The 47,342-nt window shown below is 46.6% G+C and carries 42 protein-coding genes; 14 read left to right on the top strand and 28 right to left on the bottom strand.

The window, feature by feature from the left end:
• Positions 1-206: 206 nt before the first annotated feature.
• Positions 207-668: a MarR family winged helix-turn-helix transcriptional regulator gene (locus GT1_RS18820; RefSeq protein WP_188400007.1), complete on the top strand. Its 462-nt coding sequence runs from the start codon at positions 207-209 to the stop codon at positions 666-668.
• Between the two features lie 172 nt (positions 669-840).
• Here GT1_RS18820 and GT1_RS22375 read toward each other — a convergent pair whose 3' ends face one another.
• From GT1_RS22375 to GT1_RS18785, 6 genes are all read right to left on the bottom strand, one after another.
• Complete coding sequence (locus GT1_RS22375) at positions 841-1,533, bottom strand: C-GCAxxG-C-C family protein (RefSeq protein WP_223226371.1); 693 nt, start codon at positions 1,531-1,533, stop codon at positions 841-843.
• A gap of 341 nt (positions 1,534-1,874) precedes the next feature.
• A complete protein-coding gene (gene arsB, locus GT1_RS18810; RefSeq protein ID WP_188400006.1) occupies positions 1,875-2,939 on the bottom strand; it encodes an ACR3 family arsenite efflux transporter in 1,065 nt (354 codons plus the stop codon).
• A gap of 117 nt (positions 2,940-3,056) precedes the next feature.
• Positions 3,057-4,259: a tungsten cofactor oxidoreductase radical SAM maturase gene (locus tag GT1_RS18805; protein ID WP_188400005.1), complete on the bottom strand. Its 1,203-nt coding sequence runs from the start codon at positions 4,257-4,259 to the stop codon at positions 3,057-3,059.
• 41 nt (positions 4,260-4,300) lie between these two features.
• Entirely contained in the window at positions 4,301-6,037 is a 1,737-nt protein-coding gene (arsA, locus tag GT1_RS18800) for an arsenical pump-driving ATPase (RefSeq protein ID WP_188400004.1), read from the bottom strand.
• Between the two features lie 36 nt (positions 6,038-6,073).
• The gene (arsD, locus tag GT1_RS22370; protein ID WP_223226370.1) at positions 6,074-6,898 is read right to left on the bottom strand and encodes an arsenite efflux transporter metallochaperone ArsD; all 825 of its coding nucleotides are present in this window, start codon (positions 6,896-6,898) and stop codon (positions 6,074-6,076) included.
• A gap of 24 nt (positions 6,899-6,922) precedes the next feature.
• Positions 6,923-7,252 (bottom strand): metalloregulator ArsR/SmtB family transcription factor, encoded by a 330-nt coding sequence (locus GT1_RS18785; protein ID WP_188400003.1) that lies wholly within the window; start codon positions 7,250-7,252, stop codon positions 6,923-6,925.
• Positions 7,253-7,398: 146 nt separating this feature from the next.
• On the opposite strand from GT1_RS18785, the gene GT1_RS18780 reads away from it, so the two are divergent.
• From GT1_RS18780 to GT1_RS18760, 5 genes are all read left to right on the top strand, one after another.
• Positions 7,399-7,818, top strand: a complete 420-nt coding sequence (locus GT1_RS18780) for a GNAT family N-acetyltransferase (protein ID WP_188400002.1) — start codon at positions 7,399-7,401, stop codon at positions 7,816-7,818.
• A gap of 271 nt (positions 7,819-8,089) precedes the next feature.
• Positions 8,090-8,689 carry an RNA polymerase sigma factor gene (locus tag GT1_RS18775; RefSeq protein WP_188400001.1) on the top strand — a complete coding sequence of 200 codons (600 nt, stop codon included), beginning with the start codon at positions 8,090-8,092 and terminating at the stop codon, positions 8,687-8,689.
• A 120-nt stretch (positions 8,690-8,809) separates the two neighbouring features.
• A complete protein-coding gene (locus tag GT1_RS18770; RefSeq protein WP_188400000.1) occupies positions 8,810-9,055 on the top strand; it encodes a carboxymuconolactone decarboxylase family protein in 246 nt (81 codons plus the stop codon).
• Between the two features lie 127 nt (positions 9,056-9,182).
• Positions 9,183-10,409: an MFS transporter gene (locus GT1_RS18765; protein ID WP_188399999.1), complete on the top strand. Its 1,227-nt coding sequence runs from the start codon at positions 9,183-9,185 to the stop codon at positions 10,407-10,409.
• An 84-nt stretch (positions 10,410-10,493) separates the two neighbouring features.
• On the top strand, positions 10,494-10,658 hold the full coding sequence (locus tag GT1_RS18760; protein WP_188399998.1) for a hypothetical protein: 165 nt from the start codon (positions 10,494-10,496) through the stop codon (positions 10,656-10,658).
• 221 nt (positions 10,659-10,879) lie between these two features.
• Here GT1_RS18760 and GT1_RS18755 read toward each other — a convergent pair whose 3' ends face one another.
• The 13 genes from GT1_RS18755 to GT1_RS18695 all read right to left on the bottom strand — a co-directional run bounded on the left by GT1_RS18755 (position 10,880) and on the right by GT1_RS18695 (position 29,676).
• Entirely contained in the window at positions 10,880-12,052 is a 1,173-nt protein-coding gene (locus tag GT1_RS18755) for a DNA polymerase (protein ID WP_255430468.1), read from the bottom strand.
• A 426-nt stretch (positions 12,053-12,478) separates the two neighbouring features.
• A complete protein-coding gene (locus tag GT1_RS18750) occupies positions 12,479-15,070 on the bottom strand; it encodes a DEAD/DEAH box helicase (RefSeq protein WP_223226369.1) in 2,592 nt (863 codons plus the stop codon).
• A gap of 5 nt (positions 15,071-15,075) precedes the next feature.
• Entirely contained in the window at positions 15,076-16,026 is a 951-nt protein-coding gene (locus GT1_RS18745) for a DUF1837 domain-containing protein (RefSeq protein WP_188399996.1), read from the bottom strand.
• Positions 16,027-16,091: 65 nt separating this feature from the next.
• Positions 16,092-16,277: a helix-turn-helix domain-containing protein gene (locus GT1_RS18740; RefSeq protein WP_188399995.1), complete on the bottom strand. Its 186-nt coding sequence runs from the start codon at positions 16,275-16,277 to the stop codon at positions 16,092-16,094.
• 451 nt (positions 16,278-16,728) lie between these two features.
• Positions 16,729-18,117, bottom strand: coding sequence for a 23S rRNA (uracil(1939)-C(5))-methyltransferase RlmD (rlmD, locus tag GT1_RS18735; protein ID WP_188399994.1), 1,389 nt, complete (start codon positions 18,115-18,117; stop codon positions 16,729-16,731).
• Positions 18,118-18,253: 136 nt separating this feature from the next.
• The gene (locus GT1_RS18730; RefSeq protein WP_188399993.1) at positions 18,254-20,665 is read right to left on the bottom strand and encodes a Lon protease family protein; all 2,412 of its coding nucleotides are present in this window, start codon (positions 20,663-20,665) and stop codon (positions 18,254-18,256) included.
• A gap of 250 nt (positions 20,666-20,915) precedes the next feature.
• Positions 20,916-21,590, bottom strand: coding sequence for a CPBP family intramembrane glutamic endopeptidase (locus GT1_RS18725; protein WP_075756710.1), 675 nt, complete (start codon positions 21,588-21,590; stop codon positions 20,916-20,918).
• Positions 21,591-21,732: 142 nt separating this feature from the next.
• Complete coding sequence (gene gatB, locus GT1_RS18720; RefSeq protein ID WP_188399992.1) at positions 21,733-23,175, bottom strand: Asp-tRNA(Asn)/Glu-tRNA(Gln) amidotransferase subunit GatB; 1,443 nt, start codon at positions 23,173-23,175, stop codon at positions 21,733-21,735.
• 4 nt (positions 23,176-23,179) lie between these two features.
• Positions 23,180-24,640, bottom strand: a complete 1,461-nt coding sequence (gene gatA, locus GT1_RS18715; RefSeq protein ID WP_188399991.1) for an Asp-tRNA(Asn)/Glu-tRNA(Gln) amidotransferase subunit GatA — start codon at positions 24,638-24,640, stop codon at positions 23,180-23,182.
• A 17-nt stretch (positions 24,641-24,657) separates the two neighbouring features.
• Positions 24,658-24,948, bottom strand: a complete 291-nt coding sequence (gene gatC, locus GT1_RS18710) for an Asp-tRNA(Asn)/Glu-tRNA(Gln) amidotransferase subunit GatC (RefSeq protein WP_188399990.1) — start codon at positions 24,946-24,948, stop codon at positions 24,658-24,660.
• Between the two features lie 92 nt (positions 24,949-25,040).
• Positions 25,041-27,071: an NAD-dependent DNA ligase LigA gene (gene ligA, locus GT1_RS18705; RefSeq protein ID WP_188399989.1), complete on the bottom strand. Its 2,031-nt coding sequence runs from the start codon at positions 27,069-27,071 to the stop codon at positions 25,041-25,043.
• 24 nt (positions 27,072-27,095) lie between these two features.
• Positions 27,096-29,318, bottom strand: a complete 2,223-nt coding sequence (gene pcrA, locus GT1_RS18700) for a DNA helicase PcrA (RefSeq protein ID WP_188399988.1) — start codon at positions 29,316-29,318, stop codon at positions 27,096-27,098.
• 121 nt (positions 29,319-29,439) lie between these two features.
• Positions 29,440-29,676, bottom strand: a complete 237-nt coding sequence (locus GT1_RS18695) for a DUF3343 domain-containing protein (protein WP_075756703.1) — start codon at positions 29,674-29,676, stop codon at positions 29,440-29,442.
• Positions 29,677-30,006: 330 nt separating this feature from the next.
• Here GT1_RS18695 and GT1_RS18690 point away from each other — a divergent pair, with 330 nt between their 5' ends.
• Positions 30,007-30,894, top strand: a complete 888-nt coding sequence (locus tag GT1_RS18690) for a LysR family transcriptional regulator (protein WP_188399987.1) — start codon at positions 30,007-30,009, stop codon at positions 30,892-30,894.
• A gap of 13 nt (positions 30,895-30,907) precedes the next feature.
• On the opposite strand, the gene GT1_RS18685 is transcribed toward GT1_RS18690, so the two are convergent.
• The 3 genes from GT1_RS18685 to GT1_RS18675 are packed head-to-tail and all read right to left on the bottom strand — an operon-like array spanning position 30,908 to position 34,572.
• A complete protein-coding gene (locus GT1_RS18685) occupies positions 30,908-31,891 on the bottom strand; it encodes a diguanylate cyclase (RefSeq protein WP_188399986.1) in 984 nt (327 codons plus the stop codon).
• An 18-nt stretch (positions 31,892-31,909) separates the two neighbouring features.
• Positions 31,910-32,206: an Hpt domain-containing protein gene (locus GT1_RS18680; protein ID WP_188399985.1), complete on the bottom strand. Its 297-nt coding sequence runs from the start codon at positions 32,204-32,206 to the stop codon at positions 31,910-31,912.
• On the bottom strand, positions 32,203-34,572 hold the full coding sequence (locus tag GT1_RS18675; RefSeq protein WP_188399984.1) for an ATP-binding protein: 2,370 nt from the start codon (positions 34,570-34,572) through the stop codon (positions 32,203-32,205). Before GT1_RS18675 ends, GT1_RS18680 begins: the two co-directional genes overlap by 4 nt.
• Positions 34,573-34,783: 211 nt before the next feature.
• On the opposite strand from GT1_RS18675, the gene GT1_RS18670 reads away from it, so the two are divergent.
• The 4 genes from GT1_RS18670 to GT1_RS18655 all read left to right on the top strand — a co-directional run bounded on the left by GT1_RS18670 (position 34,784) and on the right by GT1_RS18655 (position 38,071).
• The gene (locus GT1_RS18670) at positions 34,784-36,010 is read left to right on the top strand and encodes a putative DNA modification/repair radical SAM protein (protein ID WP_223226368.1); all 1,227 of its coding nucleotides are present in this window, start codon (positions 34,784-34,786) and stop codon (positions 36,008-36,010) included.
• A complete protein-coding gene (locus GT1_RS18665) occupies positions 35,973-36,740 on the top strand; it encodes a DUF4130 domain-containing protein (RefSeq protein ID WP_188399983.1) in 768 nt (255 codons plus the stop codon). The genes GT1_RS18670 and GT1_RS18665 overlap by 38 nt, the downstream gene beginning before the upstream one ends.
• A 3-nt stretch (positions 36,741-36,743) precedes the next feature.
• The gene (locus tag GT1_RS18660) at positions 36,744-37,532 is read left to right on the top strand and encodes a tRNA 2-thiocytidine biosynthesis TtcA family protein (protein WP_188399982.1); all 789 of its coding nucleotides are present in this window, start codon (positions 36,744-36,746) and stop codon (positions 37,530-37,532) included.
• A gap of 137 nt (positions 37,533-37,669) precedes the next feature.
• Positions 37,670-38,071, top strand: a complete 402-nt coding sequence (locus tag GT1_RS18655) for a hypothetical protein (RefSeq protein ID WP_188399981.1) — start codon at positions 37,670-37,672, stop codon at positions 38,069-38,071.
• An 85-nt stretch (positions 38,072-38,156) separates the two neighbouring features.
• Here the strand turns inward: GT1_RS18655 and GT1_RS18650 are convergent, their stop codons facing one another.
• Positions 38,157-38,807, bottom strand: a complete 651-nt coding sequence (locus tag GT1_RS18650) for a DUF3786 domain-containing protein (protein ID WP_188399980.1) — start codon at positions 38,805-38,807, stop codon at positions 38,157-38,159.
• Positions 38,808-38,829: 22 nt separating this feature from the next.
• On the bottom strand, positions 38,830-40,041 hold the full coding sequence (locus GT1_RS18645) for a divergent polysaccharide deacetylase family protein (RefSeq protein WP_188399979.1): 1,212 nt from the start codon (positions 40,039-40,041) through the stop codon (positions 38,830-38,832).
• Positions 40,042-40,288: 247 nt separating this feature from the next.
• Between GT1_RS18645 and GT1_RS18640 the strand changes: the two genes are divergently transcribed.
• Together GT1_RS18640 and GT1_RS18635 are read left to right on the top strand one after the other, a co-directional pair.
• On the top strand, positions 40,289-42,232 hold the full coding sequence (locus GT1_RS18640) for a methyl-accepting chemotaxis protein (protein ID WP_188399978.1): 1,944 nt from the start codon (positions 40,289-40,291) through the stop codon (positions 42,230-42,232).
• A gap of 34 nt (positions 42,233-42,266) precedes the next feature.
• Complete coding sequence (locus tag GT1_RS18635; protein WP_188399977.1) at positions 42,267-42,593, top strand: STAS domain-containing protein; 327 nt, start codon at positions 42,267-42,269, stop codon at positions 42,591-42,593.
• Positions 42,594-42,685: 92 nt separating this feature from the next.
• Here GT1_RS18635 and GT1_RS18630 read toward each other — a convergent pair whose 3' ends face one another.
• The 3 genes from GT1_RS18630 to GT1_RS18620 all read right to left on the bottom strand — a co-directional run bounded on the left by GT1_RS18630 (position 42,686) and on the right by GT1_RS18620 (position 45,473).
• Positions 42,686-43,180, bottom strand: a complete 495-nt coding sequence (locus tag GT1_RS18630) for a YajQ family cyclic di-GMP-binding protein (protein ID WP_188399976.1) — start codon at positions 43,178-43,180, stop codon at positions 42,686-42,688.
• A 122-nt stretch (positions 43,181-43,302) separates the two neighbouring features.
• On the bottom strand, positions 43,303-44,118 hold the full coding sequence (locus GT1_RS18625) for a 3-keto-5-aminohexanoate cleavage protein (protein ID WP_188399975.1): 816 nt from the start codon (positions 44,116-44,118) through the stop codon (positions 43,303-43,305).
• A gap of 17 nt (positions 44,119-44,135) precedes the next feature.
• A complete protein-coding gene (locus GT1_RS18620) occupies positions 44,136-45,473 on the bottom strand; it encodes an aspartate aminotransferase family protein (protein WP_188399974.1) in 1,338 nt (445 codons plus the stop codon).
• 186 nt (positions 45,474-45,659) lie between these two features.
• Between GT1_RS18620 and GT1_RS18615 the strand changes: the two genes are divergently transcribed.
• Entirely contained in the window at positions 45,660-46,541 is an 882-nt protein-coding gene (locus tag GT1_RS18615; protein ID WP_188399973.1) for a LysR family transcriptional regulator, read from the top strand.
• A 28-nt stretch (positions 46,542-46,569) separates the two neighbouring features.
• Here GT1_RS18615 and GT1_RS18610 read toward each other — a convergent pair whose 3' ends face one another.
• Positions 46,570-47,259 carry an LrgB family protein gene (locus tag GT1_RS18610; RefSeq protein ID WP_075756688.1) on the bottom strand — a complete coding sequence of 230 codons (690 nt, stop codon included), beginning with the start codon at positions 47,257-47,259 and terminating at the stop codon, positions 46,570-46,572.
• Between the last annotated feature and the right edge of the window lie 83 nt (positions 47,260-47,342).

Genomic DNA, 47,342 nt, shown 5'->3' with positions numbered 1-47,342 from the left:
AAGAAAGATTATTTTTATGCATTCGTGTTGGCTAAATCGTGATGTTGAGTCGATTATGGCTCTGCGAAAGTTGAGTTGTTTAAATATAATAACTCTATTTACATCATCTGGAATTATATGTATAATTAAATTGTAGCACCGATAGTTAACATAGTCAACAGTTCAAATGGTTGATTAATTACATTAACAGAAAGATGGTCGATATAATGGATAAAGAACCTACTAATGTTTCAATCGTGAGAAATACTATAAAAGTTTTTATGAGAAGCTTAGGTGTATTAGAGGGTAAAAAAACATTTTGCTACGATTGTACATATGCTCAATGCCATGTCATTTGGGAAACCGCACAAGAGCAAAAGATTTCAATAAATGAACTGGCAGCCCGATTAAACATTAGCAAAAGTGCAGTAAGCCGAACCGTGGAAGATCTAGTTAATAAAGGCTATCTCCAACGGACACCTAATCCGAAGGACCGCAGATATGTGGATATTGAACTTACAAAAAACGGAACAGAAACTTTTAATGAGATCGAACTAAATTCGCGCCGCTATTTTGAAGCTATATTGGAGAATATTCCTCAAGAAAAACACAGTAGCGTATTGGAAGGAATTCAAATCTTCAGTTCTGCTTTATACAAAGTTTTTAAAAAAGATAGTACCGAGTCATAGTAAACACTTGATTTTTTCAGTGCGCCAATAATGTTTTTTCTTACTTCAAATAAAAAAGCAGCAGGAAGCCTTGAGTAGGACGTACATCCTACTCAAGGCTTTCTGCTACTTTCTTTAAAACTTGTAGTACGAATTTATAAAAGTGACAAACCCGTGGTATTTCCAATACGCCTTAAGAATTCCATTCTCTGATGATAATTTTTGCTGTCTCTTCAGCGACTTCCCCAGTGAAGGAAATACATTGTTCCATATGCGTAGCTGAACCTAACTCCATACCTCTGGTCAACACCCTACAACATAGGCACGAGTGTCGCTGCTGAAACAAGTCGTGTAATTCTTTAGCTAACTGCATCGTTTTATTCACCTTTTGATCTCTAGGCTCTGTCCTGCCGAAAAACATACCAAGGGACATTATCCCGCCGGCTATGGCCCCGCAGGTACAGCCTGAACCGCCCATTCCCACCGGAAAACCGGAAGCCATCGCAATGATGCTATCAGGTAATGGCAAAGCGAATTCATCCTTAATTGCCTTGACAATCGCTTCAGAACAGTAAAAATCACCTTGACGATAGTATTGTTCCGCTTTTTTCCGGATAACGTCTGTGTTCGCATGTAAATTCATACTGTTAACCTCATTTCCTTTTATTTCGAGAGCGGTAGCCGCCCTTTTTATTTTCATTGTTTGGACCAATGTTTCCAGTTCTATTATAGCATTTTCTAGATTAATCCAGGCGGTATTTAACAGAACAGCATCCTGTGAGTTGATTGCTTCCGTTAGGCATTTTTCTTCAGCCTGACCCATATGGTAATATAAATTTTCAGTTATCCTTTGCAGGTAGACAATCAGCTCGTCCAGTTCATCCATGAAAGCGTCTCCCCCTTGCCGAATCCAATCAGACCTTTGAGATATAAGCAGTACACGATAAAAATTTTATCGTGTACTGCAATGAAACTCTCGCTAGGTTACTGTATAGCCTGTAGTATAATACGAACCGTAGCCGCCGCCGTAGCGCAAAATAATGTTCCTTTTCCAGCTACTACGATCTTTTGTTTGGTTGTCATCGTCACCCTTTTATTTTTTAGTAAGAAATGTGTAAACAGGTAGATAGGAACAAACCAAAACACCAAGGATAACAGGAAGGTACTAATGTGTTGTATTACATCCGCCATATATGGTTCCACCCCTCGTAGCAAATAGGGACAGCTTTATCTGTTATTTAGCAGTTGACTACGGCCTGGGAAATACTTCCGAAAACGAAGCGCAACATTAACCAAACCAATCATTACCGGCACTTCAATCAGCGGCCCGATAACTGCGGCAAACGCCTGACCGGAATTTATACCAAAAATGGCTACGGCTACTGCAATTGCCAGTTCAAAATTATTGCTAGCAGCAGTAAATGCTAGGGTAGTTGTCTGCTCATAGTTTACACCAGCACGGTGACTTAGGAAAAAAGAGACTAAAAACATAATAGCAAAATAAATAATTAAGGGAATAGCAATGCGTACCACGTCCATAGGCAATTTAATAATATAGCTGCCTTTTAAGGAAAACATAATTACGATGGTAAATAATAAAGAAATTAATGCTAACGGACTAATTTTGGGGATAAAAGTTTTTTCGTACCACTCACGTCCGTTTACCGGCAATAAGATGCGTCTTGTCAAATATCCGGCCACAAAGGGTATCCCCAGATATATCGCCACACTCATAGCAACATCTTTCATCGATACATCTATTTGCATCCCTGTAAAACCGATCCATCCAGGGAGTACAGTAATGAAAAAATAGGCGAACACGGAATATAGTACAAGCTGAAAGATTGAATTGAGGGCTACGAGTGCAGCCGCGTATTCGTTGTCGCCTTCGGCTAGTGAATTCCATATTATTACCATCGCTATACACCGAGCTAAACCAATCAATATTAACCCGACCATGTAGTCCGGCTTATCTGGTAAAAAGATTATGGCTAGTGCAAACATCAAAACCGGACCAATTATCCAGTTTTGCACCAATGATAGCAATACAACCTTGCCATTACTAAATACTTTCCCAATTTCCTCATACTTGACCTTTGCTAAAGGTGGATACATCATCACAATCAGACCAATCGCAATCGGAATGGACGTTGTACCTATTGACAAGGAATCCAACCAGTTAGCCATTCCCGGGAAGATGTAACCAATTCCAACGCCCATAGCCATAGCTAGGAAAATCCATAGTGTTAGGTATTGGTCTAAAAAAGATAATCTTTTTTGAGCATTTGTCATTTTTACTAATCCCCCTTAACGTTTCATCACTCATTTCTATACCACGATGAACCGACTTTTATCATTGTCTGTCTCTCAACGCAACGATAGCCTCTATAAAATGAATGTAGTATTAAGTCAAGGACAAGCAATTATTTGTCGGGACCAGAGGCACTCAGCACATGAAAGGTGATTGCCCCAGCAATCCATTTCATTGCTTTCCGTATAATTGCAGCCATCAAGCAATCTGCAATCTGTACAGGACGGAAAATCGTAATCGCAGACCTTCTGCCTAAACTGGACATAGTCTGGCTCCATCCATACAGCAGCCAGGCTTTTTTCATTTACATTCCCCAGGTAATACGGATACATTTGTTTTTTTCGTCCATAGATATAACAATGATAGGTGTGCATTAAAGCATAGCAGGGACTAATAAATCCTTGATGGTTGATGCATAAGGCTTTGTCCTGAATAAACTTGCAGTCCCGTTCTGTCCGTAATTTCATATTTGCCATCTGTGCTTTAACCGACATCAACAACGAGTTATGACCGAACAGGCACCCGGTATCATCAATATCGTAAATAATTTCATCTTTCATGGATTCATGATAAGGCAATAAATTGGTGACTATAACCTGGCGGGCATCCAGTTCCCAAGCTAGCCGGATCAAATTCGGCAATCTGGCAAAATTCTTTTTCATTGCCACAAACTCAATACCCAATTCCGGTTTAGTAAGCTTTTGTTCTTTTTTTAGCTCCTGCAATCTGACGATATTGTGATAAACACTCTTAAAATTGGCTCCCGGCCGGATTTCGTTATATTCTTCCTCGTCAGAGCTGTCTAATGAAGTGTACAGAATATCCAGCTTTAGTTCGATAAGCTGCTGGAGAATTTCTTCCCGCAAATACGAACCGTTTGTGATCATCTCGACCTTTAGGCCAAGCTCTTTTACTGCCTGCAGCATATCAAAAATCTGCGGATGCATTAACGGTTCACCAAAACCGCCAAAGTGAACCGTCGTCAGCTCCGGCAACTCTTTTAAGCTATTTATTATATTTTTGAAGGTTTCCCAGCTCATATGGGTCAGCTCATCCTGCCAGGAACTGCGGATACAAGTAATACAGGAAAAGTTGCATTTGGTCGTAACCTCCAAATACACTTTTCTTACATCTGGTCGCAATAAACTAATCCTATAGCCATCGGCAGTCCTGACTACCAGAGCCGCCTGTTCCGCGGCCAGCGATATTGGTAATTGGATATGGCCGTCTTGGCTAATCCATGCATATACTTTCCCCGGCTCCCGCCTGCTGCCATTTACCTTGTCGTCTGGCCGCCACATGTTTATCCCCCCATAGCTTGAAAGAATTCATTTTCTTACCATTATAAAGCGTGCAGCTTTTCGCCTTTCAATTCATCTGCGCTCCAGCCAATTAGGGCAAAGCTGCCGTTTGTATGACTGTCAACCTTGTTAATCCACTCGATTTCATTACTGGCTTTGGCTTTCAGCAAGGCATTGGTGGTGCCTGAATGATACAGCGATGCATTAATAACCCACCATTTACTGTGAATACCGGCACGTTTCAAATCTTCTTCCAGCCGCATGGCCTCATATACAGGGGTTGCTTCGGCAAGGGCAGTAATAATAACCTCTGTTTCTGCTGCGTTCCTCAGGCGGGGCAGCAGGTTTTTAACTGATTCGGGGATTTCTCCCTGTGTCCGTTTAACTTCCTTGTGATAACTTTGCGTTGCATCCAAGAGTAGCAGTGTATGGCCTGTCGGGGCGGTATCAATGACGACAACCTGTTCTTCGGACTTTTCGACGATTTGCGCAAACGCCCGAAAAACGGCAATTTCCTGTGTGCAGGGAGAACGTAAATCTTCTTCTACATAGGCAACATCATCTTCAGACATGGTTTCCCGCGCCTTATCTAACACTTCTTGCTGATATTTCCGGAGCTCTTCCTGTTCATCAATATAGCTCATAGTGACACCACTATTTTCATCAAGGACAAATTTAAGATGGGCCGCAGGGTCTGTAGTAGCAAGATGCACTTTTTTCCCCCTACTTGATAAGCCTAAGGCAATCGCCGCTGCAACCGTTGTTTTGCCCACGCCGCCCTTACCCATGGTGAAAATCACCTTTTTGCCTGTTGCTGCCAGTTCATCAACAACATCCTGCAAGCGGGGGATAGAGTGTGCTCGCACACTCTCATCTTTAACAACAGCATTGTCTTGTGTCAAAAAAGCGCGAATATTCTCTATGCCTGTAATATTGTAAGCGCGCAGTGGTATGGAATACCCTGTGATGGTTTTAAGGCCGTCAGGCAATCCCGCTAGTGCGGCTTGCTGCTTTTGATATAGCTTTTCGGAAATGGTGTCATCATGCTCTCTAAGCTCACCGTTAATAATTAAAACTTGATTATTAACACCTAACTGCGCCAATTCGTTGGATGCCCGCTCTGCTTCTTTCAGCGGCGTGACTTCGGGGCGGGATACAAGCAGCAAGGTGGTTTTGTTACCATCAGCCAGTGTTTCCACCGCTTTTTTATACATATCCTTTTTGTCTTCCAAACCGGCAAGCTGCCCTAAACAGGAGGCTCCATGTGTACTTTCACTGATGAAATTACTCCAGGCAGAGGGTAGTTGCAGCATTCTTAAGGTATGCCCGGTGGGAGCGGTATCAAATATAATATAGTCGTATTCCTTTTCCGTAGTTCCGCTTGTGATGAAATGGGAAAATTCATTAAAAGCGGCAATCTCAACCGTACAGGAGCCGGATAATTGTTCTTCCATATTGGCTATAACCGAATCCGGCAGTTTGCCGCGATAAGGCGCAACAACACTTTCGCGGTATTCTGCCGCTGCTTGGATGGGGTCAAGATTTGCGACAAACAGGTTGGGCACTTCCTTAATTGGTTTACCCTTACCGTCAAGCTCTGTTGCAAACACATCCTGCAAATTGGAGGCAGGATCTGTACTAATCAGTAAGACCTTTTTGCCACCATCGGCAAGCGTTACTGCTGTAGCACAAGCAACAGAGGTTTTGCCAACACCGCCTTTACCGGTGTAAAACAAATATTTTGTTAGTGGTATCTCACGCGGATTAAAAGCTTGCATGCTTTTACCTCCCTAATAGTTTCAAGTTTTTATCCCTTAACAGCACTTACCATCAGAGCAGCAGCAACCACCCTTATTAGTAGTTTTCGGCTCACTCAAATAGCTTTCGGGGATGCCAAGTAGTTTAATGAATTCATCATTGGCAGGGTAGCGGCCTGTTATGATAATTTCATCATCAAGCAGGACTGCCGGTAATCCCTCCGGGCCCTTTTCATTGATATATTGATTGATTACCTTGTTATTAACAAACTCCATAGGCGCATTGCTCAGGTTATACCGGTTTACTTCCACACCATTCTTCTTCAGGGCATTCAATACCGTCGATATACGGATTAGCTCAGGGTCGACACTTACACCGCAAATACCGGTTTCACAACACATAGCAGGTTCATAGATAGCCATTTTTTTCATAACAACATCTCTCCTTAAAAAATATTTATTTAGGTTATCCGGCAAAGTATAGGGGCTTTCTTCGTTTGCCGGGTTGCCGTAAAGGATACGCAAAATACCGTCAACAATCATAGCTACGGGCGGCTGTTCATAGTCTTTCCCTTCATAGGTAAACACCCGACAATCTACACTATCACCGCATAAATCGCCGCAATCCCCACAATCACTTTCTTTTACCTCAGTACAAATATCCATGCCATTCACCCTGATTGTGGGCGAACTGACAAAATGATTTTGTTCTGCCAATTTTTTTGAGGTAATATTCTGCTTGTTGACTTTTACTGAATAATTAAGTGTGCGAAAAACGCCTGACAAAATAGCAAGAGCTTCATTCAGTGCACCATCGGTACTGACGCAGCGTTCGCAGGTATTTAAGTCAAGATACAAAAAATCTATTATAATTTCTTTCATTTCGCAAATCACCCTTTCGTATGATTAACTATTATCCCAACTATAGACTTCCTCACAATTACAGATACAATCGGCCTTACTATTGGTGATATTGCCTAAAAATGCTTTGAAATCTTCAACCACTTTTCCATCCAACGAATAGTAAGTCCATTTTCCTTCTTTGCGTCCTGTTACCAAGCCAGAGTCGCAAAGGATTTTCATATGGTGGGATAAGGTCGGCTGCGTGATGTTGAACTTTTCTAAGATTTTACAGGCACATAACTCCCCGCAGGAAAGCATATCAACAATCATCAAACGGTTAGTATCTGCTAGTGCTTTAAAAAATATAGTGTAGCGAGTATAGATGTCTGCCATGAAATCACCTCATATAGATTTTTATCTATGTATTATTATACGCCATTATATAGATAAATGTCTATGCGTTTTTTAAATATTTTTCCAAAGCATTTATCCGGGCAAAAAAGCCGGTCACGCCGCTTAAAGCCGGCATTGATTATCGCTTGCGCCAAGCTGTGGCGGCCGATCTCCCCTCCATTGAAAAGCTATTGAGCGAAAACGGATTACCCACTGACGGCGTGGCCGAGCGCCTATCTACCTTCTTTGTCGCCGATGCCGGCAGCGTCGGCGGCGTCATTGGCATGGAATTATCCGGCGCGGCCGCAATGCTCCGCTCATTGGTCGTCCTCGGCGAGCGGCGTAAACAGGGGCTGGGGAATGCTCTAGTTGATTACGCGCTGGCTCAGTCTCGCAAAGAGAGAGCAACCGCTACCTACCTGCTAACAAATACTGCCGCCGATTTCGCCGCCCGCTGGGGCTTTACTCAAATTCCAAGAGGGGATATTCCTGCGGACCTGCTTCAGCGTTCAGCACTGTCCTATGCCTGCCCTGATACTTCCACCTGCATGAAACTGGGCTTATAACCCTGTGGCAAGCCAACCGTCGTCTCAGCACAACAAACAACGCCGTGATACCCTCCCGGCGTTGTTTGTTGTGCATATCCCTCCTATTGCCGAAACAAGAACAGTATTCTATAATGAAGCTTAAACGTAATAGTGAAAGGAGGCAATGGTATAAGATTAAAATATCAGACTCTCTTCTTTTATGTGTTTTCAATTATCATTGAAGTATTAAAATAGTATAAATAGCATATCAGAAATAACCGATAACTATGTAAAGGGGGGATCAGAACTAATGGGAACTCATGAACTCCAATTTGATCAAGTATACGCAGAATTCCAGCCCAAAATTTATCGGTATTTGACGCGATTAATTGGCTTAAAAGATGCCGAGGATGTAACACAAGATGTGTTTATTAAAGTGAATCGGGCCTTACATACGTTTAAAAAAGATTCGCAATTATCAACTTGGATTTATCAAATTGCGACCAATGCTGCTATTGATCGAATGAGAAGCCAGCCTTTTAAACAAGAATCGGCTGAACAGTTTAATGAATCTGACATAGATAGGCTTGCCGCGAAAAATACATATTCTTATAAAAAACCACTTTTAATTGAAGATCAAGTGGTTCGTCAAGAAATGAATGAGTGCATTCGGAATTTTGTCATGGACCTTCCTGAAAACTACCGAACTGTCGCTGTTCTCAGTGAAATAGAAGGATTAAAAGACAGTGAAATTGCCGCGATTCTAGGAGTAAGCATTAATACAGTAAAAATCCGGTTGCATCGTGCTAAGAACAATTTAAGAAAACTACTATTGGCCAATTGTAACTTTTACCGGACCGATTGCAATGAATTGGCTTGTGAGCAAAAGGGTCCATCAAGCTCACAATAAAATCAAATTTCCACAAAAGCTGACTATAAAAATTAGTCAGTTTTTTTTGCCTAAATCATTTTTTTCGGTGTATCCTTTTGCTACCCTGTTCCGTCTAAAAGGATAAAGGAGGTGTTAAAAATGGCGTTCGATCTCAAAACAGTGGAGCTAATTGCTTTGGGAGCCTCTGTTGCGGCAAATTGTCACCCTTGCCTACAAACTCATAGAAAAAAAGCTTTGGAGGCAGGACTGACAGAACAAGAAATTAAAGATGCGATGGAAGTGGGAAGGACAGTGAGGACTGGAGCCGCCAACAGTATGGATAAGCTCATCGCCCACCACAGTTGTGAGCAGGCTTTATCCAAAAACGACAATAGTTGTTGTTAACGAATTCTTGTTAATCGCAAATAAGTTGTAGCCTCTGGTAATTTGGAATCAAAAACGGCTGGGATTCTCCTAGCCGTTTTGATTCTAAGCGATTGCCGCTCTAAATAGTAAAGAAAGAAGGAATAGTATGATCTCAACTAAACGGGTTTTTACATCATCTCCGTTCATGATGCTAATTTGCGGCAGTCTTATTTTAGCTTTAGCTCTTGGGTTTAGACAAAGTTTTGGGATCTTTCTAAAACCGATGAGCCTTGATTTGGGTTATAGTCGAGAAACGTTTGCTTTTGCCCTAGCCTTACAGAACCTAGTATGGGGGATTACTCAACCCTTTACTGGTTGGCTTGCTGACAAATATGGGGCCAGTAAAGCCTTGCTGATTGGAGCTCTAGCTTATATGTTAGGCTTATTCTTTATGGCCAAATCAACAACTCCGCTGGGTTTAATGCTTAGTGCCGGCGTACTCATAGGCATTGGCCTCGGTGGTAGTAGTTTCGCTGTCGTTTTTGGCGCACTGGGCCGAGCGTTTGATCCAAGCAAACGTAGTCTTGTTTTAGGTATAGCTGGAGCCGGTGCTTCGTTTGGTATGTTTGCTATGCTACCCTATGGGCAGTTCTTATTAAACTCTATGGGGTGGTTCGGAGCCCTAATTGTTCTCTCCATTACTTGTATTTTAATGTTTCCACTTTCCCTAGGGCTGAAAGAAAAGAAAATCCCGTTGAAAGAAAAACGCGATACACGGGCAGCACTAACGGAAGCTTTTCATCATCGAGATTTTTGGCTACTGGGTCTAGGATTTTCAGTTTGTGGATTTCAAGTAGTCTTCATCCTTACCCACTTTGCGGCATTTATTCAAGACCACAACCTGCCTTTGACAATAGCCGCAAATGCATTAGCTATTATTGGATTCTCCAATATGCTCGGTTCCTGTCTTGCAGGATATCTGGGAGGAAAATACCCTAAACCTTATTTATTAAGTCTAATATTTTTTCTCCGTGCAATTGTGATAACAATCTTTATATTTTGTCCGATTAGTCAAACATCAGTATATATCTTCTCAGCAGCCATAGGTCTAATCTGGTTGGGAACAGTGCCGTTAACGAACGGCGTTTTGGCAAGTGTTTTCGGTGTCCAATATCTTTCAACGCTTTCCGGAATTGTGTTTGTCATGCATCAAATGGGTAGCTTTACGGGAGGTTGGCTAGGAGGAATGCTATTTGACCGTACTGGCTCTTACCAAATTATTTGGATAACGGCCATATTCTTGAGTATTCTTGCCGCTCTTTGTTATTTGCCGATACAAGAAAAACCTCTTAATGTGCTCAAAGCAACAATGCAACCCATAGACAAAGCCTAAATACACTTAATTAGTTAGTTAAAAAATTCGTTTGAAGAAGTAATTCATAGCGATTGCCTATGATATTTTCAGGAGGTGCATCCCATGGAAACCGATCCGAAGCTAATTTTCAAAGTTGATTACATCAATAACAAAGAAAAAAAATGTACAAAAGAACAAAACTCTCTAAACAATAAACTATACATATTATCTGAATTTATCGATATTACCAAAGAACAAACCTTTTGGGATAAGGCTGTACCATCATGAATAATAGGCCATACTGTAGGTCCGAGTCCGATATAAGCAATACCACGAGACCTCAATATTAGCTTCTTTTGCTGACCACGTCGGTAGTTATAGCTTCCCTACAATGAACAGCACGGCCCTAACACAGGAAACGTCAATGCCGGGGTCGCTACCCAGAAACACACCGCAAAGTGATGCGTACTTATGACCATGCTGATGAGAGGCGGGCAATCCTCTTTACATCACTCACTTTTTCCTTTATGTCCGCCCACATAATCCACTCGTTCAAGAAAGGTTCCACCAGCCATCGACCCAGCATAAAAGATCGTTTTTTTACCAAAACGCTTCCGAAAATCATCTACTACTCTATCTATGGCATGGTTCTTTTCTTCTCCATCAGAAAATAGTTCTAACTGCTCAAGTCCCTGTGATACGATTTTCCCAGCAGTAAAATTTACTGATCGTACCGGTTCACCCTGCCACCGCTTACAAAACTCTTGGCGTGCCGCTTCGCTAATGATATCTGTTGAGTTTTCTAGGCGAACTAGCTTAATTCGTGCACTAAAACCCAACTGTAACTCTCTATCCGAATACCCGATTCCCAGATGTACCTCTCGGCATTTTTCCTGGTGCTTGCGCAGCCTGGCACATACATCTCCCACCATTTCTTTGATGATCATTAAAATTTCTGCTTGTACATAGTAGTCCCGCATTAATATCTGGTTCTTGCTATAGGATTTACTTTTCGATTGTTCCTTTTGCCTAATGATGCTAGCGTCCAAACCCCATGCGTGGTAATATAGCTGCAACCCCATTACGCCTAACGTTTTCTGCAGCCATACTGGATTGGCATGAGCCAGCGCCTCAATCGTATAAATACCCATTTGTTTTAGTTTTTTATCGTATCCTCTGGATATGCCCCAAAACGCAGTCAGCGGCTGTATCTTCCATACTGTTTGCGGCACCATTTCATATGTCCATTTCGCAATCCATGGGGGACGCTTTTTCGCTTCGTTGTCCAGTGCCAGTTTTGCCAACAGCGGATTGTCGCCAATGCCTATAGTCACGATCAGACCTAACTCATCCTTCACCGTCTTTAAGATAGCTTCCGCAATCGCTTCTGCGGGTCCGAACAAATTTTGCGATGCAGTCACGTCCAATATGGACTCATCAATGCTGTAAACGTGCAAATCTTCATCCGATACAAACCGGCGGAATATGTTCTGTATTGCCTGGTTCACATTGATATATAACGCCATATTGGGCTCTACCACCATAATCGGGGAACACTTAGGAATTTCGAAGAGTCGATTTCCGGTCTTGATATTATATTCCGATTTTACCCGCAGGCTGCTGGCCAATACGACCGCACCGGTTCTCCTTAAATCCGATACTACAGCAATATAGGCTTCCAGCGGATCAAGCCCCCGTCGAACTGCCTCTACGGATGCAAAGAATGACTTTGCGTCAATACACAGTACGCTCCTGCGGGGAAAACGGAAAAATCAACGAGTCCCATCACTTTCGCCTTCGTTCTCTTTCATCTGCTCGTTATGTTCAGACAGAAGCATTCCCGCCCACTTTACCCTACACTGGTCGACGTAAAACATCCGAATCACCTTCTGGTAAATAGGGATACTTAGTAAATCTATAGTGTGTTCACTCATCACTATCCACCTCCATACTCATAATATCAGAACATATGTTTTGTATAAATGTCAATGGATGTGGTAATTTATGCTAAGTTTAATGGAAATAAAGTCGGCTAAGGCGGTCATTAAAACCACCCTAGCCGGCGTTTTTCTTTCACACTCAATCTCCATATCACAAAAGATTCAGGCCTAATCTATAAATAATTCTGGAATATTATATTTCACCTCTTTTGCCTCGCGTTGAACACTTTTACTTTGGCATACCAAAAGACTATTTTTTAGAACATATTCGCTATTTATTTGAGTCACATATTCTCGATGAGTCTTTATATAGGTAGATGCTTCTCTCGAGAAGCCATTTCTTTGCAACATTATGGTCAGAGGATTTGTTGTCCCATATTCCACATACTCGTACCAGTCATTCTGGATCGCGGACAACTTGTGATGCTTTTTGTATTCGACTGAGAACTTTAAAAAATAATTCGAAATTCTAAAGAGTATTACATCTTCAATCGCATTCAAAGTGGCTGAGATAACTATATTTTTATGTTCTGTTGAATCATTATAATTAACAAGTTCTCCATTTATTTCTACTCCAGAAGCGGGGTTTGCCTTCTTATAATCGATGGCAGCTTTCATAATATGGCTTAAACCGTTTCCTTGAATCCACTGCGCAAGGATAACAGCATACCATCTTAATTTGCCGTGCTGCCCAGTCTTTTTACTTTTATGTCCAAGCGTAGAGGATTCATATACCTCCCATTTGTAAATCTTACATAATTTCTCAAGGAAAGCCAACAGCTCGTTATAATCAGGATTACCGGATACGTTGAAACTTGGATATTTTAATCCTCTTGCTATTGCCGTACTAAGGTTATCCATTTGATCTACGGATACGTTAATGTCATCATCCGTTTTTGTTTTTGTACTGAATAATGCAGTAATTTTTTCTTCGTCTTGTTGGCTTAGTAAGTTCGCAAACTCTTTTTTGACAACGCTGTTATTATTACCTGAAACAATATCCCTCAAGAGGATTATTGCAAATCTCCGCATAAGTGAGTAATCATCCGCCGATTGGTTCTTAGGATACTTAAGTAATTCTATTTTTCCAGCAAGCAAGCTTTCAACGATTTTCTTCTTTTGTGGTTTCGTCAATTCGGTTACTATTGAAAGCCTTTGCGCAGGAACATCCTTCTGTAATAATTCAATGTATTTTTCTTGCTCAATCTTATCGTCAGTTCTCACTAAAAATACATTACCATAAAGATTGAACTCAATCCGGCCAACACGACCGATAAGATTCCTGAAATCAACAGGAGTCATATTGGAAAGTCCATTCTTATAACTTGTAATAAACAAATTATCTGCTGGAAGATTTACTCCCTCTACCAAGGTGCTTGTACAAAATATCGTTTTGATCAAGCCCTGTTTAAATAAATCCTCTATCCGCATGCGAATGTCGGATGGGAGATATCCTATATGATACGCAACACCTCTCGACAGCACCTTGGCAAGATAGTAGTCGCCGTGAATCTCATTTTTTATATCCCTTGCTAAAGCTAGCAGATCTGTATTTTGTTCCTGGGGCAACAGTTTAGAATATTCAAGAGCAAAACTAACTGCTTTAGCCGTTGAGCTGCAATACACGATATTTTGAGAATTTCCTCCTACTAGTGAAACCAGCTTACTTAGTGAGACACTTTTATTGAATTTGCCTATTGGCGAAAGTTTGTGAGTACGATCATTATATGAGTGTATACAGTTCTCGATTAAGTCTACCAAGTATTTCATTTGGCTTACGGGCGTAAAAGCACTTCTCAATTTGCTTCCATTTGTTAATCGCTCACCAGGAATCAAATTTAGATAGATTTCTGGATTTGGAATATTTGGTGATAAAAAAACCATATGAGTTTTATGGTTCCTTTTTGAAAGCATATCTATAACCTTGTAATAAAATGGGCTTCGGCTATCTCTGCTGGAAATCTTATGGGCCTCATCAATAAACAAATAATCAATCCCAAATCCTGGTTTATCTAGTAATAAATACAACAATCGCTCAGGCGTTAATGTCAAAACAAAATTATGCTTCTGCTGCAAAGATAAAGCGCCTGCAGAAGTAACAACGCGATAATTGTGTTCTGCAAGCAGATCCTTTAAGTCTTCAATAATCTTACTTGAAACCTCATTGATGAGCGCCTTTGTGGGGATCAATATAGCAAAATTTTGTTGTGCTCCATCCAAAATCTGTTTTTTAATAAACATACGGATAACAAAAGATTTCCCCATTGATGTCGGGCCGGAATAACTGAAATATTGGTCATTTAATTTATCATATATATTTTTTTGTGACCTAAAAAATTGCTGCGACGGCTCGGCCGGAATACGTAATAATTCTTTTGCAAAACCAATATAAATCCGGTCGAGCATGTCGGCGCTCTCATATTCTGCGGCGCGCAAATCCAATCCACGAAAATTTCCTGTGTTCGTCAGCACCGAACCGATGCAATATTGAACATTAGAATCCTCCGGGTATAATGTGTGTAACAAGGCAGCAATTTCCTGCGCCCATGTTTTATGTATTTCTGAGTTCTCGGTATTAATTGATTTTGAAAGAATGTCCGCAAAACGTATGGCATGAATGATGTTGATAGGTTTTGGTTTTGCCTTAGTGATGTTAAATAGTAACAACGAATAATTATATAGAATATTCCCGTATAACTCATTCAAATAGTCGTTCTTATCAATATCGACAAAGAGTGCGTCCCCCAAAGTTCTGGCCACTTGTATCATTCCCCTTTCAATTTTTTGATGATAGCGGCTCTGTCATTGGAGGCATTGTCAAAAGGAATGACATAAAAATAGAACGAGTAGCCAGACATCTTTGCATTTATAATTTTTTGCGCAATATGTGCAGCATTCGTTTGTATATCGTTAGCCATTTTATCTACTACTGCTTTCCGGTAATCAGCATTCGAATACTGGGAAGCATCTATCCCAATTGTATATCCAAGAAAAACTCCAAACGCTCTGTCGATATTTATGCTTAAATCTCGCTTCGAGGGGATAATCAAGCTTTTTACGTAATCAATTGTCGCTTCGTCAAAGGCTTCATTGAGAATATTGCTTTCTATTAGTCTTAACTCGTTGTCAGGTTTAGCATTTACTTTAGCAATGGAATCAAAAGCATCATCTATGGCATCCTTTAAACTGCCAATAATTTTGGATTCTCCTAAAACCAATTGATAGTAGGGTTCACCTGCTAAATTTTTATCGTACAGCAGATGAACACCATCGCTACCAAATACATATTGATTCCCGGATGTTTTGAGCTCGACTTTGCTGAGCAGCTTTGGAGCATTTAGTTTTTGCTCCAAAAAAAGGTATAAGAGAATTTCACCGAGTTCGCCACCAGCTCCTTTGTCTTTTAAATTGGAGGCATTACGTAGGAGTTCTATTGCTTTAAGTCCAATGGCTTCTTCTTCACCATCCAAACGAAATCTTTCTATTGCAGCCCTCGAAAATACATACCGTCCAATATTTTTTTGCAGAAATTTATGAAGTGCAACATGCGAAAATGAATTGTTAGAGATATCCAAACAGTAAATACGCAGACAATGTGGGTTCTTAAGATTCAGGCTGCATGCGTGTTGCACTTCTATAAACACAGAGTCAAAACCACTTGGTATACTCGTGCTTTTTAACAACGAATTATCCGACATTTTGCTTACCTCTCTCATATGCATTTTACTGCCAGTTCCTGAAATCTTCTACACGCTCTATATTTGCTCAAACACTTCTGCAATTACCTTTTTTTATATTTACCACTCTTTATGCGGGCATCATCTGGTTTTTCAGCATCTTTGGGGATCGCCCATGCATTGCCAAGCCGGGATGCGCCTTCGATCCGTCCTCCAGCACAAAGTGTATGAACTCTTCTTGATGAAATACCCCATTTTTCTGCTGCTTCTGTAGCAGTCATGTATTTCATTTACATTTTTCCTCTCAACACGAGTGTAGCTTTCATTATTTACCATTTATGTTGAGTATACTCGGAACTCCGAATAAAATCAAATACAAAATATTCTTACATAGCAAAAAAAGAGCCTGCGCAGATGCCATTACCGGCATACACGCAGGCTCATGTCAGTTATTTTCCTCTCACATCTACATTGATTTCTGTCCACTTTTTAATGCTTAGTAGTAAGCTGCATGCCAAGTCTATACTCAATAGCAACGACTCAATCATTCTTCTTTACCGTTCTATATTTATACCAGATATCATTCTGGTGTTTCAGCAGATAATCATCCATCTTATTATAGATTCAACCTATAATATTCCAATTTATTAATCTCTGCCTCTTTGTAATGTTTTCTTCCTTTGTCTGTGGGAACATATTCCACGTTTTCCCACAGCCCTTGAACCCAGGCCCCGCCTGGCCTCAAGGGCTGTGTTTTCTTTTCAGCCAAACTGTGCACTCCACATGACTCGTCTGTGCAAACATATCCACCGGCTGAATCTCCTGCGTTATATACCCCAAGCCGTCCAGAACAGCCAAGTCACGCGCTAAGGAAGCCGGGTTGCATGATACATACACAATACGCTGAGGCTCCATCTTTACAAAAGTCTCCAGCACTTTTTGCTCGCAGCCGGCGCGAGGGGGATCGACCACGATGACATCAGGCCGTATGCCTTGTTTAAACAGGTCTGGCATAATATCGACGGCATCGCCAACAAGGAATTCTACATTGTCCACCTTGTTATTAACAGCATTTTGCCGGGCGTCGATGATGGCAGGCTTGACAATCTCGATGCCATACACTTTGGCTGCCTGCCGGGCCAGGAATAAGGTTATGGTACCTGTGCCGCAATAGGCGTCAATGACGGTTTCGCTGCCTGTCAGCTGGGCGTATTTAACGGCTTGGCTGTATAAGACTTCAGCCTGAGCGGTATTTACCTGGAAAAACGACCTGGCCGATATGGCAAAAGTAAATTCACCCAGCTTATCGGTTATGGTATCCTGCCCCCATAAGGTCATTGTCTTATCCCCCATGATGATATTGGTTCGTCGGGGGTTAACATTTTGAACAATGCTGACAAGTCCGGGAATTTTGCTTTTGAGGCGTTCAATCAGGGCACCGCGCTGCGGCAGACGCTCGGTTGCCGTTACTAATACCACCATAACCTCGCCGGTGGCTGTGCCAACCCGCCCCAGGACATGACGAAGTACGCCTTGCCCGGTCTGTTCCTCATAAGCGGCAATGCCGAGTTCGTCAACAACATCCCTGACTGCGCGGACAATATCATTATTAGTCTGATGCTGGATTAGACAATTATCGATATCGACAATATCATGACTTCCCTGTGAGTAACAGCCAATGACCACTTTGCCGTTCTTGCGGCCCACCGGAAATTGCATTTTATTGCGATAATACCAGGGATTTTCCGCGCCGATAGTAGGGTGGACGATAACGTCAGACAATTTACCGATACGGGTTACGGCATCAACGACCTGACTGCGCTTGACCTTTAGCTGTTCCTGATAGCTCAGATGCTGTAGTTGACAGCCGCCGCACTCCCGGTATATCCCGCAGTCAGGGGTTGTCCGGTGCGGTGACGGGATTTGTACGGTATCAAGGCGGCCAACGGCATATGTTTTTTTGACGGTGGTAATAACTGCCGTTATTTTCTCTCCCGGCAGGGCATTGGGTACAAATACGGTAAAGTCCTGATACCGTCCTACGCCTTCACCGCTATGCCCCAGACCGGTAATATCAATGGTGTAGGTTTTGCCGGTCTCTACCGGCGGTTTATTAATTTGTTTCGGCACATGTTTCACCTTTTCTTTATGTAAAGAAAACACGGCTTGCACCAAGCCCAATGGCGATGGTGGAAGTCGATGTTGCCCTTAGCCTGTTCTTAAATTAAGGAGTTAAATAGAGGGCGGAATTATCCGCCCTCTTTGTTCAATCGTTCTTATCCTCAGAAGACTTGCTCAGCTTGATCAGCGTATCGGTATATTCTTTCAGTTTTTGACTGACAAGAGCATTCACCGTACCGGCCGGATAGCTGCCGTCGGCACCAGGCTCACCGGCTGGTGTGCCTGTCAGAATTTCAATCCCCTGATCAATGGTCTTAACCGGATAGATATGGAACTTGCCTTGACGCACGGCTTCGATAACTTCATCACTTAGCGCCAAATTGCTGACATTTTGATGAGGAATCATTACCCCTTGCTTGCCGGTCAACCCTTTTAGCTTACAAACTGCGAAAAAGCCTTCGATTTTTTCGGTTGCGCCACCGATCGGCTGAACCTCGCCCTTTTGGTTAACTGAACCGGTAATGGCAATATATTGCTTAATCGGCAAACCGGATAAGCTTGATAAAATCGCATACAATTCGGTGCTGGAGGCGCTGTCGCCGTCAACACCGTCATACAATTGTTCAAAGGTCAGGCTGGCAGTCAGGGTCAGCGGGTGCTTCTGGGCATATTTCTGGCCAAGATAACCGCTTAGAATCAGCACGCCTTTGGTATGGCTGGTGCCGCTGGTCTTGGTTTCGCGTTCGATATTGACTACACCGCTTTTGCCAAGATAGGTATTGGCAGTAATACGGGAGGGTTTGCCAAACATGTATTCGCCGACAGACAGTACCGCCAGGCCGTTTACCTGGCCGACCTTTTCCCCTTCGGTATCAATCAGGAGCTGGCCTTCGGCAAACATCTCCTGCAGGCGTTCTTCGTATTTGTTGGCACGATAGCGTTTCTCTTCAATGGCTTTCTTGATATGCCCGGTGGTAACTACCTGGCTGTTATCCAGAGTAGCCCAGACATCGGCTTCGCACAGCAGTTCGACAACCTCATTGAACCGGGTGGTAAGCTTGGTTTGAGTGCCGGTCAGGCGTGAACTGTATTCCACTACCCGGGCCACCGCTGCTTTATCAAAATGCTTGAGTTTTTCCCGGCTTACTGTTGAACTGATAAAACCGGCAAGCTTTTGAATATTGACCGGATTATTCTCCATCACTACGTCAAAATCGGCATGGGCTTTAAACAATTTCCGGAAGTCTTCGTCATAGTTGTATAGCAGCTGATAAATGTAGGGATTACCAATCAGTATGACTTTTACATTGATGGGAATGGGTTCCGGTTTGAGCGAAGCCATGGCCAACACCCCATACTGCTCTCCCAAGTTCTCGATTTGCAGCTTCTTGGTTTTGAGCACCCGTTTCAGTGCTTCCCAGGCGCCAATATTGGTCAATACATCGCGGGCGTTTAAAATCAGATAACCGCCATTGGCCTTATGCAGGGCTCCCGGTTTAATCATCGTAAAATCAGTGCTGACAACACCCATGCGGGTTTCGTATTCAGCCCGGCCCACCAGATTATAGTATGTCGGATTAATCTCAACAATCACCGGCGCACCCTGGGTTTCACGATTATCTACCAGCAGGTTAACATTATATTTATCTTTGGCATCCTGGGCCGGCCGCTTAAATAACATGAGCGGACTATTTTCTTCCTCGGCCTGGGGTTTAAATTCATTGATATTTTTGGACACATCCTGTTTAATGGCTTCCAAAAAGTCGACAACAGGCTGATAATCCCGGTACTTTTCTTTGAATTCCTCAATAAGGTGACCGGCGGCAAACAGGCCAATTTTGATATCAAGCTGCTTCAGCTGTTCGCGAACACTCCGCTCCAAAAGCTGCACCCGCCGGACAACATCCATTCCTTTTTCGTGTACGGCCAGCATGTTTTTTTCAATAATATCACGTTGCTGCTTGTCGAGTTTCTGGTAGTCTTCCGGACCTACCGCCTTGCCATCCACCATCGGCAGTCCGACAAACCCAGTCGAACTCCATTGCGGCGAAATGCCCTGGGTTTCGGCATACTGGGTGAATTCCTCCACCATGACTGACCGCTGTTCCTGGTATTGTTTTACCAATTCAGACTTGGCCTGTTCATAATCTTCACTGCTAAACACTTTAGGAATGTCGGTTTTCAGGTTTTCCACCAGTTCCTGCATATCCTGTTTAAAACTATAGCCCATCCCGGCAGGTAATGCCAGGGCAATCGGCTGTCCGGGAGTTTCTAAATTATTTACATAACACCAATCATTGGGGACTTCCTGATTACCGGCAACCTTTTTAACAGCCGTTTCCGCATAAGTAATTTTGCCAGTACCAACTAAGCCTGAAATAAAGATATTATAGCCGGGGTTTTTGGTAAACAAACCAAATTCGACAGCTTTTACCGCCCGTTCCTGACCGATCATTACTTCAAGCGGCGGCACCGTTTCGGTTGTGTCAAAGTCAAAAACATTTTCATCACAGGTAAAGCGGAGCTTTTCGGCCGTTAATCCTTGGCTTATGGTCATGAAAAAAGTCCTCCCTTGGGTGACTAGTTTTTTACAAGCTGGGCCATACAGTTCGTCGGGCTGCCAGCGCTGCGGTGAGCTGTTACACACTTACAGCACTGGGAATGGTTGTCGCATTCGGTTTTGGGACACGGACAGTTCACCTCAGGCTTAAGACAGCTCACTGCTTGTTGGTCACTCATTTGTTATCACTCCATCTATGCAAATTTTTCCACACAGATGAATTCTATTGTCCAAGGAAAAATTCCTGCTACAAAAGCGGCACACCCAGATACATCATGACAATTTTGCTGGTGTTAATAAAAGAATGCGCCGTGATGGAGGTGATTAATGACCCGGTCCAAAAATACAGCAGTGCAAAGCCGATGCCGACAATGATCATTTCTGCCAGCCAGTAGGCATTAAAATGAAAAAGAGCAAATATGCCGGCACTGATTAACGCGCCCCCCCAGAGCCCCCATTTATCTTTGCACGGCAAAAAAGTAAACATCCGGTACAGCACTTCTTCGGTAACCGGTGCGGCCACCCCGGCTAGAAACAGCGGGATTAGGAGCTGCTCCCAGGATATGGCGGCCTGCACTTCCAGCACTATCGGATGCTGGGTGGGCGATACTAATAAGACTGTGGTATACAACCGCTCGCTATAGAGACTGATAAATAACAGCACCAGCCCGCCTGCCAGCCCTTTCACTACATTGCGCGGCCAATTGGCCAACGACAAGCCTAAGGCTGCCAAGTCACCCCGGGTATTGCGGATTGCCCACAGCACGAGTACCAGTACAAGGGTCCGGTCTGTCAGTTCGATAACCAACGGACTGGCTTCAAAAAACAACGGATACACCAAGCGCACAACAACGATTCCGGCAGCCAGCCGCAAAACATGGACAGCCAAGACGGCTTTCAAATTCCAGGTAGCTTTTAACATGGCATAACCTCTTTTTTTGGCGTATCAATACCATTATGCGCGCTGATACCGGCTTTAATTCAAGAAAACTTTTCCGGCAAAGCTACAAAAAAAGAAAGCTGCCGCACTGAAATTCGTGCGGCAGCTTTCTATCAGGCTTATCTTAACCACAAGTCAGACGTTCTTTTAACAGCTTGTTAACAAGTTCCGGATTGGCACGGCCTTTGCTTTGTTTCATAACCTGACCGACTAAGAAGCCGATGGCTTTTTCCTTGCCGGCGTTAAAATCAGCGACCGATTGCGGGTTAGCGGCAATAACACCGTCAACAATGGCAACAATGGCGCCTTCATCACTGATTTGCACCAGTCCTTGCTCTTTGACGATAGTCTCAGCGTCTTTACCGCTTTCCCACATGCTTTCAAACACGGTTTTGGCAATTTTGCCGGATATTGTGCCTTTGTCAATTAAGGCAATGAGCCCTGCAAGCTTTGCCGCGGTAACCGGGCAAGCTTCCACAGGTATATTGGCGGCATTAAGATGCTTGGATACATCGCCCATCAGCCAGTTGGCCGCTGCTTTGGCCTCGGCTCCGGCCTTGACGGCAGCATCAAAATAATCAGCCATGGCGCGGCTGGCGGTAATGGTTTCAGCATCATAGGCCGACAGGCCGTGATCGGCCATCATCCTGGCTTTGCGCGCATCAGGAAGCTCCGGCAATTGAGCGCGGATGCTTTCTACTTTAGCCGGATCAACCATAATCGGAACCAGTTCCGGTTCGGGGAAATAGCGGTAGTCATGGGCCTGTTCTTTGCTGCGCATAGACCGGGTCACACCTTTGGCTTCATCCCAGGAACGGGTTTCCTGGATAATCCGTCCGCCATCTTCCAGCACGTCGGTCTGGCGCTCCACTTCATACTCCAGGCCGCGCTGCACCGACCGGAAGGAGTTGAGGTTCTTGAGTTCGGCTTTGGTGCCAAACGGCTGGGTACCTGCCGGGCGGAGCGAAATGTTGGCATCACAACGCAGGCTGCCTTCTTCCATTTTGCAGTCGGAAACATCGATATATTGAAGAATGCTTCTCATTTTTTCCAGATAGGCTTTGGCCTCTTCCGGCGAGCGGAGATCCGGCTCGGATACAATCTCAATCAGCGGCACGCCGGTACGGTTGTAATCCACCAAAGCATACTCGCTACTCATAATCGTGCCTGAATGCACCAGTTTGCCGGCATCTTCTTCCATATGGACACGGGTAATGCCGATACGTTTGGTTTCGCCATTGACTTCGATATCCAGGTAGCCATTAACGGCAATCGGCAGATCATACTGGGAGGTCTGGTAGTTCTTCGGCAGATCAGGGTAATAGTAGTTTTTGCGGTCAAATTTGCTAAACGGCAGTATTTGGCAGTTAAGAGCCAAGCCGGCCCGCACGGCAAATTCCACAACTTTTTCATTAATGACAGGCAATACACCAGGCAAGCCGAGGCAGACCGGGCACACGTTGGTATTTTGATCGGCACCGAATTTGGTGCTGCAGCCGCAGAATATTTTCGATTCGGTTTTAAGCTCACAATGGACCTCAAGTCCAATGACTGTTTCGTATTTCATGGCATTAACCCTCCCCCAGCGGCGCAAAACGCGTATGATAATCGTTGGCCTGTTCGAAGGCGTAAGCCGCTTGAATAATGGTGGCCTCGGCCAACGGTTTGCCGATGATCTGCATGCCGACAGGCAAGCCCTGAGCAAAACCGCAGGGTATTGAGATCCCGGGCAAACCGGCAAGGTTGACGGGAATGGTGCAAATATCCTGCAGATACATGGCCAGCGGGTCACTGAGTTCGCCGATTTTGAAGGCGGTAGTCGGTGCTGTCGGGGCAATAAGTACATCGACTTCGGCAAAAGCTTTATCAAAATCCTGCTTCACTAAGGTGCGCACCTGCAGTGCTTTAAGATAATAAGCATCATAATAGCCTGAGCTTAAGGCATAGGTTCCCAGCATGACCCGGCGCTTGACTTCGGGGCCAAAGCCTTCACTCCGGCTTTTTTTGTACATATCGATAATATCGCTGCCGGAAGCGCGATGACCAAAGCCGACACCGTCATAGCGGGCCAGATTGGAGCTGGCTTCTGCCGGAGCAATGAGATAATAGGCTGGCAGGGCATATTCGGTATGCGGCAGGGAAACCTCCCTGACTTCCGCCCCCATGGTAACAAGCTGGTCAACAGCCTTTTGGATAGCGGCCGCCACTTCCGGCTGGATACCGGCGGCGAAATACTCTTTCGGCAGGCCAATTTTGAGACCTTTGACATCCTGTACCAGCGCCTTGGTATAGTCCGGCGCCACGGCGTTGATGGAGGTGGAATCCTTGGCGTCATGCCCGGCAATGGCATTAAGCACCAGGGCACAATCGGTAACGTCTTTGGCAAAAGGGCCGATTTGATCTAAGGACGAGGCATAGGCTACCAACCCATAGCGGGATACACGGCCATAGGTTGGCTTAAGGCCGACATTGCCGCAATACGCTGCCGGCTGGCGGATAGAACCGCCGGTATCTGAGCCAAGCGCCCAGATGGCTTGTCCGGCCGTTACTGCCGCCGCAGAACCGCCGCTGGAACCGCCGGGAACCCGGTCTGTGTCCCAGGGATTGCGGGTAATGAAAAAGCCCGAGTTTTCCGTTGAACCGCCCATGGCAAATTCGTCGCAGTTGGTTTTACCTACAAGCACAGCATCCTGTGCTGCCAGCTTGTCTACAACGGTGGCATCATAGGGCGGCACAAAATTGGCCAGAATCCTGGAGGCGCAGGTAGTCTTAACGCCTTTGGTGCAAATATTGTCTTTCAGCGCGCCGGGAATACCGGCCAGTGGCGCAATTTGCTCGCCCCGTGCAATCTTGTTGTCAACGGCGGCGGCCTGAGCCAGCGCTTGTTCCCTGGTTTCTGTTATGTAAGAGCGCAGCTTGGGCTCGACAGCATCGGTGCGGGCAAATACGGCATTGGTCAGTTCGACTGCCGATATCTGTTTGCTTTGCAGCATGTCATGCAGAGCATGCGCAGTATGTTTAAATAATTCCACTTCTTGACCTCCCATCCTTACCCTTCCATGATCTTAGGTACTTTGAAATAGCCGTCTTCCGCCTCAGGCGCATTAACCAGAGCCAATTCCCGCGGCAGCGAAGGCTTGACTTCATCAGGCCGCATGACATTTTTGAGCGGCAGCACATGGGCTGTGGGTTCCACGCCTTTGGTATCAAGCTTATTGAGGATATCGGCATACTCTAAGATTGCATTAAGCTGAACGGCATATGCCTCCAGTTCCTCCGGCGTCATTTCCAGACGGGATAACAGAGCTACGGTTTCAACATCTTGACGGTTTATTTTCATAAGTATCACCTTCCTATAAGGTTACGTAAGAACACACCTTACCCCAAGTACCCGGCAGGGTGTGTCACCATTTTCCAATAAATTTTATTATATCATGCTTGCGGCTTTTGTACCAGCATCAGGAACTCTTCTTCATTCAGGACCGGAACACCCAGTTCATTGGCCTTATCCAGCTTACTGCCGGCCTCCTCACCGGCTACGACATAGCTGGTCTTTTTGCTGACAGATGAGGATATCTTGCCGCCACAGGCAGCAATAAGGGCTTCGGCTTCTTTGCGCGGCATGGTCAAGGTGCCTGTCAGGACAAAGGTTTTGCCCGCCAATTCCTGACTCAGAGGCTCCTGGCGTTCTTCGGTCAGTTTCACGCCCACGGCTTTGAGCTTCCCGATGTACGCCAAATTATCGGGATCGGCAAAATAGTTTACCACACTTTCGGCAATTTTGGGGCCGATTTCACCAATTGTCGTAAGTTCTTCGGCGCCGGCCACAGCCAGCCTGTCAATATCACCATAGTACCGGGCTAAGAGTGCCGAGGCTTTGGCGCCGACATGCCGTATGCCCAAAGCAAACAGCGCCCGGGATAAACCGGCCTCTTTGCTGGCTGCTATGGCTTTCACCAGATTGCCTGCCGATTTTTCGCCCATACGTTCCATCACCGCCAGCGTTGCCGGCTGCAGCGTATACAAATCTGCCGCGTCTTTTACCAGTCCGGCCTCGAGCAGGCTGGTGATGACCGCCGGGCCCAGTCCGTCAATATTCATCGCATCACGGGAAACGAAGTGGATAAGTCCTTCCCGCAGCAGCGCCGGACAGCGGGGATTGACGCATTTATGGGCTGCTTCTCCGGTTTCGCGGACAATCTGCTTGCCGCATTCGGGGCAGCTTGCAGGCATAATAAAGGGCTGTTCCTGCCCTGTGCGCCGGCTCTCCACAACCGCAACCACCTCAGGAATAATTTCCCCGGCTTTATGAACAATGACGGTATCGCCAAGGCGAATATCCTTTTCCTGAATAAAATCGGCATTATGCAGGGTAGCCCGGCTCACCGTAGTCCCTGCCAGTCTGACAGGCCGCAGTACGGCAGTGGGTGTCAGCGCCCCGGTACGGCCAACCCGCACAAAGATGTCTTCCAGAATGGTCGTCGCCTGCTCTGCCGGGAATTTATAGGCAATGGCCCAGCGCGGGTCTTTGGCGGTGGAACCAAGCAGGCGCTGCTGGGCCAGACTATTGACTTTGATTACCAGGCCGTCAATGTCATAAGGCAAATCAACCCGCTTTTCCGCCCAGCTTTCGCAGTACTGTGCCACTTCGTCAATATTGTCAAAGGTCCGGTAATGGGGATTGATTTTAAAACCCAGTGCCTGCAGTTTCTCCAGCATGGCCGAGTGGGTAGTGACCCCAAGACCTTCTTCGGTCCCCAAACCATGCATGGAAATATCCAGCGCCCGTTCTGCCGTGATTCTGGGGTCAAGCTGACGGATGGAACCGGCGGCGGCATTGCGGGGATTGGCCATAAGCGGCTCACCGGCAGCTTCCCTAAGTGTATTCAGCCGGTCAAATTCCCGCCTGGGCAAATACACTTCCCCGCGTACTTCCAACAGCGGCGGAATGCCGCCGGTCTCGCTCAACACCAATGGCACCGAGCGGATGGTACGGATATTGGTTGACACGTCTTCGCCATAAACGCCGTCACCCCGGGTAGCTCCCCGGGTCAGCCGGCCATGTTCATAGACAAGGTTCATGGCCAGGCCGTCAATTTTGAGTTCAACAACATATTCCACAGCCTGGCCGTCAAGGCTGCCCCGCACTCTGGCGTCAAACGCCTGCAGTTCCCCGGCGGAGAAAGCGTTGCCCAAACTAAGCATCGGCGTCAAATGGGCCACCCGCGCAAAACCGCCGGCCGGCGCGCCACCCACCCGCTGACTGGGGGAATCGGGGGTAATCAGCGAAGGATAGGCGGTTTCAAGGTCAATAAGCTGCCTCAGCAGTTTGTCAAATTCGGCATCGCTGATTTCAGGATTGTCAAGCACGTAGTAGCGGTGACTGTGATAGTGGATGGTTTTTTTTAATTTTTCAATTTCCTCCGCAGCAGCCGTCAGGCTATCCGGTATCGCGGTATTCATGTCGTAAAACCCCCGAAGAATATATTAGACTCTGCTGATTGGCGCCAGTTGGGCCAGCAGTTTTTTGATGCCTTCATTAGGAAAGGCAATGCTAAGCTGCATATTGTCACCACTGCCGCTGACGGCCACCACCGTGCCTGTGCCCCACTTGGCGTGATACACCTTTTCCCCGGCTTTCCATTCCAGGTTCTGTGGCTTAGCCGGGTTTTGCACCGGGCTTTTCAGGATAGTGAGTTCCGGTTTGACCGCTGCCTTAGGCAGCGAAGCGGCGGCAACCGGACGGCTGCCGGGCATGGATGACAAATAGGCAGGGCGCTGCGGCGCATAACGTTCCATGAGCTCAGGCGGTATTTCATCCAGGAACCGGGACGGCGAATAGCATACCGTATTCCCGTAAATCATGCGCTGCCGGGCATTGGATATATACAGCTTGCGCTCAGCCCGGGTGATACCGACATAACACAACCGCCGTTCTTCCTCAATTTCCCGTTCATCCATCAGGGTGCGGACATGGGGGAAGATACCTTCTTCCAGTCCGGCAAGAAATACGACAGGGAACTCCAGCCCTTTGGCCGAATGCAGGGTCATGAGGGTCACCTTGTCATCAGAGAATTCATTATTATCAAGATCTGTCAGCAGCGACACATGGCTTAAAAATTCTTCCAGCGTATTTTCCGCTTCGGTTTCGGCAAATTTTTTGGCGTCACTGACAAGTTCCTTTAAGTTTTCGATGCGGCTCATCGCCTGCGGGTCGCTGTCGGCTTCCAGCTCGGCCAGATAACCGGAATCGCGCATGACTTTATCCACCAGTTCGGGCACAGGCAGGGTATTCTGGCAGGCCATCAAATTGAAAATCAATTCGGCCAGCCCTTCCAGCTGATGCTTAGCCCGCTTAGTAAGTCCCGGCACCAAGTCAGGGTTGGACACGGCATCGAACAGCGGCACACCCTGCCCGGCCGCATATTCTTCCAGCCGGCCAATGGTAGTATTGCCAATCCCCCGGCGGGGCACATTGATAATACGCAGCAGGCTGACGGCATCTGCCGGGTTGAAAAGCACCTTGATATACGCCATGATGTCTTTTATTTCCTTTCGGTCATAGAACCTGAGGCCGCCCACCATGGTATAAGGAATAGCGGCATTGCGCAGGCCTTCCTCAATGGTGCGTGACTGGGCATTGGTACGGTACAATATGGCGATATCTTTATAAGGTGTACGATACACCGTATTGAGTTTCACAATATTATCGGTGATATACCGGGCTTCGTCCCGTTCATCCATTGCCAGATAGTGAGTTATGGTATCGCCAGCCTGATTATCTGTCCATAATGACTTGGGCTTGCGGTTGCAATTGTTTTCGATGACGGCATTGGCAGCATCGAGTATCGTTTGGGTGGAACGGTAATTTTGCTCTAATTTAATGACTTTGGCATCCGGATAATCGGATTCAAAATCAAGGATATTCTGAATATCTGCCCCCCGCCAGGCATAAATACTCTGGTCAACATCACCTACCACGCAGATGTTTCTATGTTTGGCCGCCAGCGTCCGGGCAAGCAGGTATTGAGCACGGTTGGTATCCTGATACTCGTCGATTAGGATGTAGTGGAATTTTTGCTGATATTTTTCCCGAACCGTGGCATTATATTCCAGCAGTTCCACCGACAGCATCAGGAGGTCGTCAAAATCCAGCGCATTATGGACTTTGAGTTTGCTCTGGTACAGTTTGTACACTTCGGCTACTCTGAGGTTGTAAAAATTGTCGGCCTGCGAAGTGAACTCCCGCACATCCTGCAGCGCATTCTTGGCATTAGAGATGGTGGCCTGCACACCGCCGGGCGTAAACTGCTTTTCGTCAAGGTTGAGTTCCTTCAGACAGGTTTTAATCAGCGACTGCGAATCACCGGCATCATAGATGACGAAATTGCGGGTATAGCCGCCCAGGTTTTCAATCTCCATCCGCAGGAATTTGGCGCAGAAGGCATGAAAGGTACTCAGCCAAATATCTTTGGCAACCAGGCCAACGATCCCGGCCACCCGCGCTTTCATTTCGGCAGCCGCTTTGTTGGTAAAGGTTATGGCCAGAATATTATAAGGTGCCACTCCCTGTGCTAAGAGATTGGCAATCCGGCTTGTCAGGACCTTGGTCTTGCCTGAACCGGCTCCTGCCATGATTAGGAGCGGCCCGTTTACATGGGCAACAGCTTCCTGCTGTGCCGGGTTCAAGCGGTCAAATATGTTATTCATAGCTTCCTCCAAGTGTTAAGTAGGGTAAACATTAATATTTTCTCCATATGTTTGTCTTTTCCTGTTGATTTGCAGAAAAAAAAACAGAGCCTGCCTATGCAGACTCTTAAAAAACGCGGTATCAATACGCCTGTACCAGCTTGACACCTTTTTGCAGCATAACGATTCCCTTGGCCCCCAACACTTCAACAGCCTTGTCAACGTCCTGTTCCGCAACCTGGGCTGCCAAACCTTCACAAGAGGCACTCAGTTCACGCGGTACAGGCACAAGCTCGGCGACAATGCTGTGTTCTTTTAAAATCTTTTTCGCCCGGAAGGCGTGATATACTGACGGAAATGTAATTACACAACTGAGCATTTACTAACCCTTTCCCTATGCACTCGCAAAGTATACTATGATTAGATTATCTGCTATATGGATAGTATACTCACCGCCGGCCTCAGAACATTCCGACCGGAAGTTCTGCGACTTGGCAAATTTAATAATAAGTCCCTCAGATCAAATATATTCGCCACAGTCCATCAAACTCCTTTGCTTATCGGTACAATAAATATTACATGCTTATAATAATATTCCTGCCAAGCCATTGTTTAAGAGGAAATTGTATCTTAGTTTCCGAATTATACAACTATACAACACACGGTAAAAATTTCATTTGGAATATCTATTTATATCTGAGGTGAGCATATGTCCTATATTCAATCATTAACCGTATTTTTACAAGTAGCCGAAGAAGGCAGCTTTTCCGCCGCTGCAAAAAAACTCGCCCTAACCCAGCCGACCGTTTCCTTTCATATCGACAACCTGGAAAAAAATTTTGGCTGCCCGTTATTTACCCGGACATCCAAAGGGGTATCACTAACTATCTACGGAGAAAAGCTATACGAAACTACCCGGACAATTAACAGCCTGGTTGCCAGCACCCATAGTGAAATTCAGGCCATGACACAAGGTTCAAGAGGCCGGATACTGCTGGGTGCCAGCACAATCCCGGCAGATTATATCCTGCCGCCGCTATTGGCCAGGTTTCTCAGTGAACATCCCGGACTTACGCTGTCTTTGGTAACAGGCGACAGCCAAACCATCTTGAAAAGGTTTACCCAGGGCGAGTTTCCCATTGCTGTCATCGGCTCGAAACCCGATGACAGCCTTATTAGTCAGCCCTTATGGACAGATGCCCTGGTGCTTGCCGCCCATCCGGATTTTAAACCGGCCAGCGGCACTTCCCCGGTCAAAGACTGGCTGCCTGCCTTACCGTTTATTTTGCGAAAAGAATCCTCCGGTACGGCACGTTCGGCGCTGGAGGCACTGGCACGGCTGGGCATAACAGCCGCTGACCTTACTGTCGTGATGGAAGCAGGCAGTAATCAAGCAATAAAAGCCGCCATTATGAACAAAATCGGCGTAGGCTTTATCTCTGCCTGGGCCGTGGAGAGCGAGCTTGCCTCCGGTCAGCTTATTGCACTGCCACTACCCGGCACCGCCATCAAACGCCAATTCTATGCCCTTAGCCGTCAGCCGCTGCGCCCGGCATGTCTGGAGACCTTCTGGCAGTATTTAATCAAACAGAATTAGTAGTCTCCCAGAACTAGCAGTCCGCCACTTTGACCCGGTTGCGTCCGCTATGTTTTGCTTCATACAGCGCCTTATCAGCCCGGGCAATAAAGTCGGACGGCTTATCCTCCGGTGTTACACGGCCGCCTGCCACGCCTACGCTTACCGTCACATGGGCAGCCACCGGCGAGGCGCTATGCGGTATATTGCACCGCTCGATGGCTTGCCGAATGGCTTCCGCGACCTCGGCAGCGCCGGCAATGGAGGTTTCCGGCAAAATAACAACAAATTCCTCACCGCCATAGCGTGCCAATAAATCACCCGGCCGTTTTAGAACCCGGCCTGCGGCTGCCGCCACCTGTTTCAAGCAATCGTCGCCTTCCTGGTGCCCATAGGTGTCATTGTAATATTTAAAAAAATCAAGATCCAGAAACAGAACCGACAGTTCGCTGCCTGTTCTTGCCGCCCGCCGCCATTCCATATCATAGATTCGTTCAAAATGCCGCCTGTTCGCAATGCCGGTTAAACCGTCCAGCGAAGACAGGCGGCTTAATTCTCGATTGGCATTTTCCAGTTCTTCCAGAACCTTTACCAATTCAGCCTCCCGTGCTTTACGCTGATCGATTTCATATTTGATTTTCAAAGCCGAAAGCACCCTTGCTTTGAGTTCCAGCGGCTTGACCGGTTTGGTGATAAAATCCATAGCCCCGGCGGTAAATGCCCTTTCCAGCGTCTCCGTGATATCACTGGCCGTGATAACAATAATCGGAATGTCTTTTAAACATCGATTGGCTTTTATCAGCCGGCAGGCTTCAATCCCATCCATGTCCGGCATAATTACATCCATGAGAATAAGATCAATGCGTGTGGACGCACAGGCCGGCCGGTCCATTCCCAATAAGTCAAAAGCGGCGAATGCCGTTTCGGCGGTAATTACCTCACTAAACCCATTTTTCTCCAATAAACGTTTAACCAATACCCGGCTGTCTGCCGAATCGTCAACAATTAAGATAGCCATCTGAGTACTCCTCCCTGCCTATTCATAGCAGATTTCAACAACTTCAAGATATTGCTTCAATTCCTGGGCTAGTTCGCGGGCTCTAACCGGCTCCTGTTGTTTTCCGGCCTGTTCAATGGCTGCCCCGAGCTCGGTGATTCTGTCAAAACCATAGCCGCCGCCAATACCTTTTAGTGTATGCCCAATTACCCGTATGGCCTCAGAGTCCTTACTATCTGCGGCAGTTACAATAGCATTGATATCTTCCTGCCGCTTTTGCAGAAATCCTGGAATCAAATCCTCCAGATCACGATCAATAACAACACTGTATTTCACATCAGGTTCCTCCTCGCAAAATGTGCTATGGCATCCAACAGAACACGCTTCTTAATGGGTTTGGTAAGATGGGCATCACAGCCTGAATCACGTGTTTTTATGCCATCTTCCTGCAACGCATACGCTGTCAGGGCAATAATGGGTGTACGGGTACGCCCCTGTTCCTGTTCCCAGTTTCTGATGGTTCTGGTGGCCTGATAGCCATCCAGCACCGGCATTTGCATATCCATAAACACCAGATGATATTGGCGGGCCATAAACTTTTCCACAGCAATCTGACCATTGTCAGCTATATCCAGCTTATACGGAGTCTTTCTGAGATAAGCCTCAATCAGCAGTTGGTTATCTGCCGAGTCTTCCACCAGCAAAATATTCAGCGGCTCCTGCCGGATGGCTTCCGGTATTGGCTGCTGGCCGGCGATAAGCCCGGTGCAGGACAGGTGAGCGGCTTCTGTAGTTCCATTTCCCTGACCAACTATTACGGTAAAGTAAAAAGTACTGCCCACTCCCAGCATACTTTCCACCCAAATACGGCCTTCCATTAATTCCACCAAACGCTTGGCAATGGCCAGTCCTAAGCCGGTGCCGCCATATTTTCGGGTATCGGAAGCGTCAACCTGGGTAAACCTCTCAAAAATGTGTCCAAGCTTGTCCTGAGGAATGCCAATACCGGTATCGCGCACAACAAACAGCAATTCGACAAAGCCGGCTTCCGGTTGGCTTCTTTGCGCTACCTCTAGCGTAACCTCACCGGCTTCTGTGAATTTAACGGCATTGGCCAGCAGGTTGATGAGCACCTGCTGCAAGCGCGCCGGATCACCAATCAGGCGGGAAGGTGTTTCCGGCCTGATATGCCAGTGAAGCGCAATGCCTTTTTGCTGGGCCTGCAGCAGTATAATCTGACAAGTCTCTTCCACCGCGATAAATAAATCAAACTCGCTTTTATTTAAAGTTGGATGCCCAAGCTCTATCTTGGAAAGATCCAGGATATCGTTGATAAGATTAAGTAAATTTTCTCCGGCCGACCGGGACACCCGCACATATTTTTCCTGTTCAGGCGTAAGCGGGGTTTCTCCCAGCAGCTCGCCCATTCCTAAAATTGCATTTAACGGCGTGCGGATCTCATGACTCATATTGGCTAAAAACTGTGATTTTGCCACCGAGGCTGCGAGAGCTGCATCTCTGGCAACAGTAAGCGCCTGATTGGCATCATTCAGCGTTTCTGTTTTCGTACGGATGTTTTCCGCCATATAATTGAAAACATTGCATAGGGTTTTGATCTCCGAAACCGAAACATCAATAAGGCTCTGCTCAACCCGGTAACTATAATCACCGGCCCGCATGGCGTCTGCCCCGGCGATCAACCGCCTGATGGGAGTTGCCAGCCGCTTTTCCAGCACCATGGTTAATGGCAGGGTCGCCAGCATTAATACCAGGAAACAGATAAACATAATGCTGATTTGTCGGTAAAAGGACTCTAATATTTCCCCTTTTTCAACCTCGCCAATGATAATCCAGTCACGGTTAATCAGCTGGCGATAGGCACCGATAACCTCTTGGCCGCGGTAGTTGGTATAGGCGGCAGTACCTGTTTTGCCCTGGCTGACCACTTGCAGCGTTTCGCCGTTAATCGGGAAACTCAGCCTGGCATTGTCCTTAGCAACCCCGGTTTCTACCAGTTGACCGATAAACCGCGACTCGGTAATCATTACCCCCTGTTGATTAATCAGATAGGTTTCTCCTGTACGGCCAAACTGAAACTGTTTCATAATCTTGTCAATGGTGGCAAGTTTGACTGCTCCCAGCATCAGACCTTTAAATTGACGGTATTCATCAAAGACAGGGGCAGAAAAAACAACTACAGGCTGTCCGTCGGCTGCTCCCCGTGCTGTCAGCACATCGCTTACATATTCCTGTCCTTGGGCAGCTTTTTGATAATAAGGACGGTCAGATATATCAATTCCTGTCGTCGCAAACGGAGCGGCAACCGTAACTCCCGCTTTATTAACATAAATGACAGCAGAAAACTCATCCTGACTTTGCAGGAACTGCTTGATTCTTGCGTTGATAGACTCAATATCCTCTGTTTCGGCTTTAAGCACCGGCCAGTTGGCCATATCTCTGATGACGGCAGCGCGCTCATGAAACCACTTATCAATGGTATCCTGCTGCATCGTAATCATCTGCTCAAGATTCTCGGCGCTTCCCCGCTTGGTATTCTGCAGCTCATAGTAAGTAAAAATAAGCATTAACGTAATACAAGGCAGCAAAACCAGCATAAATCCCCAAAACCGCAGCAATGACTTGAGGGTATTGAGCCCAAGCAGAGCATTGATGCAATTAAACAAACGGCCAAGTACCTGCATAACAGCCTCCGGAAAAAATAAATGTTTCTTACATTCGATAATTCGACAATTACCCCTATTATTCCTGCCGTATTAGCTTATTTATCAGCTAGTCGAAAGAACAAACGTTTGCAGAACATATGTTCTTGTGTTATAATTATGCTAGTGTTTCTGTGTACATTCGTTGAGTTTGTACGCGCCGTACGTTACAATACATATTGGTGGTGAAACCATGAAAACGCTGGACCCACTGGCTAAGCTGAAAATTTTGGGCGAAGGGGCTAAATATGATGTGTGTGCCTCAACCGCCACCAGAGTAAAAAAGCCCGGACAATGGAATATTGGGGCAACCGCCCCCAGCGGCATATGTCATTCCTTTACTCCTGACGGACGCTGCATTTCCCTGTTTAAGGTGCTATTGACAAATTACTGTGAAAAAGACTGTGCCTATTGTCCCAACCGCGCCGGACGCGATGTCGCCCGCACCAAGTTTGCTGCCGATGAATTGGCCGGACTATTTATGGAATTTTACCGCCGCAATTATGTGGAAGGCTTGTTTTTAAGTTCAGGTGTTACCCACTCCACCGGCCATACCATGAGTGAAATCCTTAAAGTGGCGGAAGTCCTCCGCAGCCGCTACAAATTTGGCGGCTACATCCACCTTAAAATTTTGCCGGGTGCCGCCGATGCCGATGTGGCCGCCGCCATGCGGTTTGCCAACAGGGTATCGCTGAATATGGAGGCTCCCAGCGCCGCTCATTTGGCCCGGCTTAGCAGCAGCAAGAACTTTACCGGCGAGATACTTGACGGTATGGCCAAAATCAGCCGCCACCTGAAAGAACAGCCGGGAGTCAGTCATTCCACCCAATATATTGTGGGTGCTGCCCAGGAAGCCGACCGGGATATTTTGCAGTCGGTAACCAGCCTCTACCACCAGTACAACCTGAAACGCGCGTATTTCAGCGCCTTTCAGCCGGTAGACGATACACCGCTTGCCACCGTGGGCCAGACACCGCTGCTGCGGGAAAACCGCCTGTACCAGTCTGACTTTCTCCTGCGTCTCTACGGGTTTCGCTACAGTGATTTGGTTTTCGATACCTGCGGCAATCTGGATCAGGACCTTGATCCTAAACTGGCCTATGCGCTCCATCATCCTGAAATCTTTCCACTGGAAATAAATAAGGCCTCGTTTCAGGACTTGCTCAAAGTACCCGGCCTGGGCCCGCGCTCGGCCGCCAAAATTGTCCGGGTCCGCCGTGAATACCGCTTCACACAGCCGGCAGAATTAAAAAATGCCGGGTTAGTGCTTAAGCGCGCATTATCCTTCATTACCATTGATGGCCGGTTTTATGGCGACCGCATCAAACTCGCCAAACCCAACCGCCAAAATTATACGCAACTCAGTTTATGGGGGGACACACGTGATCATCTGCTCACAGTCGCCATGGCCGATCATTAAAGCCGCGTTGCTGGCTCAAATACATAATGACCTGCCTTGCTTCCACAGCGAACAGGATAGTCTCGGCCTGTTTAAGGATACCACCGTATATAATGCGGACGAAATACCCCTGGCAACCTTGCTCAAACAGGTATCTGACACCTGCGGTCTGAACGCCGCCTGGCTGCTTGACAGCCCTGGGCAGACGCTCACACGGCTGGTGGCGGCCAATCTGCGTTATCAGGCGGCCGACCGTTCGGCTGTCATTTTTGCGGCAGCCGAACAGGCTATCCGTTACGGACATTCCTATTGTTTCTGCGGTATTGGTGATATCAGCCGGATGTTTCTTTCCCGCGCCAAGGTAGTATCGCACGAAGTGCATAAGATGCTGGGGTTTATCCGCTTTCACCCGGCTCCGGACAATACCCTGGTGGCACGGCCAAAACTGTTTCATCAAACCGCTGATCTCATTTTAAAAAAGTTTGTTGCCCGTTACCCGAACACCCGGCTTGTTTTCCTGCTGGAAGATACGGCACTGGTATTAATGGAGGGCAAGCTAACACAGACTGCCGCCGCCCCTTACTTGCCTTATCTGGAAAATCAGGATTTTGCCGCCGCCTGGGAAACTTATTATCAGTCACAGTATATTGCCGCCCGCAAAAACATCAAACTAGCCCAGCATGTCATTCCGAAAAAATACTGGAATTGGCTGGCCGAAGGCAAAATACTGGAAAGTGAGGCTTCTAAATAACCCATGCATAAACACCTGCCGCAACCGTACTTCAGCCGGTTTGTCAGAGCAATTATCGAATTTGACATGCTCCAGGACGGGGACAAAATCCTTGTCGGCCTGTCCGGCGGCAAAGACAGCCTGTTTCTGACCTATGCCCTGGCAGTTCTCAAAGACATTTCACCGGTAAAATTTGAGCTGGGCGCCTTTACCCTTGACCCCCTGTTCACTACTGATTTTGACCCTGCGCCGTTGCTGGATTTTTGTACCAGGCTGGGGATTCCTTTTGGCACCAGCCAAGCCAATATTGCCGGTATCATTGAGAATAACGCCGGGAAGGACCCTTGTTTCACCTGTGCCTTTTTCCGGCGCGGTGCCGTAAATAATTATGCCAAACAACACGGCTACAACAAAGTAGCTCTGGCACACCATCACGATGATGCCGTGGAAACCTTCTACATGGGAATGTTGTACGCCGGTCACTTAAAAACCTTTGCCCCGGTAACCTACTTAAGCCGTACCGGCCTTACCGTCATCCGCCCGCTGGTATACTTCCGGGAAAAAGAGCTCCGGGAAAGCGTCAGCCTGCACGGCTTAACACCCATTGCCAGCCCCTGCCCGATGAACGGCAAAACCAAGCGTCAGGAAATCAAGGAACAGATTGCCGCGCTGGAAGCAGCCGACCCGGCGTTTTACGCCCACCTTGCCGCCGCCATGCGCGGCGGCAAGGCTGCCGAACTCTGGCCGGAACCACCCGACCGCCGCCAGCTCAAAGTCAAGCATGACGCCTTTTGGCGGCAAAACCGGCAATAAACAGTAGAAAAGCTTGTAAAATTCCTCAAAAAAGAGGAAAAGTTTGGATAAGCATAGAAGAATACCTCTACTTCAAAACTATCTGATTGTGAGGGATGTCTATGACCTGGAAAAATAAACTCTGTTTATTGCTTTGTATGATTATAGCAGGCTTAAGCATGCTGCCGACAGCAGCCTCGGCCAGCAGCAGTGATCTTACCAAAGTAACAGTCGCAGTAAAAATCGAAAAGCCGGACTATTTCTGGCAGTATCCGTTTTTAGGAAAGCAACTCACCGGCGTCACAATTACCAGCTTTGGTAAAACATTTTCCATACCGGCCATGACTGATGCCGATACCCTGGAAATTGACGTGCCGCGAGGCTATCATGCCCGCCTCAATATCCAATTGCAGCATGATGACATCATACTGCAAACCCTCTCCTATGTTTCCAAGCGCAGGGTTTCTCCTAACAATGCGAATTTTACCATTGTGCTAAAAGCGCCTGAACCACAGTCACTCTCCTTTTCATCTGCCGATTTTGAGAGTTCCCGCCCCTAACCTCCTGATAGGAGAAAATACGGAAAATGCCCTGCCGTAAACCCGGCAGGGCATTTTCCGTATTTTTCGCTTTTATTTAGCTACCTTAATCCCATAACGGGTCTTCCTTCCGGCCTGCAATGGGCAGTCCGGATGCCTGTGCCAGCTTATACCCCAGATAATAGCCAAAACAGATAATGGTCTCCACCGGTGAAAAGTATTCCACCGTGGTGTCAAATAAGAAATTGGCGTTGCCGCCAAACTCCTCATCGGCTTCCCACAGCAATACCGCCAGCGGCACCCGGGGGAAAGCCTGGAAAGAGTAAGCACTATGCGCCATTTTTAGCTTTTCGCCGCCAAAGGCAGCGGCGGCGCGGTCAAAGGCGGGCAAGTCATGCTGAAAGGTATTTACCAGACCGTCCAGCACCTCTTTTTTAAAGGCCGGAAAAAAAACCATGCCGCCATTGGGTACTTCTTTTAAGGTTATCCATTTCCCGGACGGTTCAACATCCTGGGAAAAAGCCAGATAATGCAGAATCAGCATCCCGGTGCCCAAGGCACAACGCCGGCCGGTTGCCTGCTCATAAACCTCACCGCCGGCAACATCCACCACATAAGGCTTTTGGAAAAAAGGAACTACATAGGTTCCGGAAATTGCCGAATACTCGGCCACAGCATTATGACATACAACTGCCGGCTTCTTTTCTTTTAAGTCGGCGACCGCCTTATCATAGGCAAACTGATAGCTTGATGCCACCTTCCCCACCTCCATTAGTTAGTTAATCAAGCAATTCGTTCACATATACCAGCCGGATACCGCCGGCTTCTATTTCGGGAATCATTTCCCGCACGGCAGTAACCGTATTGGGCCGGGCATGGCCAATAACTGTCACACTGCCATTTTTTTGCGCCATTTTCACGGCTTTACGCAGTTGGTCTTTTATCAGTTCAATATCAGAACTATTGTCTAAAAACAGTTCGTTTTCCCCGGTCCTGATCCCCAGCTGCCGCGAAGTCTCGGCAGCAATGGTCTGCCCGTTGGTGCGGCTGTCGATAAAGAACAGATTGTTGCCTTTGATCACCCCAAGCACGGTTTTCATTACCCGGCGGTCCGCCGTAGCCTTCGAACCCTGATGGTTATTGACGCCCTTCACCCCAGGTGTGGCAGCAATGGCTTTTGCCACCTTATCCTTGATTTCCGCATCACTCATAGCAACAGTAATTACTGTGGGCTCAGTCTCCTCGGCGGCCGACAGCGGTTCCAGCGGCAAATGCAGCATCACCAGATGGCCGGCGCTCAAAGCGCGTGTTGCGGCTTCATTACTGTACGCACGATAGGGCAGCACAGCAAAGGTTATTGGGCGCCCCATGTTGGCAAAACCGGCAATCGGTTCTCTGGTATAGCCAAAATCGTCAATGATAATGGCCATACTGCCTGATTTCCGCTCAACCTTAGGCTTAGGTTTGGACGGCACTGCCTTTTTCTCTTTGATAATATATATCCGGTCAGTTACTAAGGTAAGCGGTTCATTGTTCAGGCTATCTTGAATGCCAACATCAATGCGGACCGCCGGTGTGCCGTTATAGTTGTCCGGTTCTGTGCCGATGACCTTGCCGCCGGCATTGGCAGCAAGCGGCTTGATGGCTTGTTCCAGAGTTTCAGGCGATACGGTTTCCGGCAGTTCCAGCAAAATATTCCGGGTGTGCCAGCGGATAATCCCCTCTACACCTGTCCGTGGAACTTCCCGCTTGGCTTCCTTTACCTCCCGGGGAGTTACCTTACTATTTGCCAAACCGCTGTCAACCGCCGCATGAAGTTTTAATGACTGCTCGGAAAAGTCAAGTATTACCCCGGCTCCTGTTTTTTCCATATTGTAGCCGGGCTCAGGAGGCTGAGCCGGCTTTTGGCCGAACTGATAATACATAATAACTGCCAAAACACCCATAAGCGCGAGTATCCAGATAAAATGATTGCTTCGTTTCTTTGCCATTAAATTCTCCTTATATACCGTTTATCAAATTAATATACCCACATACCCACTCACCTGGTAACTAAATTATATATTTGTAAACTACCTATTGTCTACTGTCTCCTAAACACAAGCAGTGCCATTCTTAACATAAACTTAACATAATCTTAAAAATCCCCGGGAGGAAAACGACTCATCCTGAACTAATTCTTTTAAGGACACTAGGTAAAAAGTCCCATCCCACAAAGTATACCATAAGGAGTATAATGTGAAAAATTTCAAAAAGCTCGCAGCCATTTTCGGTAAATTTTGTGACAAAATTAAATTGCGTAAACTCCCTAACCCCTTCGGCACCAAAGCACTTAGCGGCTTTAAATTATCATTGAAACCACCTGCACCTGCTTCGAACAACCGCAGAAAACTGACTGGCATGTGGAATAGCTTGGCTGTTTGCGCACATAACAAAGGCTTCCGCCTGAAACCTTTGGAAAGATTCTTTTACAGCCTCAGCCTTAAAGCCAAGTTAGCTACAGTTATAGCAATTATGTCCTTGCTGACAATTTGCGTTGGTGTTATCGGCCTGCATGGAATAAAAAATTCCAATGACTCTTTGAAAGCCATGTACAACAACCGCATCGTGTCACTGCAGGAACTGAAACTAATGTCAGACAGTTTCACCGTAAACATTGTGGACACCTGCCATAAAGTAAAAAACGGACACATGGCCTGGGCGTTAGGACGCAATAAACTTAACGAAGGTACCGCAATAATTAAAGAACAATGGGCTGCTTACAAAAACAAAACACTTACAGCTGAGGAAGAACGTATGGTAGCCCAAATTGACGGCTTTTTTGGTATAGCTGACGGCGCAATCGCCAAAGCCGCTGATATTATGGTCAAAGAAGATAAAGATGCATTATCCGCTTTCATGGTCGAGGAAATGTACTCAAGTATTGAACCGGTATCCGGCAAATTGTCCGAGTTACTGAGTTTGCAGCTTACTCTTGCCAATAAGGAATATCAAGACGCAGATAACAGATATCATTCTTTACTAATCCTATTTAGTGCTATCATTATTGCCGGACTCATCTTGGCCATTGGCTTAGCTTTCTTCATTCTGCAGCTGACCCTCAGAGAAATTCACGTCATGGTCGCCTGTGTGGAAGAAGTCGCCACAGGTAACTTAGCAATACCGGAAATTAAGGTTACCTCTCATGACGCAGTCGGCCGGCTAGGTACAGCGATCAATTCCATGGTGGTAAATCTGCGTTCTGTAGTGCAAACGGTATCACAATCTGCTGAACAGGTTGTAGCCGCGTCGCAAGAAACGGCAGCTTCAGTTGAGCAGGTATCAGGCACCGCCGCAGCTATAGCCGCTAGCAGCGCCGAGCTTGCCGGCGACGCTGAAATCGGTACTGTATCTGTCGTCGAAGTTTCTAAATCCCTGCTGGAATTGTCATCGCTGACCGATATTGCCAAACGGGAAGCAACCTCTGGCGCGGCAAGATCAAGAGAAACACTGACCGCAGCGCTTGAAGGGCAGCAGACAGTTGTTCACACAGTAACTTGTATGGACAATATCAAAAATAAAACACTGGAAACAGAACAGGAAATTGCCACACTCAACCAATATATAAAGCAAATTAGTGCTATCACTGACACCATAACCAACATTGCATCCCAAACCAATCTCTTATCACTTAACGCTGCGATTGAAGCCGCCCGCGCCGGCGAGGCGGGACGTGGCTTCGCTGTAGTAGCCAAAGAAGTTAAGCGGCTGGCCGAGCAGTCTACACAAGGCGCAACTGAAGTAGCTGCGCTGATTGGCAAGGTGACCCAAAGCACAGCGGCTGCTGTAGCAGCTATGCAAAGCAGCCGGATCGAGGTTGATGGCGGAGTTGCCAGCGCTACTCAGGCCCGTCAGGCGTTAGAAAACATTTTAACCGCCGTAAACAACACAGTTACCGATATCGAAGCAGTACTGACAATTACCGATGAAGAAGTTACGCAGTCCGACCAACTGATTGATCTGATTGATTCACTTGCCACAGTAATTGAAAACACTGCCCACCGGGCCAAAGAAGTTTCCGTTGCTACTAAGCAGACCTCAACCGTTATGGAATTTTTGTCTGCTAATTCTGTTGAAACCAATAATATGGCTACCAATCTTAAACTGGCCATGACTCAATTTAAAACCGACACTGACCGGTAATAACTATATTGTTAATAAAGGAGAGAACTGCTTTATGGAAAAACAAAAGTTTCAAATTATGGACAGTCAGGTCATTATTAACCTGACCGGCGACCTGCAAGGTGAATTGGCCGCTCAAATCAGAGAGGCGATCCTCAGCTATATCGATAAGGGTTACTCGACTTTTCAGCTTGATTTTTCCAACGTTGACGGCATTAACTCGACCGGTTTGGGTATGCTGGTTAATATTCAAAAACGAGCCTGCCAAAACGGTGGCGATGTTATGATTCACGGCCTCACAGGCATCGTAAAAGCAGCTTTTGAACGTACCCGCCTAACCCGTGCTTTTAACATCTTTGAGGATCAGCACGCAATAGTATAGACAGCAGTATGGTTCATACAGACAGTATCTTCAAAGTAAAAGAACGGGATTGCTTACTTGCAATCCCGTTTTTTTACTTAGTGTGTGCATATTTACGAACGGAAGTTAATAAACTGTAATTCTATCCCAAAATCTTTTTCTTTAAGCTTTTGAATAACAGCCTGCAAATCATCTTTCTTCGCACCAATTACCCGCACCTGGTCATCCATAATTTGTGCTTGTACTTTGAGCTTCTGTTCTTTAATATAGCCAACTACGGCTTTACCCTTTTCCTTGCTGATACCTTTTTGGATCATGACAGTCTGCTTGACTGTGCCGCTGAAAGCCGATTCAATTTTCCCGGGGTCCAGACACTTCAGGGGAACATTGCGCTTCACCATTTTGGTGCGCAGAATATCAAGCATGGCCCCCAGCTTATATTCATCTTCAGCCGATAATTTTAAAGAGTCCTTCTCCAGAACAATTTCGGCTTTGCTGCCTTTAAAATCATAGCGCTGTCCAATCTCCTTGGTAGTCTGATTGACAGCATTATCCATCTCCTGCATATCCACTTCTGACACAATATCAAAGGAACAATCTTTCGCCATAACCAGTAACCCCTTTCATCCAAAAACATTAGTCAAAAATATAATACCATATTTCTCTATTTTGTCCAAAAAAACCTGCTAATACAAACACGGGGCAGACATAATGTCTGCCCCTAATATACTTATTGGTCTATGCCCCATATTCGTTTAACATCCTCCGGGGTGGCAATTTCCCGGCCCATGGCTTTGGCGATATTGGCTATGCGTTCTACCAACGCAGCATTGGTGGTCAAAACGCCTTTGGCATAGTAGATATTATCCTCTATTCCCACCCGGACATGCCCGCCCAGCGACATAGCCATAACCGACAGATTAACATGCTGGGGGCCTATGACCGAGACACTCCAGACAGTGTCAGGCGGCAGGCTCTCTACCAGAAAGAAGAGATTTTTGGGCGTAGCCGGCAAGGATCCTTTAACGCCCAGTACCAGGTTAAACTGCAGCGGGTCTTTAATGAGGCCTTTTTTCTTTAGTTCCAGCGCATTATTTATCATAGCGGCATCAAATACTTCGATTTCCGGTTTAATGTTTCTTGCCAGCATGGTTTTGGCCAGGTACTCTACCAATGCAGGCTCATTCAGATTGGCCGAATTGGGAAAATTGGACGACCCGGTGGACAAACTGGCGGAAACCGGATTAAGTACCAGCGCCGCGGCGCGGGCTTCGGCTGTTTTTCCCGCCCTGGCACCGGTAGATATCTGCTTAATGACAGGACAGGCCGTTTGGTCAATGGCCCGCACAATTTCGGCAAAATACTTCAGCTCCGAGGCAGGCTTTCCCTCTTCGTCCCGGGCGTGAATGTGCGCTACGGCAGCCCCCTGGGCGTAACAGGCTGAAATGTCCCGGGCAATCTCGTCAGCCGTTACCGGTACATAGGGTGTCATGCTTTTTGTCGGCACATTTCCGGTTGGCGCTATTGTAATAATCAGTTTTTCCATAGCGTGTCTCCTTATCCCTACATAGTAAGGGCAATCTTTTTCTCAAATTCGGCAAACCCGGCAGCCAGGGCTGCCACAAGCTCGTCTGCCTGTTCTGCCGTCATGGTCAGCGGCGGAGCCAACAGGAACTGATCACCGTTTTCACCGTCGGCATTGCCTGTACCCGGATAAACAATCACACCGTGCTTTACCAGTGTCAGCGTTAATTTTTCTGCGATCCCCAGCGAAGCCTCAAATGGCTCTTTGGTAACCTTATCCCTGACCAGTTCCACGCCAAGCATCATGCCTTTGCCGCGAACATCGCCCACATACCAGAAAGGCAGCAATTCTTCCTGCAGCCGGCGCAGCAGATAAGCCCCGACTACCCGTGATTTTTCTACCAAATCATCCTCAACCAGAGTTTTGACTACAGCTACGGCCACGGCCGCCGATAGCGGATTGCCGCCATAGGTGTGTCCATGCACAAAAATACCCGAACCTTGCTTAAAGGCATTGTAAATTTCTTCTTTAGCAATAACTCCGCCCAGCGGCGAGTAACCTGCACTCATGCCTTTAGCGACACAAATCATATCAGGAATTACATCCCAGTCCTCAATGCTGAACATAGTGCCGGTACGCCCGAAACCTGCCATGACTTCATCATCAATAAACAATATATCATAATGATCGCAAATCTGGCGGATAATTTTAAAATAGTCTTTATGGGGAACAATGGCCCCACAGGCTGCGCCGCCGACGCTTTCGGCAATAAAGGCGGCCACATTGTCGGCCCCCTCCATTTTAATAGCCCGTTCCAAATCCAGAGCGCATTCGACGCCGCAGCTTTCCTGATTTTTGCCAAAAGGACAGCGGTAGCAATAGGCAGGCGCAATATGGGGGAAATCTAATAACAGCGGCGTATATTTTTTACGGCGTTTATCGCCAGTCATGGATAAAGCGCCGATGGTATTGCCATGAAAACTCTTCCAACGGGAAATAATCCTGTATTTACCCGATTTGCCGTCTCGCTCAAGGTAATACTGGCGTGCCATCTTGAGAGCAGCTTCGGTAGCTTCCGAACCCCCTGACACCAAATACAGTTTATTAAGAGAACCGGGGGCCAGTTTGGCCACTAAGGCGGACAGTTTCTTGATCGGGGCGGAAGTCCAGCGGGAAAGGTGGCTAAAAGCAACTTTGTTTGCTTGCTGCGTCATAGCCTCAATAACCCGTGGATGGGCATGCCCCAGATTGGCTACGGCAGCCCCCGAGCAAGCGTCAATATAGCGGTTGCCATCAGTATCATACAGATAGATGCCCTCGCCGCGCTCAACTTCCAGATAATTTTTATTGATATTCCGGTAGAATACATTATCCATTATTTTTCCTCCCTCCGGGTAAATTCCCCACATCTAAAAAAATCCACATCCTCCAAGACCTGTTGTTCTGCTTTCATTTTGGTGTAGACTTCTGTTTACTGGCAGTATATCATGTTATATATATGAGCAAAAATTATTGTTTTTTATGGTATTAATTACTTTTATTAATACCTGAGAGGAATGGCTATGGAATTAAGACAGCTGCAAATATTTGTTACTGCCGCGCAAACCCTCAATTTTACCAAGGCAGCCATGAAACTAGGGTATACCCAGTCAAACATTACCAGCCAGGTTCGCCAGTTGGAGGAAGAATTACAGGTAAAACTATTCGAACGGTTTGGCAAAGGCCTCCGTCTGACCAGCGAAGGCAAACATTTTCACCAAAGCGCAGAAAACATACTGGAGCAATGTGAAAAGGCCAAGAGCGAACTAACCCCTGATATATTTCAGGGAGTGCTCACCATCGGAGCAGCCGAAACACTTTGTGTAAACCGCTTGCCCAAAATATTACTGGAATACCGAAAAAAATACCCCCGGATTGAAATCAGAGTTCAAACCGAGAGTTGTTATCAGCTTTTTCAATTATTGCGGACCAATAGTGTTGACATTGCTTTAGCTCTGGCCGGTAATATTCAGCAGCCGGATATGATCGTGAGAACCCTTTATGAGGAAGCAATGACTGTCGTAATCAGCCCGCTTCACCCGCTTGCACAGCAACAGAAGCTGGAACCAGTGGATTTGGCCACAGAGTGCCTCATTCTTACTACCGAAGGCTGCGGCTACCGCCCGGTTGTGCTCGCCGCATTAGAACATCAGCAGGTTAAACCTGGCGCCATCATGGAGCTTTCCAGTGTCGGCGCTATCAAGGAATGCACCGCCTGCGGCCTGGGGATTGCCATATTGCCAAAAATCGCCGTACATGACGAACTGCTGCGTAAAAAACTTATCGAACTTAACTGGCTCGGCCCGCCACTTGATGTCAAAACACAATTAATCTATCACCGGGATAAGTGGCTGTCGCCCGCCATCCAGGCATTCCTGGAGTTATGTGAGACCATGGGAAAGTAAGGAGCCAAGCAGCAGCTGAGAGAATTTGTTATCCTACAAACAAAGCGATAAGCACAGGTGCCAACACTGATGTAAAGATGCCGGCCAAAGCCATGGCCACTCCCGCCATGGCACCTTGCTGCTCCCCCTCTAAGAGCGCCATGGCCGTTCCCTGGCCATGTGACACCGTCCCCATAGCCAGCCCCCTGGCGACAGGATTGTAAATTTTGAACCGGCTAAGCAGACTTAGCCCAATAACTGAGCCAAATGTCCCGGTAGCTACCACAAAAGCGACCGCCAGCGCCGGATTCCCCCCTGCCAGTGCCGCCACTTCGACCGCAAAAGGAACGGTTGAGGATTTGGGAATAATCGAAACGATAATTTCCCTTGACAAACCGCCGATTTGCGTAATAAACAGCACTGATGCCATCGATACCAGTGTTCCCAGACCAACACCAGTGAATATGGCAATACCATATTGCTTTAACAGATGCCGGTTCCGGTACAGCGGCACCGCCAGTGCAACAGTAGCCGGCCCCAGCAGAAAAGTCATCACATCTTTGGCCGGAGTGTATGCCGCATAATCCTGTTTGCCCACAACCAGGATGGCGATAATCACCGCAGCGCTCAACAGCACAATATTAATTAACGGATGGTTATAGCGAAAATACAAATAGCGGCAAATCAAATAAATGCCAACGGTAAGAATAATAAATCCGGCAGACAGCATTACTTGCATTTCTTGTCCTCCTTCAATAATCTTAAAGAATCTCTTTAATTCTCAGTTTTACATAGCATTTCACATATTTAAGACTCGTCTTT

Source organism: Sporomusa sp. GT1, from assembly GCF_014634905.1.
Lineage (GTDB): Bacteria > Bacillota > Negativicutes > Sporomusales > Sporomusaceae > Sporomusa > Sporomusa sphaeroides.
The sequence above is the reverse complement of the archived record's forward strand: the minus strand, read 5'-3'. Positions and strand labels throughout refer to the sequence as shown.

Bases quoted from the DNA above. Each gene is read 5' to 3' on its own strand.
- GT1_RS18820 (WP_188400007.1), top strand. From the start codon at position 207: ATGGATAAAGAACCTACTAATGTTTCAATCGTGAGAAATACTATAAAA.
- GT1_RS22375 (WP_223226371.1), bottom strand. From the start codon at position 1,533: ATGGATGAACTGGACGAGCTGATTGTCTACCTGCAAAGGATAACTGAA.
- arsB (WP_188400006.1), bottom strand. From the start codon at position 2,939: ATGACAAATGCTCAAAAAAGATTATCTTTTTTAGACCAATACCTAACA.
- GT1_RS18805 (WP_188400005.1), bottom strand. From the start codon at position 4,259: ATGTGGCGGCCAGACGACAAGGTAAATGGCAGCAGGCGGGAGCCGGGG.
- arsA (WP_188400004.1), bottom strand. From the start codon at position 6,037: ATGCAAGCTTTTAATCCGCGTGAGATACCACTAACAAAATATTTGTTT.
- arsD (WP_223226370.1), bottom strand. From the start codon at position 6,898: ATGAAAGAAATTATAATAGATTTTTTGTATCTTGACTTAAATACCTGC.
- GT1_RS18785 (WP_188400003.1), bottom strand. From the start codon at position 7,252: ATGGCAGACATCTATACTCGCTACACTATATTTTTTAAAGCACTAGCA.
- GT1_RS18775 (WP_188400001.1), top strand. From the start codon at position 8,090: ATGGGAACTCATGAACTCCAATTTGATCAAGTATACGCAGAATTCCAG.
- GT1_RS18770 (WP_188400000.1), top strand. From the start codon at position 8,810: ATGGCGTTCGATCTCAAAACAGTGGAGCTAATTGCTTTGGGAGCCTCT.
- GT1_RS18765 (WP_188399999.1), top strand. From the start codon at position 9,183: ATGATCTCAACTAAACGGGTTTTTACATCATCTCCGTTCATGATGCTA.
- GT1_RS18760 (WP_188399998.1), top strand. From the start codon at position 10,494: ATGGAAACCGATCCGAAGCTAATTTTCAAAGTTGATTACATCAATAAC.
- GT1_RS18745 (WP_188399996.1), bottom strand. From the start codon at position 16,026: ATGAGAGAGGTAAGCAAAATGTCGGATAATTCGTTGTTAAAAAGCACG.
- GT1_RS18740 (WP_188399995.1), bottom strand. From the start codon at position 16,277: ATGAAATACATGACTGCTACAGAAGCAGCAGAAAAATGGGGTATTTCA.
- GT1_RS18730 (WP_188399993.1), bottom strand. From the start codon at position 20,665: ATGACCATAAGCCAAGGATTAACGGCCGAAAAGCTCCGCTTTACCTGT.
- GT1_RS18725 (WP_075756710.1), bottom strand. From the start codon at position 21,590: ATGTTAAAAGCTACCTGGAATTTGAAAGCCGTCTTGGCTGTCCATGTT.
- gatB (WP_188399992.1), bottom strand. From the start codon at position 23,175: ATGAAATACGAAACAGTCATTGGACTTGAGGTCCATTGTGAGCTTAAA.
- gatC (WP_188399990.1), bottom strand. From the start codon at position 24,948: ATGAAAATAAACCGTCAAGATGTTGAAACCGTAGCTCTGTTATCCCGT.
- ligA (WP_188399989.1), bottom strand. From the start codon at position 27,071: ATGAATACCGCGATACCGGATAGCCTGACGGCTGCTGCGGAGGAAATT.
- pcrA (WP_188399988.1), bottom strand. From the start codon at position 29,318: ATGAATAACATATTTGACCGCTTGAACCCGGCACAGCAGGAAGCTGTT.
- GT1_RS18695 (WP_075756703.1), bottom strand. From the start codon at position 29,676: ATGCTCAGTTGTGTAATTACATTTCCGTCAGTATATCACGCCTTCCGG.
- GT1_RS18690 (WP_188399987.1), top strand. From the start codon at position 30,007: ATGTCCTATATTCAATCATTAACCGTATTTTTACAAGTAGCCGAAGAA.
- GT1_RS18685 (WP_188399986.1), bottom strand. From the start codon at position 31,891: ATGGCTATCTTAATTGTTGACGATTCGGCAGACAGCCGGGTATTGGTT.
- GT1_RS18675 (WP_188399984.1), bottom strand. From the start codon at position 34,572: ATGCAGGTACTTGGCCGTTTGTTTAATTGCATCAATGCTCTGCTTGGG.
- GT1_RS18670 (WP_223226368.1), top strand. From the start codon at position 34,784: ATGAAAACGCTGGACCCACTGGCTAAGCTGAAAATTTTGGGCGAAGGG.
- GT1_RS18660 (WP_188399982.1), top strand. From the start codon at position 36,744: ATGCATAAACACCTGCCGCAACCGTACTTCAGCCGGTTTGTCAGAGCA.
- GT1_RS18655 (WP_188399981.1), top strand. From the start codon at position 37,670: ATGATTATAGCAGGCTTAAGCATGCTGCCGACAGCAGCCTCGGCCAGC.
- GT1_RS18645 (WP_188399979.1), bottom strand. From the start codon at position 40,041: ATGGCAAAGAAACGAAGCAATCATTTTATCTGGATACTCGCGCTTATG.
- GT1_RS18635 (WP_188399977.1), top strand. From the start codon at position 42,267: ATGGAAAAACAAAAGTTTCAAATTATGGACAGTCAGGTCATTATTAAC.
- GT1_RS18630 (WP_188399976.1), bottom strand. From the start codon at position 43,180: ATGGCGAAAGATTGTTCCTTTGATATTGTGTCAGAAGTGGATATGCAG.
- GT1_RS18625 (WP_188399975.1), bottom strand. From the start codon at position 44,118: ATGGAAAAACTGATTATTACAATAGCGCCAACCGGAAATGTGCCGACA.
- GT1_RS18620 (WP_188399974.1), bottom strand. From the start codon at position 45,473: ATGGATAATGTATTCTACCGGAATATCAATAAAAATTATCTGGAAGTT.
- GT1_RS18615 (WP_188399973.1), top strand. From the start codon at position 45,660: ATGGAATTAAGACAGCTGCAAATATTTGTTACTGCCGCGCAAACCCTC.
- GT1_RS18610 (WP_075756688.1), bottom strand. From the start codon at position 47,259: ATGCAAGTAATGCTGTCTGCCGGATTTATTATTCTTACCGTTGGCATT.